The following is a 56,229-nucleotide window of genomic DNA, read 5'->3' on the forward strand; positions in this document are numbered from 1 at the left end:
GTCGACGAAGGCCTACATCGACCAGTACGACCTCGTCGACGTGGAGGACATCCCCTCCTTCGACGCCCCCGCCGGCTTCGCGGTCGCCAAGGGCAGCGACGCCCTGCGCGAAGCGCTCAACGAGGGACTCCACGAGGCGATGGAGGACGGCACCTGGAAGGAGCTGTACCAGAAGTGGTTCCCCGGCTCCCCGATGCCCGAGCAGTACCTACCGAGCGCCGAGCAGACCAGCTCCCCCACCCCCACCCCGTGATCTGAAGGGGGCGCGCGCGGTCCGCGCCGCGCCCCCTCGACCCTTGAGAGAGCACCATGGACTGGCTCGACACCCTCACTCAGACCTTCCTCGACTTCGACGCGATGGCCGCGGTCTTCCCGCAGCTGCTCGGCACCGGCCTCGTCAACACGCTCGTCATCTCGCTCGCGGCGACGGTCATCGGCATCGTGCTCGGGATGATCCTCGCCGTGATGGGGATCTCCACCTCGCGGTGGCTGCGCATCCCCGCCCGGATCTACACCGACGTGTTCCGCGGCCTCCCGGCGATCCTCACCATCCTGCTGATCGGGCAGGGCTTCGCCCGCTTCAGCCAGCAGATCTTCGGCCCCTCCCCCTACCCCCTCGGCATCCTCGCCCTCAGCCTGATCGCGAGCGCCTACATCGGGGAGATCTTCCGCGCCGGCATCCAGAGCGTCGACCGCGGGCAGCTCGAGGCCTGCCGCGCTCTCGGCCTCAGCTACGGGAAGGCCATGCGCCTGGTCGTGGTGCCGCAGGGCATCCGCCGCGTCCTGCCGGCCCTGGTCAACCAGTCGATCGCGATCGTCAAGGACTCGAGCCTCGTCTACTTCCTCGGCCTCCTCGTGAGCGAGCGGGAGCTGTTCCGCGTGGGCCAGGACGCCGCCGTCCTCACCGGCAACCTGTCGCCGCTGGTGATGGCGGGCCTGTTCTACCTCGTGATCACCGTTCCGCTGACCCACCTCGTCAACTACTTCGACAACCGCTTCCGCACCGGCCGCCGCAGGGCCGCCCCGCCGAAGAGCGGTCTCGACGAGGTCGCCGAGGTCTCGCCCACCCCTCTCACCCTCGGGAGCAACACGTGACCTACACCTCGCCCATCCCCCTGGCCGACGGCCACGTCTACGAGGGGTCGCGCCTCGAGCTCGCCGACCTCACGATGGCCTACGGCGACATCGAGGTCCTCCGCGGAGTGAGCCTGGCCGTCGAGCCGGGGACGACCACCTGCGTCATCGGCCCCTCCGGCTCGGGCAAGTCGACGATGCTCCGCGGGATCAACCGCCTGCACGAGCCGAAGAGCGGCGACGTGCGGATCGCGGGCGAGAGCGCGCTCGCGGTGAAGCCCGACGTCCTCCGCCGCCGCATCGGCCTGGTGTTCCAGCACTTCAACCTCTTCCCCGACCACACCGCGCTCGAGAACGTCGCGCTGGCGCTGCGCAACGTGAAGCGGATGTCGAAGGCGGAGTCGCTGCGCGTCGCACACGAGCGCCTCGAGGAGGTGGGCCTCGCCGAGCGGACCGACCACCGGCCGCGCGACCTCTCCGGCGGCCAGCAGCAGCGCGTCGCCATCGCCCGGGCCCTCGCCATGGCTCCCGAGGTGATGCTGTTCGACGAGGTGACCAGCGCGCTCGACCCCGAGCTGGTCAAGGGCGTCCTGAACCTCCTGGCCGCGCTCGGCCAGCGCGGGATGACGATGCTGGTGGTCACGCACGAGATGAAGTTCGCCCGCCGGGTCGCCGACCAGGTCGTCTTCATGGACGAGGGACGCGTCGTCGAGGTGGGCACCCCGGAGCAGATCTTCGACGCACCGCGCAGCGCCCGCCTGCAGCGCTTCCTCTCGGAGGTGCTGTGAGCACCCGGGAGCCGCTGCGCACCGGCGTCATCGGCTTCGGCACCTCCGGCCGGGTGTTCCACGGTCCGTTCCTCGCCACGTCCCCGCGCTACTCGGTGGAGGCCGTCGTCACCTCCGACCCCGAGCGGGCCGCCGAGGCCCGGCGCCTGCACCCCGGTGCCGAGGTGCTGCCCGACACCGCGTCCCTGTTCGAGCGCGACCTCGACCTCGTCGTCATCGGCTCGCCTCCCGGCACCCACGTCGACCTCGCGACCCGGGCGGTCGACTCCGGCATCGCCGTGGTCGTCGACAAGCCGCTGGCCGCCACCGCCGCCGAGGCGCGCGACCTCGTCGACCACGCCCGCGCTCGCGGAGTGGTGCTGACCGTCTTCCAGAACCGCCGCTGGGACGGCGACTTCCTCACCCTGCGCGGTCTCCTCGACGAGGGCGCCCTGGGCGAGGTGCGCCGGTTCGAGTCCCGCTTCGAGTGGTTCAAGCCGGTCGAGACGAAGGCCTGGAAGGCGCAGTCGACCGCGGCCGAGGGAGGCGGGATCCTCCTCGACCTCGGCACCCACCTCCTCGACCAGGCGCTCCTGCTCTTCGGCGAGGTCGACCACGTGCACGCCGAGCTCGCGACGCGACGCGGCGGAGGAGGAGCCGAGGACGACGCGTTCGTCGCTCTCGAGCACCGGAGCGGAGTGGTCTCGCACCTGTGGATGAACGCCATGGCGCCGCTGGTCGGGCCCCGGTTCCACGTCCTCGGCTCGGAGGCCGGCTTCACCTCCTCCGGCCTCGACCCGCAGGAGGGCGCCCTCAAGGCGGGCGCCCTGCCCACCGACGACGGCTTCGGCGCCTCCGGGAGCCCCGCCCTTCTCGGGCGCGACGGATCGGCCCAGCCGCATCCCCTCCTGACCGGCCGCTACAGCGACTTCTACTCGCGCCTCGCCGACACCCTGCTCGACGGCGCACCCCTCCCCGTCGATCCCGACGACGCCGTCCGCGTCCTCGAGCTGATCGACCGGATCCGCGCCGCCGCCCAGCGCTGACGGCGCCCCACTCTCTCCCCTCACCGAACAGGAAGCACAGCCATGCCCAGAACCACCGCCTCCGCGCCCTCCGTCGTCGTGATCGGCGCCGGCGTGCTCGGCGTCTCGACCGCAGCGCAGCTCGCCCGGCGCGGCGCGACCGTCACCCTCGTGACCGAGACGACCGTCTCCTCCGGCGCCAGCGGCCGCTCGCTCTCGTGGCTCAACTCCGCCGGGATCCGCAGCGACGAGTACCACGCGCTCCGGGTCGCCGGCATCGACCGCTACCGGACGCTCCTCGTCCGCAATCCCGACGCCTCGAGCTTCCTGCGCTTCGACGGCGGTCTCAGCTGGGCCAAGCCGGGACGGTCGCACCGCGAGCGCTTCGCCCACGAGAAGGCGATCGGCTACGACTCCGAGTGGCTGTCGCCCGACGAGATCGCCGCATGGACCCCGGGCGTCGACCCCTCCTCCGTCGCCGCCGAGGGCGCGATCTTCAACCCCGGTGAGGGCTGGGTCGACCTCCCGCTCCTCACCGCTCATCTGCTCCAGGCCTTCCAGGAGGCGGGCGGGGTGCTGGTCGAGAACGCCGGACGCACGACCGTCGTCGTCGAGGGCGGCCGAGCCGTCGGAGCCGAGACCGCTTCCGGCGAGCGGATCCTCGCGGACGAGGTCGTCCTCGCCACGGGGCCCTGGGTGCCGCGCGAGCTCGCCGAACTCGGGATCCACCTGCCCGAGCAGACGCCGATCTCGCTGCTCGTGACCACCAAGCCGATCGAGGTCGAGTTGCGGGCCGTGCTGAACACTCCCCGCGTCGCCGTGCGGCCCACGCCCCACGGGACCCTGGTGCTCGACTCCGGCTGGTCGGAGCGCGAGGTCGTCGTCGACCCCGACGGGACCTGGCACGTGCGCGACGAGACGGTCGCGACCCTCCTCGAGGAGGCGTCGGCCGTGCTCGCGGGCAACCCGCGGCTCGAGCTCGACTCGTTCGGAGCCGGCCCGAAGCCGATCCCCGGCGACGGCGAGCCCGTACTCGGTGAGGTCGAGGAGATCCCCGGACTGCACGCGGTCTTCACCCACAGCGGCGCGACGCTCGGGCTCATCGTCGGGGAGCTCATCGCCCTCGAGATCCTCTCCGGCGAGCCGAGCCCGCTGCTGCGGCCGTTCCGCTCGTCGCGGTTCAGCGCGGTGACGGCCTGATGCGCCCGCTCCCGCTCGCCGATCCGCGGATCGTGGGCGTCGGCGACAACGTCGTCGACTGCTACACCGCGGACGGCGTGATGTACCCCGGCGGCAACTGCGTCAACGTGTCGGTCTACGCCGCTCGCGAGGGCGTCCCGACCGCCTACATCGGGGCCGTCTCCGACGACGCCGCCGGCCGCCTCCTCCGGTCCTCTCTCGGCGCGGAGGGCGTCGACGTGTCGCGCCTGCGCCAGGAGGAGGGCTGGACCGCCTACTGCCGGATCGGCCTGATCGACGGCGACCGGGTCTTCCTCGACTCGGGCAAGGGCGTCTCGCTCTTCACCCCCTCGGCCGGCGACCTCGAGGCGATCGCAGGCTTCGACGCCCTGCACGTCGGGGCCTCGAGCTTCCTCGACGAGCACCTCGGCGCTTTCGCCGAGCGGACCCGCGTGTCGTACGACTTCTCCTCCGAGTTCGACCGGGCGGCCGTCGCCGGCATCGCGCAGCACTGCTTCCTCGCCTCGTTCTCGGGCGGAGGCCGGAGCGACGACGAGATCGAGGACCTGCTCGCCGGAGCCCTCGACGCCGGCGCCTCCTGGGCCCTCGTCACCCGCGGCGAGCGCGGTGCCGTGCTGTCCGACGGGGTCCGGCGCGCCGTCAGCACCCCGGTCGCCACCCGCGTCGTCGACACGCTCGGCGCCGGAGACTCGTTCATCGCCCGCACCCTCATCGGGCTGCTGCGCGGCGAGGAGCTCGACGACCTCATGGCCGCGGCCTCGATCTCGGCCGCGTTCACCTGCACCGAGCACGGCGCCTTCGGCTACGGGGCTCCGATCGAGATCACCGAGGAGGCCGGCCCGCCCGCGGCCGCCGCCCTCGACCACCAGACCCACCCCCTCGCAGAAGGAGAACTCCGATGACCGACGGCACCTACCTCGGACCGGGCCCCGTCGCCCCCGTCCCCGACGACATCGCCCCCTCGATGGAGCACGCTCTGTCGCTGTGGGACCGGATCGACGACCACGTCGCCTCGCTCCCCGCGGTCGACCGCGTCTTCCTGGTCGGCGCGGGCGGATCGCTCATGGGCGTCCAGGCGGCGCAGTACCTGCTCGACACGGCCGCGATCACTCCCGCCGCGTCCTACAACTCGGACGAGTTCTTCTTCCGGGCCCCCGCCTCGGTCGGTCCCGGCGCGCTCGTCGTCGTGCTCTCGGGCACCGGCGAGACCCCCGAGACCGTCCGAGCCGGCGAGTGGGCGCAGCAGCGCGGCGCCGCCGTCGTCGGCGTGACCCTCAAGCAGGAGGGACCGCTCGCGCTCGCCCTGGACACCGCCTTCGTCGCGCAGACGGGCCAGGGCACGCAGCTCGTGTTGCAGCTGCTCGCGCTCGCGGTCCTGCGCCGCGACGGCGTGGACGTGTCGGACCGGCTGGCGGCGCTCCGTGGCCTACCGGCCGCGATGGTCGCCACTGTCACGGCGTTCGAGCCACGGGCGGAGGAGCTCGCCGCCGCGATGAAGGACGTCCCCGTGACGTACCTCGTCACCTCCGGGTCGCTCATGGGCCCCGGCCAGACCTTCACCACCTGCTACCTGCAGGAGATGCAGTGGATGCACGCCGCGACGATCAACGCTGACGAGTTCTTCCAGGGCCCGTTCGAGGTCTTCGACGGCAAGACGCAGAGCATCGTCTTCCTCGCGGAGGACGCGACGCGGCCCATGGGCGAGCGCGCGCAGAGCTTCCTCGACCAGTACAGCGGCACGACCTACTACGTCGACTCGCGCGACCTGGAGCTGTCCGGCATCGCCGCCTCCGAGCGCGCGTTCGTCGCGCCTCTCGTGTTCTCGACGCTGGTCTCGCGGCTCGCCGCCCACTGGGCAGCGGCGCGGGGCTACGCCCTCGAGGGGCGCCGCTACATGTGGCAGTTCGCCTACTGAGCGGAGGCGCCGTGCGACGGCGGGGAGAGCGGACCGCGGTCGGCTCTCCCCACCCCGCTCACCACCCCGCGGGCCCGGCGCTCCCCGCCTCGTACTCGTCCAGCGGCGCCTCGCCCGCCGCCCAGTGCGAGAGCACCGGAGTGATGATGCGCCAGCACTGCTCGGCCACGTCGCCGGGGACCGAGAGCAGGGTGTCGCCCTGGAGGATCCCGGCGAGGACCTGCGCGTAGGGGTCGAGCGTGGCCGCGCCGGGCTGCGCGGTCAGGGTGGTGCGCTCGAGGTCGGTCAGCTCGTCGGCGCTGTTCACGACCAGGTCCAGGCTGACGTCCCCGCCCTTGAGGCCGATCCGGAGGACCGTCCCGGCCTCGCCCTCGGCAGCCTGCAGACCGCGCGGGGGCGTGGCGGCGCGGAAGTGGATCGCCACCTCGCGGCGCGGGTCGCCGATCGCCTTGCCGGAACGGAGGACGAAGGGGACGCCCGCCCAGCGCGGGGTGTCGACCTGCAGCAGCAGCTGGGCAAGGGTCTCGGTGCCGGTCTCGGGGTCGACGTCGGGCTCGTCGACGTAGGAGGGGAAGAAGCGGCCGTCGACGCGGCCCTCGGTGTAGCGGGCGCGGCGGGCGGAGGAGGGGTCGTCTCGCCAGAGCCGCACGGCGCCGAGCACCTCGGCCATGCGCGCGTGGACCTCGTCGGGCGCGACCTCGTCGGGGCGCTCCATCGTGGTCAGCGCGAGCACCATCAGGAGGTGGCTCTGCAGCATGTCGCGCAGCGCTCCGGTCTTCTCGTAGAAGGCCGCGCGGCCCTCGATCCCGAGCGTCTCGTCGTAGACGATCTCGACCTTCTCGATCGACTCGGCGCTCCAGCTCGCCTCGAAGAGGCTGTTGCCGAAGCGCAGGCCCAGCATCCCCAGCACGGTCGCGTTGCCGAGGAAGTGGTCGATGCGCCAGAGGCGGCTCTCGGGGAGGACCTTGGCGAACGCCGCGTTGAGGGCGATCGCGTCGTCGAGGTCCTCGCCGAACGGCTTCTCGATGGCGACGACCAGCTCCTCGGGCAGGTCGAGCTCGGCGAGCGAGGCGGCGACCTTGTGCCCCATCGCGGGCGGCAGTGCGACGTAGAGCACCTGGGTCGACGGGCAGGCGTCGAGGAGGGCCTTCAGCTGCTCCGGGTCGGAGGCGTCGGTGGCGACGAAGCGCGCGCGCGACGCGAGCGCCTCGACCGTGTGCGCGGCGACTCCGGCCGCCTCGAGGCTGCGGCGGACGAGGCCCTGCCACTCCTCGTCGGTCTGCGGGGTGCGCGCCGCGCCGATCAGCGTGAGCTCGAGGTCGCGCGCGAGCTCGGCCACCCGGCCCAGGCCCGGCAGCAGCAGCCGCTCGGTGAGGTCGCCGCCCGCTCCGAGGATCGCGATGCTCCGCTGCTCGCTCCCCAGCGCCGCCGCCTCGGGGATGCCGATCTGCTCCGTCATGGTGTCTCCTCGTAGCCGTCTCGTGAGTCAGCGGCCACAGTACGCGCCGGGCCCTGGCCCGCGGCCGGGAGCCGGGAGGGGTTGAGGAAGCGGGCGCGGAGTGCAGGGCGCCGGGTGCCACGGCGCTGGCCGGCGCCCGCCCCGCCGCCGCTCACGCGCCGACGTCCCGCAGCCGCGGGGCGAACGGCTGCATCACCAGCGCGCCGACGACCAGCACCGCTCCCGTCCCGGCCAGGACCGCCGTCGAGTCCAGGCCGCCCGTGAGCAGGCCGATCGTCAGCACAGCGAGCGCCGACGCGGAGTAGGTGGCGACGGAGAAGGACGAGGTCGCCCTGCTCTGCCGGGCCGGCGAGCTGCCGTGGGTCAGGTGCACGAGCGCGGTCCGATAGGCGGTGGCGGCCCCGGCTCCGATCAGGGCCGTCGCCGCCACGGCGAGCACGTCGCTGCGCAGGAGGATCGAGACGGCGACCAGCGCGATCCCTCCCGCGAGCACGAGGAAGCCGGTCGACCGCCCGGCGATCCGGGTGAGGACCGCGCTGCCGAGCTGGGCGGCGGCGGCCGCGATGAGCATCACCACGGTCCCGGCGAGCTGCGCTCCCGGCATGCCCGCGTCGTGGAAGAGGATCGGCGCGTAGACGACCGCCGTGCTCAGCGCGGTCCAGGCGACGGCGGCCCCGACGACACCGCGGCGAGCGCCCGGACGCGACGATCCTCCCGGAGCGGCGACGGCCGGCGGCGGTACCCGGGGGACGACGCGCACGAGGACGATCAGGGCGGCGCAGAGCACCAGCGACACGGCGGCCCCCGCGAGGTACATCGTGCCCGCGGCGGTCACCGACGCGAGCAGCGCCACGAGCTGCGCGAGGGCGGTCCCGACGACGGCGCCGACCAGGTTCCCCGTCGCGGCGAGCCCCCTCCCCCTCCCGCCGAGAGCGCCGACGACGAGCGCCGCCGCGCTCCCCGTCGCGAGGCCGACGGCGACTCCGGTCAGGGCCCGGCCCGCGAGGAGGCGCCCCTCGGTGGGATCGGCGAGGAGCAGGTCGCCGACGGCCGCGGCCAGCAGAGCGACCACGAGGGCCGCCGCGGGCGGGAGCGGCCGGGGCGCGACGGCGACCGCGAGGAGCGTGAGGACCGCGGATCCGACGTAGGCGACGAAGGTGAGCGAGACGGCCAGCGGAGCCAGCGGCACCTCGGCGCGCAGCAGCGGGAGGAGCGGATTGAGGCTGTTGCTCCCCGCGATGACGAAGCCGAAGGAGACGGCGGAGAGGGCGGCGAGCGCGAGCTGCGCGCGGTGTCGGTGCATGGCGGCTCCGGGTTCGAGGAGGGTGTCGAATCGCGAAGGCCCCGGAGGTCACCTGGCTCCCGGCCCTCGTGCGGGCCGGTCCTGCAGCCACCGTAGCAAGTGTTGCTCCTCGCGCTCCGGCCGGGTTATGCTCCCCGGACGGACATGTGACTGGTAGTGCAGGCAGGATCCGATCAACGCTTCTCGCGTCGGTCGGGTCCTTTTTTTGTGCCCGGACGCTGTCATCGGACGTTCCAAGGGAGGAATGACAATGGATGTCAGATCCAGCGCGAAGGACGTGCTCGAGCACGTCGGCGGGAGCGGCAACGTCGCAGCACTGCAGCACTGCTCGACGCGGCTGCGCTTCACGCTCGTGGACGACTCGGTCGTCGATGAGGCCGCACTGAAGGCGATGCCGGACGTGCTCGGCGTCGTCCGCGGCGCGCAGACCCAGATCGTGGTCGGCGGGCGCGTGGGCGACTACTACCGCGAGGTGGAGAAGCTGCGGACGGGCTCGGGGAAGGCCGCACCGTCGGCCTCGACTCCCGCCAAGCGGCCGTGGACGCCCAAGCGCGTCGGCTCCGTCGCCCTCGACTTCATCGTCAGCGTCTTCGTACCGATCATCCCCGCCATCGCGGGCGCGGGCATCTTCAAGTCGCTGCTGGTCCTGGCGGCCGCTCTCGGCTGGATCGACCCGCAGACCGACTCCTACCGCCTCATCTCGGCCGTCCCCGACGCCGTCTTCGCGTTCCTCCCGCTGCTGGTCGCCTACACGACGGCGAAGAAGCTCGACGTGAACCGGCCGGTCGCCCTCGGCGTCGTCGGACTCCTGCTGTTCCCCGGCTTCACCTCGCTGATCACTCAGGAGGGCGGCGCCTCCCTGTTCGGCCTCGCCGTGCCGGCCGTGAACTACAACTCGCAGGTCTTCCCCGCGATCCTCGCGGTGCTGCTGCTCTGGGGCACCGAGCGCTTCTTCACCAAGTACTCGTGGCCGCCCATCCGCACCTTCTTCGTGCCGCTGATGGGCTACCTAATCGTCGCTCCCGCCACGATCTTCCTCATCGGCCCGCTCGGCTACACGATCGGCGACGTCTTCGCCGGCGTGCTGTTCGGCCTCCACGCCACCCTCGGCTGGATCGCCGTCGCGCTCCTGGCCGCGGTCCTGCCGTTCCTCATCTCGGTCGGCATGCACAAGCCGCTGCTGCCTCCGACGATCACGACCATGGCCACCTACGGCAAGGAGAGCTTCTACCTGGTCGCCTCGCTGGCCCACAACATCTCGGAGGCCGGCGCCAGCTTCGCCGTCGCGATCCGCACCCGCAACGAGCGCCTCCGCGCGACCGCCATCTCCGCCGGCTTCTCGGCCCTGTTCGGCGTGACCGAGCCGGCCCTCTACGGCGTGACCCTGCAGAACAAGCGCGCCCTCATCGCCGTGCTGGCCGGAGCTGTCACCTCCGGCGCCTACCTGGGCGCGGTCGTCGTCGACACCTTCGCCATCGTCAGCCCGGGAGTCGCGAGCATCTCGATGTTCATCGACTCGCTCGACCCGTGGAACTTCTTCCACGCGCTCATCGGCATGGGCATCGGCGCCGTCGTCTCCTTCGTCGTGGGCCTGGTGCTCTGGAAGGACTCCGCGTCCGGGACCCTCCGCGTCCTCGGCGACGCCGGCGCCGACGCGACCGCGGGCACGGGCGGAGCGCGCCTGATCGCGCCGATGACCGGCCGCGTCGTCGAGCTGTCCTCGGTCGAGGACAGCGTCTTCTCGAGCGGTGTGCTCGGCGAGGGAGTCGCCATCCGCCCCACCAGCGGCCGCGTGGTCGCGCCGATGGCCGGCACCGTCACCGCGCTGCCCGCCTCGGGCCACTCGATCGGCATCCGCGGGGACGACGGCGTCGAGGTGCTCGTGCACGTCGGGCTGGACACCGTCGGTCTCGACGGCCGCCCCTTCGCGCTGCACGTCTCGCAGGGCGATCGCGTCGAGGCGGGCCAGCACGTCATGGACGCCGACCTCGAGGCCATCACCGCTGCCGGACTCGCGACCGTGACCCCCGTCGTCGTCCTCGACGCCCTCGGCGCCACGGTCGGCTTCACCGCCGATCGCGACGTCTCCACCGGCGACGACCTGATCTCCCTCACCTCGATCAAGGAGCCCGCACATGGCACTGTCTGACGACTTCCTCTGGGGCGGCGCCCTCGCCGCGAACCAGGTCGAGGGCGGCTGGGGCGAGGACGGGCGCGGCTGGGTGGTCACCGACGTCATGCGGTACGACCCCGACGCGAACACCGACGACTTCGAGGCCCTGCACGAGATCACCCTCGCCCGCATCGAGGCCGCGATGGCCGACTCCGACACGCGGTACTACCCCAAGCGCCGGGGCATCGACTTCGTGCACCGCTACCGGGAGGACCTCGCGCTCTTCGCCGAGATGGGCTTCACCGTCCTGCGGGTCTCGATCCTCTGGTCGCGCCTGTACCCGACCGGGGAGGAGCTGGAGCCGAACGAGGCGGGAGTCGCCTTCTACCTCGACCTGTTCGAGGAGATGGCCCGCCTCGGGATCCAGCCGCTGGTCACCCTGTCGCACTTCGACGCTCCGCTGGAGCTCGCCCTCACCCGCAACGGCTGGCTCGACCGCGGGACGATCGCCCTGTTCGAGCGCTTCGCGCGGACCTGCTTCGAGCGCTTCGGCCACGTCGTGAAGAAGTGGATCAGCTTCAACGAGATCGACGGGATGGAGCGTCACCCCTTCACCTCGGGCGGCATCATCGAGGAGACGGTCGACGGCTCGATCACCCAGGCCTGCTGGACCGCGCTGCACCACCAGTTCGTCGCCGGCGCCTCGGTCACGCAGATGCTGAAGGAGCTGTGGCCGGACGCCGAGATGGGCTGCATGCTCACGATGCTCACCACCTACTCGCGCACCTGCCACCCGGACGACGTCGCGGCCACCCGCGCCAAGGAGCGGCTGCTCTACCTCTGCACGGACGTCCAGGCCGACGGCTCCTACTCGCCGCTCGCCCTGAACCAGCTCGAGCGGATGGGCGTCACCATCCCGTTCGCGCCCGGCGACGTCGAGCTGCTCGCCGAGAACACCGCCGACTTCGTCTCGTTCAGCTACTACATGTCGATGACGGAGTCGGTGGATCCCGATGCGGAGCGCACGCCCGGCAACACGGTCCTCGGCGTCAAGAATCCCTACCTGCCCTCGAGCGAGTGGGGCTGGCAGATCGACCCCGCCGGCCTGCGGATCTCGCTGCTCGACCTCTACGACCGCTACCGCAAGCCGCTCTTCATCGTGGAGAACGGGCTCGGGATGCGCGACACGGTCGACGCCGACGGCCGGATCCGCGACGACTACCGCGTCGAGTACTTCCGGGCGCACTTCGAGCAGATGATCCGGGCCGTGGACGAGGGGGTCGACCTGCGCGGCTACGCGAGCTGGGCGCCGATCGACCTGATCAGCTCCTCCACCTCGCAGATCAGCAAGCGGTACGGCTTCATCCACGTCGACCTGGACGACCTCGGCGGCGGCACCCTCGAGCGCCGGCGGAAGGACTCCTTCTCCTGGTACCGGAAGGTCATCGCGACGAACGGCGCCGACCTGAGCTGACGCCGCAGCACGACGTCGGCTGAGACGCCTCTCCCTCCACCGTCAGGGACGGGACCCCCTTCTCAGCCGAGGTCGCGCGTCGGGTCCGCGGGCCCTCTCCTCCACCGCGGAGGAGGGGGCCCGCGGCCGTTCCCGGCGCGGCGGTCCGGCGGTACCCTGCCCGCATGCGTCTGCGCCAGGTCGTCCTCGACACGGAGGACGCCCGCGCCCTCGCCGCCTTCTACCTCGCCCTGCTCGGTGGCGAGTACCGCGCCGGCGACGAGCCGCCCGCTGACGGCTCCGACGACGAGGCGGAGTGGGTCGCGATCGTCACCGCCGACGGCGCGACGCTCACGTTCCAGCGGGTGGCCGCCCTCCCGCGCGCGACCTGGCCGCAGGGACCCGTCCCGCAGCAGCTGCACCTCGACTTCATGGTCGCGGACGCGGAGGAGCTCGACCGGCAGAAGGACCGGGCACTCGCCCTCGGCGCGGAGCTGATCGAGGACCGGAGCGACGACCCGGAGGAGGCGCTCCACGTCCTCGCGGATCCGGCCGGCCACCCGTTCTGCGTCTTCGTCGCGCCCGACTACCCGGCGGAGTAGGGACGCGCGGCTTCAGCGAGCCGCACGCGTCGGATCACATGCCGGTGATCGTGACCGTCGTCGTCGCCGCGATCACCGCGGCTCCCGTGACGCTCGCGGCGGTCCGAGCGAGGATCGCGGCGGCCGCCGGCCCGGCCCAGTGCTGCGCTGCCAGCGTCCGGATCGTCCGCCGGTCCGGGATGCCGGGCCTCGGCGAGAGCGCTCCGGCCGCGTCGAGCAGGCCGATCAGCGCCGCGTCCGACGGCAGGGGCGCCGTCCGAGCGGCGAGGACCTCGGCGACCCGGATCCGCAGCCGCTCGTCCTCCGCCGGCTCCACCGCGGCGACCCTCTCGAGGAGGGCGGGACGCAGCTCCCTCCGCGTGAGGCGGCCGATCCACCAGGAGACGCTGCGCGGTGCGCGCTCGGCCGCGATCCATCCGAGGGCCCCGTCGAGCACGGCGTCCCCGAGGGCGGACCGCTCCGGCCCGAGGGCGACGACTCCGGCGTCCACCTCGACGCGCCGCTGGAGGGCGAGCTCAGCGAGGACGGAGGCGGCCAGGACGGTGTCGAGGGCACTCGACGCCGCCGCGGGCCGCCCGTCGCTCCGCCGCAGCAGGAGGAGGAGAGCGACGGGGAGAGGCGCCGGCGAGGCAGCGGGAGCGGGCTGTTCCGAGGAGTTCCGTGTCGAGTCGTCCATTCCTCGAGCCTGACACCGGCCCGTCCCGGTCCGCATCCGTCGGGAGACGGGTCCGGCGGAGAGGCGCCTGCGCCCCTCTGCCGGATCGTCTGTAGGCGCTCCTGCACGCCGGATGTCGTCGTGCTCGCCGAATCCGCGAATCCAACGTGCAGGAGAGCACGTCACGTGCAGGAGCGCGTCAGACGACCCCCGCCGCCGTTCCCGACACGATCAGGTCGGCGCGGTCGCGCGTGGCCTCGATCAGCAGCGCGTTCCGCCCGTCGACCTCGGAGGCCCAGGCGGAGGCCGCCTCGGGGGCGCGGCCGAAGGAGACGTGGCGGTCGACCAGGCGCTCGAAGCGCTCGGTCTCGGGCGTCGCGCAGAACCAGGCCTCGTCGAACTCGGCGCGGAGCAGCGCCCACGGGCCCTCGTCGACGAGGAGGTAGTTGCCCTCCAGCACCACGAGCGACGCGGGGGGGTGCACGGCCAGCGCGCCGGCCACTCCCTCGTCGACGGTGCGCTCGAAGGTGGGCGCGTAGACGACGTGGTCGGTCTCCGCGCGCAACCTCCGCACCAGGGCGAGGAAGCCCCAGCCGTCGAACGTGTCGAGGGCGCCCTTGCGGTCGTGGCGGCCGAGCTCGTCGAGCGTGGCGTTGGCGAGGTGGAAGCCGTCCATCGGCACGAAGGCGGCGGTCCCCTCCCCCGCGAGCTCGTTCGCGCGGGCGACCACGGCCCGGGCGAGCGTGGTCTTGCCCGCTCCGGGGCTGCCGGCGATCGCGACGATCGCGCGGCGGCCCGGGGAGGTCAGCGCGAGCGCGCGCCCGGCCAGCTCATCGAGGCCGGGCCACACCACTCCGGGGGCGACCTCGGTCTCAGGCCTCGCCACGGCTGCTCTCCAGCGCGTTCACCAGGAAGCCGTGGGCGTGACGGGCGAGCGCGGGGCCGTCGTTCCAGAGGTTCCGCCACACGGCGAGGTCGTTCGAGAGGGTCGGCGAGACGACGGCCGACGAGAACGACTCGAAGGTGATGGGTCCGTTGTAGTCGATCGCGGCGAGGGCGTGGAAGAACGTCGTGAAGTCGAGGTGGCCGCTGCCGAGGTAGCCGCGGTGGTTCTCGCCGATGTGGACATACCCGAGACGATCCCCGACCAGCAGCACCGGGCGGAAGAAGTCGTCCTCCTCGATGTTCATGTGGTACGTGTCCAGGTGGATCAGGACGTTGTCGGCGCCGATGTCGTCGGCGAGGCGCAGGGCGTCCGCAGCGGTGTTGATGACGTTGGTCTCGTAGCGGTTGCAGATCTCGAGGCCGAGGGTCATGCCCTTCGTGGAGGCCTCCGCGGCGAGGTCGGTCAGCACCGAGACGACGTTCGCGCGGCCGGCGGCCGAGAGCGGCGCGCTGTACTTGCCGAGCGCGCTGTAGAGGGCGCCGGTGAAGTGGGTACCGCCGAGCGCGTGGGTGGTCTCGAGGGAGTCGGCGAGCAGCTTCGCGCCGCGGGCCACCACCTGCGGGTCGTCGCTGGAGACGTCGGCCGAGAAGGCGAGGCCTCGCGAGCAGACGATGCCGAGGTCGTTCGCCTCGAGGGCGGCACGGGCGGAGGCGGTGTCGAGGTTCTGCACGTCGTGCAGCGAGAGCTCCAGCAGGTCGAATCCGGCCGCCTTGGTCTGCTCGATCGTCGCGGTCACTTCGTCGGGGGTGGTGCCGCCGGCGAAGACGAGGGCGTGCACTCCGAGAGGGTTCGTGGTCATGGTGGTGCTCCTTGGTTCGAGGTTCAGGGGCGGCGTCGGGCCGCGGGGTCGGTGTCGAGCAGGTCCGCGAGGAACGCGTGGCCGGAGGTCGCGAGGGCGACGGGGTCGTGCCAGAGCTTGCGCCAGAGCCCCATGCCCTCGGCCGAGGCCGGGGGCTGGACGGCGGGCGAGAAGCTCTCCAGGGTGAGCGGGCCGCGGTAGCCGGAGTCGGCGAGCGCCGCCGCGAGCCCGGTCCAGTCGGTGCTCCCGGTGCCCAGCTCTCCGCGGTGGTTCTCGGAGGCGTGGAGGTAGCCGAGCAGGTCACCGGCGTCGCGGACGGCGCTCGCGAGGTCGACCTCCTCGAGGTGGGCGTGGAAGGTGTCGAGGTGCAGGAGCACGTTCGGCGCGTCGAGCTCGCGGAGGAACGCAGTCGTCTGGGCGGCCGTGTTCAGCAGGTTGCTCTCGTAGCGGTTCACGTACTCCGCTCCGACGACGACGCCGGCGGGAGCGGCGGCAGCAGCCACCCTCCGCAGCACGTCGAGCGAGCGCGAGCGGGCCGTCGCGTCGGCCGCGTGCTCGTACTTGCGCATGGCCGAGTAGGTGACTCCGCCGACGTAGCGGGCGCTGATCGCCTCGGCGAAGCGCACGGCCGCCAGGAGCCGCTCCTCACCGCGGTCGGCCGTGGCCGCGTCGGTGATGTCGGAGTCGGCGTCCAGCGCGAGCGAGACGACCGCGTCGATCCCGTGCTCGTCGAGCAGGTCGGCGGTCCACGCGGAGGCGTCGGGGTCGGCGGGCGCCGGGATCTCGATCAGGTCGAAGCCGATCGAGGCGGCGGTGCCGATCGCGCGGCGCCCCGACTCCGGCGTCCAGTCGCCCACGAGCAGGCCCGCGTGGACCCCGATCGGCGACGAGCGCTCCGTGCTCCCGCGGTGCAGGAACCCGGGGTGCATCAGGCGGCCTTCGCGCCCGTGATCAGCGAGACGAGCTCGTCGCCGCTGGTCTCGGCGGTGCGGCGGCCGGCGACGGCGAGGCCCGCGCGCATCACCCACACCTGGTCGCTCAGGCGCATCACCTGGTCGAAGTTGTGGCTGATCAGCAGCACGGCCACTCCGGCGTCGCGCAGCTTGAGGATGATCTTCTCGACGCGAGCCGTCTCCTGGACGCCGAGGGCCGCGGTCGGCTCGTCCATGATCACGATCTTGCTGCCCCAGCCCGCGGCCCGGGCGATGGCGACCGCCTGGCGCTGGCCACCCGAGAGGCGGCGGACCTTGCTGGTGACCGGCGGGACGTTCACGGCGAGGTCGCCGAGCAGCTCCTGGGCCGTCTTCTTCATCTGCGTCCGGTCGAGGAACCGCACCCCGGGCACTCCCTTGGTGAGCTCGCGGCCGAGGAAGAAGTTCTGCCACACGGTCAGGTCCTCGACCAGGGCGAGGGTCTGGTGCACCGTCTCGATGCCGCCGTCCCGCGCGCCGAGCGGAGTGGTGAAGTGCACCACGTCGCCGTCGAGGGTGATGGTGCCGGAGTCGGCGGGGTGCACCCCGGAGAGGCAGCGGACGAGGGTGGACTTGCCCGCGCCGTTGTCGCCGATCAGGGCGGTGATCTCGCCGCGGCGCATCGACATCGAGGCTCCCTTGAGAGCGTGGACGCCGCCGAAGGACTTCTTGATGTCCCGCGCTTCGAGCAGGATGTCGCTGGTCATGGCTGGGCTCACTTCTTCTGGTAGCGGGTGATGAGGGCGGCGAGCACGACCACCAGGCCGACGGCGAGGGGCTGGTAGAACTGCGAGACGCCGAGCAGGGTCAGGCCGTTGGTCAGCGCGGTCAGGAGGAACGCTCCGATGATCGGGCCGACGATCTTGGCCTTGCCGCCGGTGAGACTCACTCCGCCGAGCACCACGGCCGCGATGGAGTTGAGCAGGTACTGCGTGTTGATGGCCGGCTCCGCGGCGCCCACGCGGGCGACGAGGAGGAGCGAGCCGACTCCGGCGAGGACCGCGGCGATGATGTAGACCGCGATGCGCACGCGTCCGGCCTTGATGCCGTTGGCGACCGCGCTCTCCTCGTTGCCGCCGACCGCCTGCACGTGCAGGCCGAAGCGGGTGCGGAACATGACGACCCAGGCGACCACTCCGATGACCGCGGCCAGGATGATCGGGTAGCCGATGATCCCGATCGAGCCGGTGGTGAGGCGGAGCAGCTCGGGGCTGCCGACCGTGATCGGCTTGCCGTCGGAGACGATCAGCGCGAGGCCGGTCGCCACCGAGAGCGTGCCGAGGGTCGCGATGAAGTCGGTGACCTTGCCCTTCGCGATCAGGAAGCCGTTGATCACTCCGATCAGCCCCGCGAAGAGCAGGGCCGCGAGCGCCGAGAGCCAGAAGCCCCAGCCGGCACTCCAGCCGATGCCGAAGCCGACCGCTCCGACGGTCATCGTCGCCGAGATCGACAGGTCGATGCCGCCGGTGGTGATGACGAAGGACTGGCCGATCGAGAGGATCACCAGGATCGCGGCGGCGACGAGCATCGCCTTGATGTTGCCGAGGCTGAGGAACGTCGGAGTCGCGATCGAGAACACGATCACCAGGGCGACGAGCCCGATCGGAGCGGCGTTCTCGGCCCAGAAGCTGAGCTGACGGAGGTTCGCGAGCAGCGGGGACGCGCTGGCCGGGGGTCGGGCGGTGGCTGAGGTCATGGTCGCTTCCTGGGTTGCCATGGGCGGGAGGTCCTACTTGCTGGGGACGAGCGCGGCGAGCGGGTTGTCGAACTCCTCGAACGGCTGGGGGAAGGCGCCGAGGGCCTGCTCCGCGGTCTCGGAGGTCACGAGCGCGGTGGGCGACTCGATCTCGGCGGGGATGTCCTCGCCGGCACCGACGGCCTCGCACGCCTGCACGCCGAGCTGGCCGATCGCGTAGGGGTACTGGGCGACGGTGGCGGTGAGGCCGCCGTCCTTCACGGACTGCAGCGCGTCCTCGTTGCCGTCGACGCTGACCACCTGGACGGAGCCGGTGAGGCCCGCGTTCTCGACGGCCTTGACGATGCCGAGGCCCATGTCGTCGTTCGCAGCGAAGAACGCCTTCACGTCGGGGTTCGCGGCGAGGATGTCGGTCGCCTTGGTCAGCGCGACCTCGCGCTTCCAGTCGGCCGCGGCCTCCTGGACGACGGTGAGGTCGGAGCCGATCGCGGCGGTGAAGCCGTCGACGCGGGCGGCACTGGTGACGTCTCCCGAGACTCCGCCGATGACGGCGACCTCGGAGCCGGCGGGCAGCTGCTTCAGGAGGAAGTCGCCGGCCTTGCCGCCCGCGGCCTCGTTGTCGGTGCCGATGTAGGTGGTCACGTCGAGGTTCGCGGCCTTCACCGCGTCGGGGTCGAGCGGGCTGTCGATGTTGACGATCGTCTTGCCGGTGGCGGACGCGAGCGCCTGCACCAGGTTCGTGCCGCTGATCGGGTTGACGATCAGGCAGCCGAAGTCCTGGCCGGCGACGGTGGTGAGCTTGTCGGCCTGGCCGGTGGTGTCGCCGATGTCGGCGGCGGCCTGCACCGAGACGTCCACCGAGTCGTCCTTCGCCGTGTCCTCGATGCCGTTCTCCATCGCCTGGAAGAAGGGGTTGTCGAGGCCCTTGATGACCGCGGCGACCTTGGTCGATCCGGAGCCGCCGGCGGCCGTGTCGCCACCCGAGGCGCAGCCGGTGAGGAGGAGTGCGAGGGCGCCGACCGGTGCGAGAACCGGGAGGAGGCGGCGTGCTGTGCGGTTCATCGTCATCCTTGAAGATCAGTGGCACCACTGCGTGCCGGTGTGTGAAAACTAGCGGGGCTTTCGCGTTACCGCAATACGAAAGTCGGGGAACTTCAAGTTTCTCGTCGTCACCCATGTACGCTGACCGTGACAAGAGGGGGAGCGATGACGGGGTACTCCACCGGCGAGGCCGGTTCGCACGTGGCCGACGTCCTCGCGCTGTTCCGCGAGCAGGGCGAGGTCTCGCGCAACGCGGTGATGGAGCAGACCGGGCTCTCCCGCTCCACCGTCAACCAGCGCCTCGCGACCCTCGTGGAGCTCGGCCTGATCGCCCCCACCACCGGCGGCGAGTCCACCGGCGGGCGCCCCTCGAGCATGTTCGCGATGAACCTGGTCGGAACGGTGCTCCTCACCGCCGACATCGGGGCGAGCGGATTCGTCGCAGCCGCCTGCGATCTGCGCGGCACCCCCCTCCGGCACGAGAGCGGCGTCGTCGACGTCTGGGAGGGGCCGGACGCCGTGCTCTCGCTGGTGCTCGCCGCTTTCGAGCGGCTGCAGCAGGGCGACGCGGTCGCGGGCATCGGCGTCGGAGTCCCGGGGCCGGTCGAGTTCGCCGCCGGGCGGGTGCGCAACCCGCCGATCATGACCGGCTGGGACGACTTCGACATCGCCGGCTACTTCGCCGAGCCGTACGAGGGCGTGCAGGTCGTCATCGAGAACGACGCGAACGCCCGCGCCCTCGCCGAGTCGCGCCACCACGGCTCCGACAACCTGATCAGCCTCAAGCTCGGCACCGGCATCGGCTCGGGCCTCGTCTTCAACGGAGCGACGATCCGCGGGGCCGTCGGCGCGGCGGGCGACATCGGCCACACCCGCGCGGTCACGGGCACCGTCGACGCGGATCCACTGCCCTGCCGCTGCGGCAATGCCGGCTGCGTGGAGGCGTACGCGAGCGGCTGGGCCCTCGTCCGCGACCTCTCGGCGGAGGACCCCTCGATCAAGCACGTCGCCGACGTCACCGCCCGGGTGCTGCGCGGCGACATGCGCGCGACCCAGGCCGTGCGCCAGGCCGGCCGCGTCCTCGGCGAGGCGGTCGCCGACCTCGTCAACATCCTGAATCCGCGGACCATCGTGATCTCCGGGCAGCTCGGCGACTGCGGCGAGGTGCTGATGTCGGGCCTGCGCGAGCGCGTCTACCTGCGCACCCATCCGCTGGCCACGCGGCACCTGACCATCCACACGTCGGACCTGGGCGAGCTGGCCGGCGTGATCGGCCTCGCCCTGACGACCGCCGACCAGGTCTTCAGCCGCGAGCGCTTCGACCGCGAGGCGAGCGCCGACACCCCCCGCCCGGCGGCCGCCGCGAGCTGAGCGGGAGCGGGTGGCCGCACCCTGCAGCGGCGGAACCGGCGTCAGCCATCCCCCTCCGCCCGCGCACTGTTACGCCCGGCGACGAAGGGTTACGCCGGGCGACGCGGGCCGGGACGGGCGGGCCCGCGGTGCTCCATCATCGTGTCCGGGACGACGCGGAGAGGCCGCGGCCGCCCGACCCGTCCGAAGGAACGCGATGATCCGGCTCGAGCAGCTCAGCAAGTCGTACGGTCAGGCGACCGTGCTCGACCGCCTCGACTTCTCGGTCGCGACCGGCGAGATCTTCGCCGTCGTCGGCCCGAGCGGTGCGGGCAAGAGCACGCTCGCCGCCTGCGTGAACCTCCTCGAGCGGCCCACCTCGGGCACGGTCGTCGTGAACGGGGAGGCGCTCTCGCAGCTCTCGGAGGAGCGGCTGCGCGTCGCCCGCCGCCGCATCGGCACCGTCTTCCAGTCCGACGGCCTCTTCAGCCGCCGCACCGCCGAGCAGAACGTGGCCCTGCCGTTGGAGTACCTCGGCGTCACCGCCGCCGAGACGAAGCGCCGCGTCGCGGAGCTGCTCGAGCGCGTCGGCCTCTCGGACCGCGCCCGCTACTACCCGCACCAGCTCTCCGGCGGTCAGCGCCAGCGCGTCGGCATCGCCCGCGCTCTCGCCCTCCGCCCCTCGGTGCTGCTCTCGGACGAGGCCACCTCGGGCCTGGACCCCGCCTCGACCACCGCGATCACCACCCTCCTGAAGGAGCTGCGCGACGACCTGGGCCTCTCGATACTCTTCATCACCCACGAGATGGAGACGGTGCGCCAGGTGGCGGATTCCGTCGCCCGCCTCGACCACGGCCGCATCGTGGAGTCGGGCCGCCTCGTCGACCTGCTGCGCGACCCGGCGTCCCCGCTCGGCCTCGCCCTCAACCCGGTGCGCCCCTCCGTCGCGCCCGGCCCGGGCCTGGGCGAATGGGTGGTGGGCTACTCACGCTCCGGAGTGCCGACCGACTGGGTCACCCGGCTCGCGGCGGCGGTCGGCCCGGTCGCGCTGCTCGGCGCCGCGATCGAGACGGTGGACGGGCAGGCGGTCGGCCACGCGACGATCGGGCTCGGACCGGTCGACGAGGCGCGGCTCACCCGCGCGGCGGCCGAGCTCGGCCTGTCGGTCCGGCCCGCCGGCGTGCGCGCCCTCGCCGAGGAGGTGGCGGCGTGATCCTCCACCTCGACAACAAGGTCCCGCTCGAGCAGATCCCTGCGCTGGTGCTGCCGGCGCTCGGCGAGACGCTGATCATGGTCGGCATCGTCATGGCGATCGTGGTCCTGGTCGGCGTGCCGCTGGGCGCTCTCGTGCACAACCTCGCGCCGGGCGGGCTGGCCGAGAACCGGGCGGCCCACCAGGTGCTCAGCGCCGTGATCAGCATCGGCCGCTCGCTGCCGTTCCTCATCTTGATGGCGTCGATCATGCCGTTCACGCGCCTGATCACCGGCACCAACATCGGGATCGCGGCCGCCGTCGTGCCGATGTCGATCGCGGGCATCGCCTTCTTCACCCGCATCGTCGAGAACGCGCTGCGGAGCGTGCCGCTCTCGCTCACCCGCGTCGCCCGCGCCTCCGGAGCGTCGCGGCTGCAGGTGGTGCGGACCGCGCAGCTCAGCGAGGCGGTGCCGCAGATCATCGGCGGCCTGACGATCAACACGATCGCGATGATCGAGTACTCGGCGATCGCCGGCACGATCGGCGCCGGCGGCATCGGCTACGTCGCGGTGACCTACGGCTACCAGCGCTTCGACACCACCGTCATGCTCGCGACCATCGTGATCCTGGTCGCCACCGTCGCGACCGTGCAGCTCACCGGCGACGCCCTCGTCCGCGCCACCACGCCCGGCGCCTCCCGCTCGCGGCGAGCGCCGCGGGTCGCGGCCGCCGTCTAGAACCACCACGACTCCTCCTCCTGCGCCCCCGGGCGTTCCTCCCGCGCGCCCGCGCACCCCTCTTCGAAAGGCACCGCCATGTCCACTCCCGACGACCTCGGATTCGATCTGAAGAAGAAGCGCCGCTGGCCCTGGATCGCCGGAGCGGCCGTCGTCGTGGTCGGCGTCGCCTCCGCGATCGCCGTCCCGCTCCTCTCCCCCGCCGTGTCGGCCAACGAGCAGGAGGGGGCGACGCTCTACGTCGCGACCGCCGAGGGCAACGCCTCCGAGCAGGCCCTGGTCGACTTCGTCGCGAAGGAGGTCGCGCCGCAGTACGGCATCACCGTCGCGTTCAAGGGGCTCTCGGACAGCAACACCATCAACCGCGCGGTGAGCGAGGGCGAGGTCGCGGCCACGGTGTACCAGCACAAGCTCTGGCTGGGGCAGGTGCTCGAGGCCAATCCGGACTTCGAGGAGGAGGCGGCCACTCCCGTCTTCCGCTGGGGCTTCGGGCTCTGGAGCGACAAGTACTCCGACGTCTCCCAGATCCCCGACGGCGGCACGGTCTCGCTCTACTCCGACCCCGCCAACGAGGCGCAGGGCCTCTGGCTGCTGCAGAACGCCGGCCTGATCACGCTGAAGCCGGGCACGGAGCCGGGCACCGCGACCCAGGACGACATCGCCGAGAACCCGAAGAACCTGCAGTTCACCCTGCTCGACTTCGCCGCCCAGTCGCGCGCGCTGCCGGACCTCGACGCTGCAGTCGGCTACACCGAGTACTACCTCGCCGCCGGCATCCCGATCGAGCAGCAGATCTTCGCGCCGCAGGCCCCCGACGACTTCGCCGGGCAGCTCACCATCGGCTCGAAGTACCGCGACACCGAGAACGTGAAGAAGCTCGTCCAGGCCTTCCAGGACCCGGCCGTGCAGGAGTTCCTCGCCACGGACGAGACGGTGAAGGGGATCCTGCTGCCGATCGACGGCTGAGCAGGGCCGGAGCGACGGGGTCGCCTGAGGAGTCGCGCACGGCTTCTCGGGCGACTCGGCGTCTGCGGACGTAGCGTGGGCCCATGAACACGTTCACTCTCCACAACGGTGTCGAGATCCCCGCCCTCGGACTCGGCGTCTTCCAGACCCCGCCCGACGAGACCCGCGCCGCCGTCGCCGCCGCGCTCGACGCGGGGTACCGGCACATCGACACGGCGGCCGCCTACGGCAACGAGCGCGAGGTGGGCGAGGCGATCGCCGGCCGCGACGACGTCTTCCTCGAGACGAAGGTGTGGATCAGCGACTACGGCTACGACGAGACGCTGCACGCCTTCGACAAGAGCGCGGGCAAGCTCGGCGTCGAGCGGATCGACCTGCTGATCCTCCACCAGGCGCTGCCCGAGGCCTTCGACCGCACTCTCGACGCCTACCGGGCACTCGAGCGGCTGCTCGCCGACGGGAGGGTGCGGGCGATCGGCGTGAGCAACTTCATGGTCGAGCACCTCACCCGCCTCCTCGCCGAGACCGACGTCGTCCCGGCGGTGAACCAGCTCGAGGTGCACCCGTACTTCCAGCAGCGGCGGGTCGAGCGCTTCGGCTGTGAGAACGACATCCTCACCCAGGCCTGGTCGCCGATCGGCGGCATCACCGCCTACCGCGACTCCCCGCGCCGCAGCTTCGACGACCCGGTGCTCCTCGAGCTCGGCGCCAAGTACGGGAAGACGGCCGCGCAGGTGATGCTGCGCTGGCACCTGCAGGAGGGCCGCCAGGTCATCCCGAAGTCGACCCGCCCCGAGCGCATCGCCGAGAACATCGACGTGTTCGACTTCGCGCTCTCCGGCTCGGAGCTCGCCCGCATCGACGCCCTCGAGGCCGGCGTGCGAGGCGGACCGGAGCCCGAGGCCGTGACGCTGGAGGCGTACGGCCGCGACATCCCCGAGGCGTGAGGAAGGCACCCGCGACGGGAACACCGGAGCCGTCGCGGGCGTTGCCCTCACCATGAGCGTTCCCCTCTCCATCCTCGACCTCGCCCCCATCGCCCCCGGTGAGACCGCTCGCGACAGCTTCGCCGCCTCCGTCGCCCTGGCCCAGGAGGCCGAGCGGAACGGCTACCGCCGCGTCTGGTACGCCGAGCACCACAACATGGCGAGCATCGCGTCCAGCGCGACCTCGGTGCTCATCGCCCACGTCGCCTCGCAGACGTCCACGATCCGCCTCGGCTCCGGCGGCGTCATGCTGCCGAACCACTCCCCGCTCACGATCGCCGAGCAGTTCGGCACCCTCGAGACGCTGCACCCCGGCCGGATCGACCTCGGGCTCGGCCGCGCCCCCGGCAGCGACCAGGCCACCTTCCGCGCGCTCCGCCGCGACCCGGACTCCTCCGAGCGCTTCCCGCAGGACGTGCTGGAGCTGCAGGCCTTCCTCGCCGGCGAGTCCCGCATCCCCGGCGTGAGCGCGACGCCCGGCGCCGGCACCCGCGTCCCCCTCTACATCCTCGGCTCCTCGCTCTTCGGCGCGCAGCTCGCCGCCGCGCTGGGCCTGCCGTACGCGTTCGCCTCGCACTTCGCTCCGGACGCGCTGCACCAGGCCGTCGCCGAGTACCGCCGCGGCTTCCGCCCCTCCGAGCAGCTCGACGCCCCCTACGTGATCGCCGGGATGAACGCCATCGCCTCCGACACCGAGGAGGACGCGCAGGAGCAGTTCGCGCAGATGAAGCGCGCCCGCCTGATGATGCTGCTGCGCCAGAGCGGGCAGATCCCCGTCGGCCAGACCTTCGACGACGAGGAGCTCGACGCCCTGCTCAGCGCCCCGATCGGCGCCCACGTCGCGAGCATGACCACCTACACCGGTGTCGGCACCGGCGACCAGGTGGCCGACTACGCCGCCGACTTCGCCCGCTCCGCCGACGCCGACGAGGTCATCGTCGCCCACGCGTCGCTGCAGACGGAGGCGCGCCTGCGCTCGGTCGCGCTCCTGGCGCAGTCGAACGCGCGCGTCGCCGCCTGATCGCGTCCGCCACACCGCAGGAGTTGTCGCATTCGCGCTCGAGTGCGACAACTCCTCCGTTCTCGATGGGTGAGCACCGGCGCGCGACGGACGAGCACCGGCGGACGCTCTGACCCTCGGTTGCGGACGGCCGGCTCCGCGCGGAGCGGACCGAGCGGCCGGACACCGCCCTCCCGGGTGCGTCCGGCCGCCTCGCGTGCGGGGCACGCGTCACCGCTCGAGCCCGGCACCTCCCACCGCGAGCCCCACGATCACCGTCAGCACCGTGGTCCACAGCGCGATAGCGACGCCCTGCCAGATCAGGATCCGCCCGCGGCCGACTCCCGCGCCCGCCAGCATCACCGCGGTGAAGTGCGTCGGGAGCAGCAGCGGCCCCAGCAGACTCACGCCCGGGACGCCGTAGCGGGTGAAGGCCCGCTGGAACTTCTCGCGCCGCGGGGTCGTCCGCTTCGCCTCCGAGCGGCCCGTGATCGCGGAGCGGACGCCGGTGCCCAGCAGCACGAGAAGCGCCACGCAGACGAAGTTGCCGATCGCCCCGGCGAGCCCGGCGACGACCGGTTGGATGCCGCCGATGATCCCGATGGTCGCCGCTCCCTCGCCCTCGATGAAGGGGACGGCCCCGGCCGCGGCGACGACGAGGGGCTGCACGAGCTCGGGCACGCGGCCGATCAGGTCCTGGAATCCGAGGACCGCGTCGCTGATGATCGTCATGGTTCTGCCTTCCGGTGCGAGGCCCCGGATCTCGGGACGTCTCCATCCGACCGCGTCCGCGACCGCCGCGGCAGTGCCGTCGGATCACCGCGTCCCGGGAGGATCGACGGTCCGAGGGGTGACAAGTGTCATGGTCGTAGCCTGGGCCGCATGGTGAACACGATCGAGGCGGATCCGCCGGTGCGCGCGGGCCGCGGCGTCGCCGTGACCTGGTGGTACACGCTCGCCTCGGCCGCCTCCTTCGTGGTGGTCGTGCTGGCGCTCTGGTCCGTGGCGGTGCTGAGCGCCGAGGCGGCGGAGTGGCGGAAGGGCGCCTACCTCCTGGGCGCCGCCGCCTGGGTCGCGGTGTTCTCGCCGACCGCCCTCGCCTACCGGCGCGCCGACCGCGAGAGCCCGGTGCGCCTCCGGGCCGCGCCGACCCTGGTCTTCTGCCTCGGAGTCGCGGCCGCCGCGCTCACCGGCACGGCCGCCGGGAGCCTCACGCTCGGGCTCTCGCTCGCCGCGACCCTCATCGCCGTGCTGCCCTGGCAGAACGGGGTGCGGCTCCGGGTGATGGCGCTCTGCACGATCGTCCTCGTGGTCGCGGCGGTGCTCGAGCGGACGCGCGCGGCGCCCGACTCGTCCGCCGCGCTCACCACTCTCCTGCTGTTCGCGACTCTGCTGCCCGTCACGGTGGTCAGCGCCCTGTGGTGGTGGGACATCGTCCGCGAGCTCGACCGGGCCCGCGCCGCGGAGGGCCGGCTCGCCGCTGCGCAGGAGCGCCTGCTGCTCGCCGGCGACGTGCACGACCTCCAGGGCCACCACCTCCAGGTGATCGCGCTGCAGCTCGAGCTCGCCGAGCGCCTCCTCGGCAGCGATCCGGAGGCCGCGCTCGAGCAGCTGCGCGCCGCCCAGCGCTCGGTCGACGGCGCCCGCACCGGCACCCGCGAGCTGGCGACGCGCTTCCGCAGCGTCCCGCTCGTCGACGAGCTCGCCAACGCCGCCGACCTGCTCCGCTCGGCGGGGCTCCGCGTCGAGCTCGAGGTCGACCCGGCGGCGGCCTACGCGCCCGCCGAGACGCTCGGGCCGGTGGTCCGCGAGACGACGACGAACATCCTCAAGCACGGCGGCGGCTTCAGCGCGCGGCTGCGGCTCGCGCGGGAGCTCGACGAGTGGCGGTTCGAGGCGGTGAACGACCTGGCCCCGGACGCGAAGGACGCGGACGGGACCGGCACGGGCGTCCTCGGCATGGCGGAGCGGGTCGAGCGCGCGGGCGGGACGCTGCGCGCCGGGGCGGTCCGCCGCTCCTTCGAGCTGGACGCGCGCCTGCCGGTCGGGAGCGACTCGTGATCCGGGTGCTGATCGCCGACGACGAGGACATGATCCGCACGGCGCTGGCCGCGCTCCTCCGCCTCGAGGAGGACCTCGAGATCGTGGGCGAGTGCCGCGACGGCGAGCAGGCGGTCGCGGAGGCGCTGCGCCTGCAGCCCGACGTGTGCCTGTTCGACGTCGAGATGCCCGGGCTCGACGGGATCGAGGCGGCGGAGCGGCTGCGCCGGGTCTCGGCGACGCGGGTCGTGGTCGTCACGCGGCACGCGCGGCCGGGGGTCCTGCGGCGAGCGCTCGGAGCCGGCGTCAGCGGCTTCCTGCCGAAGTCGCGCCGCGTCGAGGACGTCGCCGAGGTGATCCGCCAGGTCGCGAGCGGACGCCGCTACGTCGATCCGGAGATCGCCGCCGACGCCCTGGCGAGCACGCGCAGCCCGCTGACCGACCGCGAGCTCGACGTGCTCAGCGCCGGCTCCCGCGGCGAGACGATCGGCGAGATCGGCGCGGCATTGCACCTCTCCTCCGGCACCGTCCGCAACCACGTCTCGTCGATCCTCCGCAAGCTCGACGTCGACACCCGCCAGCGCGCGGTCATCGAGGCCCGCGAGCGCGGCTGGATCTGAGCGCAGGCGCCACCAGCGCCCAGAACGCAGAAGTCGTCGCACTCGAGCGCGAGTGCGACGACTTCCGCGTTCTCGCGAACGCCGCCGCGTCAGGCCGTCGGCGTCCAGATCCGCATCGTCGACGGTCCGCGGTTCGCCCACCGGTGGTACGGCCGGAACTCCGCCTCGAAGCGGCGCCCCTCCTCCACCGGCACGGAGCCGTAGGGCCAGCCGGGAGCCGCCTCGCGCGCCACGAGGGCCACGCGCGCTCCCTCCGCGGTCACGACGGGCGGCACCGAGGCGTCGACCGCGATGTGCTCGGTGTCCAGACCCTCGGGCAGGTCGAGCGACTCGATCGCGAGCACGAACGGCCCCCGCTCGAGGGCGACCTGGCCGCGCACCGCGTCGATCCGGGGGTGCGGAGCGACGAAGCGGGCCGTCATCGGCAGCGAGAGCCGCACGGTGTCGCCGGCGGAGAACGCCCGGCGGACGGTGACGGTCGGCGTCGAGACCGGCTCGCCGTCGAGCAGCGCCGAGCCGCGCGCGAACGGCGGGACCCGCAGCGTCAGCGCGAACTCCGCGTCCTCGAGGATCCGCACGACGATCTCGCCGTCGGCCGGGTACTCCGTCTCGACGCGCAGCGCGACGCCGTCAGCGCGCACCTCGTACGCGCCGTACTGGTGCAGCTGCACGCCCTCGTCGGTGGCGGTCGCGAAGCCGAGCTCGACGCTCGCGAGGGTGCGGGCGGTGTTGGTCGGGCAGCACGAGACCCAGAACCAGGGGGCACGGAGGCTGGACTGCGCGCGGTCGGTCTCGCGCGACTCGTCCGGTGCCACTCCGTCGACGCGCTGCTGCAGCGTGTTCGTGTAGAAGAAGGCGCGGCCGTCCTCGCGGGTCGCGGGGAGCACCGCGTTCAGCAGCGTCCGCTCCATCAGGTCCGCGTAGCGGGGCTCGTTCGAGCCGAGCAGGAGCCGCCAGCTGAGCATCGTGGAGCCGATCGCCGCGCAGGTCTCGGCGTAGGCGCGGTCCGGGGGCAGCTCGTAGTCGGCGCCGAACGCCTCGTCCTGGTGGTGCGAGCCCATCCCTCCGGTGACGTAGGTGCGCCGCTCGACGGTCGCCTCCCACTGGCGGCGCACCGCCTCCTCCAGCTCGGCGTCGCCGGTCTCGACCGCCACGTCGAGGGCTCCGGAGGCGAGGTAGAGCGCCCGCACCGCGTGGCCGCGCAGCACCTCCGCGTCGCGCACGGGCACGTCGTCCTGGAAGTACTCGGCGCCGAACGCGATCGGCTTCAGCGTCCCCGTCCCGCGCCGCTCCACGAACAGGCGGGCCAGCTCGAGGTACCGCTCCTCCCCCGTCGCCCGCGCCAGCTCGGCGAGCGCCGGCTCGATCTCGGGGTGGCCGCACACGGCGACCCTCCCCTCGGGGCCGAACTCGCGGTGCACGTGGTCGGCGAGGCGCCGGGCGACCTGCGGCAGGAGGTCGTCGTGCCCGGTCCGCAGCCGCGCCACGGCGGCCTGGATCAGGTGCCCGAAGCTGTACAGCTCGTGGCCCCACTCCAAGTCGGAGTAGCGTGCGCGCTGGCCGGGTCGGCCGAAGCTCGTGTGCAGGTACCCGTCCGGGTCCTGGGCGGAGGCGACCCGCGCGACGAGGTCGTCGTACCGCTCCTGCAGGCCGGCGTCGCCGCTCCGGCCGAGCTCCCACGCCATGGCCTCGAGGAGCTTGTAGACCTCGGAGTCGACGAACTCGATGCCCGCGTGCGCGTCGCCGCCCTCCTCGGACGAGATCGAGCCGTCGGCCGCGCGGTCGAAGTTGCCGGCCCAGCCGACGCGCTCGATCCACGAGCGGCAGTGCTCGATCACCGCGGTGGCGTTGAGGTCCTGGTAGTGCTTCCAGAAGCCGCCGGTGAGGCGGATCTCGTCCTGGCGGAGCGGCCGGAGCACGCTCCGCGAGGGGGCGACCGGTCCGCCGAGGGCGGTGGCGGTGGGGGCGGTGAGGGTCACGGTGTCTCCTTGGAGGGACGGGTCAGTCCTTGACGGCGCCGGCGGTGACTCCCGCCGAGACGTACCGCTGAGCGACGACGAGGAGGACGGCGGCCGGGAGCGAGGCGACCACGGCGGTCGCCATGATCGAGTTCCACTCCTGGTTGTTGTTGCCGATGTACTTGTAGATGCCGAGCGTGATCGGCTGGAGCTTTCCGCCGCTGTCGAGCGTCGAGGCGAAGATGAAGTCCGACCAGGCCCAGAGGAACGCGAACAGCGAGACGGTGACGACGGAGTTGCGGCTGATCGGCATGATCACCGAGGTGAAGGTGCGCCAGGCGCTCGCTCCGTCCATCCGCGCCGCCTGGGTGAGCTCGTCGGGGATCCCCGACATGAAGGCCGTGAAGATCAGCACGCCGAACGGCACCGCGATGGTGGAGTCGGCCACGATCAGGCCCGGGATCGAGTTGAGCATCCCCAGGTTGAGGTAGATGGCGTAGAAGCCCATCGCCATGATGATCGCCGGGATCATCTGCGCGATCAGCAGCACGAACGACAGCGCCTGCCCGCCACGGGGCCGCAGCTTCGCCAGCGAGTAGGCGGCGGGAGCGGCGATCGCCACGGTCAGCAGCACCGTGCCGAGGCCGACGACGAGGCTCGTGCCGAGGTAGGGCAGCTGCTCGCTCAGCACCGCCTGGTAGCCGGTGAACGTGGGCGAGAGCGGAAACCAGTCCGGCGGATCCTTCCGCATCGAGCCGGTCGGAGTGAGGGAGACGGTGATCATCCAGTAGACGGGGAACAGCATGATCGCCGTGAGGGCGATCCCGACCACCGTCAGGTACCAGGGGCGGCGCGCGGTCACGAGTCGGCCTGCTTCCGCTGGACGCGGATGTACACGAGGCCGAAGACGAGGGCCAGGATGATCAGCAGGTTGCCGACGGCCGCGGCCGGTCCGAAGTCGGGCAGCATCGAGCCGAAGCCGAGCTGGTACGTCCAGGTGGCAAGCGTGGTCGAGGAGTCGGCGGGGCCGCCCTTCGTCATGATCCAGATGATGTCGAACACCTTCAGCGTGTAGACGAGGCCGAGCAGGATCGTGATCGCCGACACCGGGCGCAGGAGCGGCAGCGTGATCCGCCAGAACTGCTGGGCGCCGGTCGCGCCGTCGAGCGAGGCCGCCTCGTAGAGGTCCTGCGAGATGTTCTGCAGGCCGGAGTAGAGGATGACCAGGTTGAACGGGATGCCGATCCAGATGTTCGCGATCAGGACCGCGATCAGGGAGGTGGTCGGCGAGGTGAGCCAGTTGATCTGGCCGATCCCGAACGACTCCAGGAACGCGTTGACGATGCCGGAGTCGCTGTTGAGCATCCACGACCAGGTCGACGCCGACACGATCAGCGGCAGCAGCCACGGCACCAGGAACAGCGCCCGCAGCGTGGTGGCGAGCGGGAAGCGGCGGTAGAAGAACACGGCGAGCGCCAGCCCCAGCGTGAACTGGAAGAGGAGCGAGACGCCGGTGAACACCGCCGTGTGCAGCAGCGCCGGGCCGAAGGTCGCGTCCTGGAACACCTGGACGTAGTTGTCGAACCAGACGAAGGGCGCGTTCCCCTGCACGAACGAGCGGACCGTGTAGTCCTTCAGGCTCAGCTCGAGGTTGCGGTAGAGCGGGAACGCGTAGAAGACGAGAAGGTACGCGACGAGCGGAGCGAGGAACGCCCAGGCGACGAGGCGGCCGCCGTCGGGGCGCCGGCGGCGACGGCGGGTCTCGGCGGCCGGTGCGAGCGGGGCCGGCGGCTCGGTACCGCGTCGCTGGAGGCGGGCGGTCTCGGTGGCAGTGGTCATGGTCTCTCCCGTCCCCCCGGCCGGTGCGCCGAGCACCGGCCGGGGGGACCTCGTTCGGGGAGCGAGAGCCCCCGGTCGTCCTACTTCGTGGCGGATTCGGCGGCCGACTGGGCGGCCTTCAGGGCGTCCTCGGGAGACTGCGAGCCGCTGAGCACGGTCTGCACCGCGCCCCACAGCTGCTCCGAGATCTTCGGGTACTTCGTGCCGAGGTCGTCCGAGGTGCGGCCCTTCGCGGCCTGCACGGCGGTGACCCACGGCTCGAGCTCGGCGTTGCCGGCGACCTGCTCCTGCTGCGCCTCGGCCGTCGGTGCGATGTACGAGAGCGTGTCGTCGGTCGTGACCAGGCTGTCCGTCGAGGTCAGGCACTCGGCGATCTGCTTCGAGGTCTCGTAGCGCGCCGTGTCCGACTGCACCGGGAGGGTGAGGAACTCGCCGCCGGTCGGTGCCGGGGCCGCTCCGCCGTCCTTCGACGGGATGGTCAGGACGCCGTAGTCGATGCCCGAGGCCTTCGCGTTGGCCAGCTGCCAGGTGCCGTTCTCGCCGAACGCGTACTCGCCGGTCTCGAACTCCTGCCAGCTGGTGGTCTGCGTGTTGCCGATCACGGAGTTGGGCGCGTAGCCCTTCTCCAGCCAGTCGCTCCAGAGCGAGACGGCGTCGACCGCGGCGGGCGAGTCGAGGTCGGTCAGCTCGGCGCCGGAGCCCCAGAACCACGGCAGGAACTGGAAGGTCCCCTCCTCCGTGCCGATGCCGGAGAACGTGATGCCCTTGCCCCCGGAGGCGGTGACCTTCTCGAGCGCCTCGGTCAGGCCGGCCCAGTCGGTGATCGAGGCGGCGTCGACGCCGGCCTTCTCGAGGACGGCCTTGTTGTAGTACAGCGCGAGCGTGTTGGCGCCGATCGGGACGCCGAAGGTGTCGCTGCCGGTCTGACCGGCCGCGAGGATGTTGGCGTCGATGCCCTCGGTGGAGAGCCCGGACTCGGCGGTCGTGGTCAGGATGCCCGACTCGGCGAGCGTCGAGACCACGGGGTTGTCGACGAGCAGGAGGTCGGGCGAGGTCCCCTGCTGCCCGGCGAGCAGCGCCTTGTTGGTCAGGTCGGTGGTGTCGTAGCCGGTGCGCTCGACGGTGACGCCGGCCTCGGTCCCGCAGGTGTCGATGAGCTTCGCCCAGTCGGACGACTCGTCGAATTGGGGGTACGGGTCCCAGAACGTGTAGCTGCCTCCCGCGGCGGAGCCGGAGTCGCCCCCGGAGCCGCTCGCGCAGCCGGTCAGTGCGGCGGCGGCCGTCCCCAGCAGGACGGCGGCGGCGAGGCCCCGAGCGTGCTTCCTCGTCTTCACGGATGATCCCTTCGTCATTGACGGATTCCTCGGCAGTCGTCCCGATCGTCTGCGCCGGGCCGAAACTACTTTCTGTCGGGTGAACCTACGCAGGGCGGGGCAGCCCGTCAAGAGATGTCGTCGTTTCGGTCTTTTCGGTTTTTCGCCGGAGTCGTGCGAGGATCGACGCGGCGGCCCGCCGGGTCCGGAGCGGAGGAGCGATGCCACCACGCAAGCCCACCGGCACGATCACGCTCACCGATGTGGCGGCCGCCGCCGGCGTCTCGATCGCCACCGCCTCCAAAGCGCTCAACGGCCGCGACCAGGTGCGCGCCGAGACCCGCCAGCGCGTGCTGGACGCCGCCGAGGCCCTCTCCTTCACCCCGAACCCGTTCGCGCAGGCCCTCAACTCCCGGCGCACGGGCACCATCGGGATGCTCACCAACGACCTCGACAACCGCTTCGTGCTCCCCGTCCTGCTCGGCGCCGAGGACGCGTTCGGCGCCGGATCCACGTCGGTGCTGCTCTGCGACGCCCGCGGCGACTCGATCCGCGAGCAGCACCACATCAAGAACCTGCTCGCCAAGCGCGTCGACGGGATCGTGGTGCTCGGCCGGACGACGAACCCGCGTCCCTCGATCACCCGAACCATCCCGGTGCCGGTCGTCTACGCCTACGCGCCCTCGGAGGATCCGCGCGACTCCTCCTTCACGCCCGACAACGTGCAGGCCGGTGTCCTCGCCGCCCGCCACCTGATCGAGCGCGGGCGGACCAGGATCGCGCTCGTCAACGGCGAGCCGAGCTACACCGCCGCGCACGACCGCGCCCAGGGCGTCCAGCAGGCGCTGACGGAGGCGGGGCTCCCGCTGGTCGGCGGCGGCGTCCTCTTCGGGCAGTGGTCCGAGAGCTGGGGGCGCCAGTGCGCCGAGACGCTGCTGCGCGCGCATCCGGACCTCGACGCGATCATCTGCGCGAGCGACCAGATCGCCCGCGGAACCCTCGACCACCTGCGCGAGACCGGCCGGCGGGTGCCGCAGGACGTGGCCGTCGTCGGCTTCGACAACTGGGACCTGCTCGTCGAGGCCGCCCGCCCCCCGCTCTCGAGCATCGACATGATGCTCGACAAGCTCGGCCGCGCCGCCGCGGAGGAGCTCTCGAACGCGATCCACGGACGCCCGACCGCGGGCGTGCAGGCCATGCCCGTGCGCTTCGTGCCGCGCGAGTCCTCCGGCTGACGGCGCCCGCCCCAGCCGGCCCCCGCTCGCCGCCCGCCGCGAGTCTTCAGAAGTTGTCGCACTCGGCGTCGAGTGCGACAACTTCTGCGTTCTCGCGGCCGCGGTGGCAGGGCTCGCGGAACCCGGTGTTGACGCCGCGCGATCGGATGTGTACTTTCCAGTTATACGAATAACCGAGACCACGAGGAGGTGGGTCATGGCCGGCCGGACGGCGACGATGAGGCAGGTCGCGGAGCGCGCCGGCGTCTCCCAGGCGACCGTGTCCCTCGTGCTCAACAACGCTCCCGGCAACCGCGTCACCGAGGCCACCCGCGCCCGCGTCATGGAGGCGGTCGAGGATCTCGGCTACCGCACCAACGCCTTCGCGAAGTCCCTCCGCAGCGGGCAGTCGGGCATGATCGGCTTCGTCTCGGACGAGGTCGCCAGCTCCCCCTTCGCCGGCCGCCTGCTGAAGGGCGCGCAGATGCGGGCCTGGGAGAGCGGCCACATCATCCTCAGCGTCGACACCTTCGGCGAGCGCGCCCTCGAGGAGTCGGCGATCGACATGATGCTGTCGTACCGCGTGCTCGGCGTCATCTACGCCTCGATGTACCACCGCGTCGTCGAGGTGCCGGAGGCGCTGGGCGACGTTCCCACCGTGGTCGTGAACGCGCAGTCCGCCGGAGGTCGCTTCTCGAGCGTCTTCCCGGACGAGGAGGAGGGCGGGTACACCGCCACCCGCCAGCTGACCGGCGCCGGGCACCGCCGCATCGCCTACATCGACATCCAGCCCGCCGACAGCGACCTCCCCGCGGGCGTCGGCCGGCGGGCCGGCTACCGCCGCGCCCTCGAGGAGGCGGGCCTCACCGTGGATCCCCGCCTCGTCCGGCACGGCTCCGGCGGCACCGTCGAGGACGGCCCCGCGCTCACCGCGGAGCTTCTCGACGAGGCGGATCCCCCCACCGCGATCTTCTGCGGCAACGACCGCACCGCGTGGGGCGCCTACCGGGCGCTCGAGGCGCGCGGGCTCCGCGTGCCCGAGGACTGCTCCATCGTCGGCTTCGACGACCAGGAGACCCTCGCCTCCTACCTCGACCCCGGCCTCACGACCGTCGCGCTCCCCCACGAGCGCATGGCGCGCGACGCCGTCTCCCTCCTCCTCGCGGAACCGCGCGAGGAGCCCCGACCCCATCCCATCCATTGCTCACCGGTCCTCCGCGGATCGGTGACGAGTGCAGAGGTGCGCGCATGACGACGATGAAGTCCGCCCCCGGGATCCCCCGGCCACGGCGCCTCCTGAGCCCGAGGCAGCGCCTCGGCTCCGCTGCGAGGCGCGCCCTGCGCTCCTGGCAGTTATACGTACTACTGACTCCGGCGCTCGTCTTCGTGGCGCTGTTCAAGTACTGGCCGATGTACGGCGCGCAGATCGCCTTCCGCGACTACAACCCGTCGCTCGGCTTCTCGGGCAGCCCGTGGGTGGGCCTGGACAACTTCACCCGTTTCGTCTCGTCGTTCCAGTTCGGGCGCCTGATCGAGAACACCCTGACGGTGAACGCTCTGGGGCTGCTCATCGCCTTCCCGGTGCCGATCGTGCTCGCACTGATCGTCAACCAGCTGCAGAGCGAGCGCTTCAAGAAGTTCACGCAGACGGTGCTCTACTCGCCGTCCTTCATCTCGGTCGTCGTGGTCGTGGGCATGATCCACCTGCTCTTCTCGCCGCGGTCGGGGATCGTGAACAGCGCGATCGTCGCCCTCGGGGGAGAGCCGGTGTTCTTCATGGGCTCGCCGGACTGGTTCCGGCCCCTCTACATCGGCTCGGACATCTGGCAGAACGCCGGATTCTCGATGATCGTCTACCTCGCCGCCCTCACCGCGATCGACCCGGCTCTGCACGAGGCCGCCCGCGTCGACGGAGCGAGCAAGTGGCAGCGGATCCGCCACATCGACATCCCGGGCATCCTGCCGGTCATCACGATCCTGTTCATCCTGGCGATCGGCAATCTCTTCAACCTCGGATTCGAGAAGGTCCTGCTCATGCAGACCGACCTCAATCTCCCGACCTCCGAGGTGATCCAGACCTACGTCTACAAGGCGGGGCTGCAGCAGGCGCAGTTCAGCTACTCGGCCGCCATCGGCCTCTTCAACTCCCTGATCAACCTCGTCCTGCTGGCGACCTTCAACCAGGTCGCCCGCCGTGCGGGCCAATCGAGCCTCTGGTGACGACGCCATGACACAGACCATCCACCCCGACCGCACCGTCCGCGAGCCGTCGGCACCGCCTCCCCCTCACCGCACCGCGCCGGCGAAGCGCACCGGACGGTACGCGGACCCGGTGTTCAACACCGTCGCGATCGCCGTGCTGCTCCTGGCGATCGTCGCGATCGTCTACCCGATGTACTTCATCGTGATCGCCTCGTTCAGCGAGCCGTCGCAGATCCTCAACGGGAACGTCTGGCTCTGGCCGGCCGGGTTCACCCTCGAGGGCTACGGGCGGATCTTCTCGGACGGCGCGATCTGGCAGGGCTTCGGCAACTCGGTCCTGTACACGGTCGTCGGCACGGCGATCAGCGTCAGCACGATCCTCTGCGCGGCCTACGCCCTGTCGAGGAAGGACCTCTACGGGCGGACCGTCTTCCTCCTGATCTTCATCCTCACGATGTTCATCGACGGAGGCCTGATCGCCCGCTACCTGGTGGTGCGCGACCTCGGGATGCTGGACACGATCTGGGCCGTGGTCCTGCCCGGTGCGGTCGGGGTCTGGAACCTGATCATCGCCCGCGCCTTCTTCGAGAACAACGTGCCGGGCGAGCTGCGCGACGCCGCCCAGATGGACGGCGCGAGCGACTTCCGCTTCTTCTTCAGCATCGTCCTGCCGCTGTCGAAGCCGCTGATCTTCCTCATGATCATGATCCACCTCGTAGCCAACTGGAACGCCTTCTTCGACGCCCTGATCTACCTCGACGACGAGAGCAAGTACCCGCTCCAGCTGGTGCTCCGCAACGTCCTGATCCAGTCCGAGGTCACCTCCGCAGGCGGCTCCGGAGCGATGGACTCCTACGCCGCCGCCCAGCGCCTGGGCGAGCTGATCAAGTACGGAATGATCGTCGTCTCGACGATCCCCCTCTTGATCGTCCTGCCCTTCATGCAGAAGCACTTCACCAAGGGCGCCCTTCTCGGCGCCGTGAAGAGCTGACCCTCCACCCCTCCCGCACCACCCTTTCGACAAGAGGAACACGAACGATGAGACACCGCAGTTTCTTCACCACCACCGCACTCGCCCTCTCCGGCGGCCTGCTCCTGGCCGGCTGCACGACCGGCGGCGGGAACGACCCCGTCCAGGACCGCTCGAGCGAGGTCGGCTTCAACGAGACCGGCCTGCCGATCGTCGACGACACGCTGTCGCTGACCTTCGGCGGCACCAAGTCCGCCCTGTCCCCCGACTACTCCTCGATGCAGCTCGTGCAGCAGTGGGAGGCGGACACCAACATCTCGATCGACTGGAAGAACCTCCCCGAGCAGGTCTACGCCGAGAAGAAGAACCTCCTCCTCGCCAGCGACGACGTGCCGAACGTGCTGTTCAACTCGGGCCTCACCGACGCCGAGATCGTGCAGTACGGCGAGAACGGCACGCTCCTGCCCCTCGAGGACCTGATCGAGCAGCACGCGCCGACCCTCGCCGGGATCCTCGAGGAGCGGCCCGACATCCGCGCCGCGCTCACCGCCTCGGACGGCCACATCTACACGCTGCCCTCCGTCGAGGAGCTCGGGATCCTCCAGTACCCGAACTTCCTCTTCATCAACACCGCCTGGCTCGACGCGCTCGGCCTCCCGATGCCGACGACGATCGACGAGTACCGGGCCGCGCTCGAAGCCTTCAAGACCGGCGACCCCAACGGCAACGGCAAGGCCGACGAGATCCCGCTGTCCTTCCGCACCGACTCGTTCTGCGGCAACCCCCACGACCTGATCGCGGCGCTCGGCGGCCAGCCCGAGAACAACGACCACCGCATCGTGGTCGACGGGAAGGTGCAGTTCACGGCCGACACCGACGGCTACAAGCAGGGCGTCGAGGCCCTCTCCGACTGGTACGCCGACGGGCTCATCGACCCCGAGTCGTTCTCGCAGGACGACGTCGCCTTCCTCTCCAAGGGCAAGGCCGACACCCCGGTCCTCGGCTCCTTCTTCTGGTGGGAGGCGAAGGAGATGATCGGCGAGGACCGCCTCGGCGACTACGCGATCCTCGGCGTGCTCGAGGGCGTCGACGGCCAGAAGCGCGCCAGCGTCACCAGCAACCAGGAGATCAACCGCGGCGCGATGGCGATCACCCGCTCCAACGAGTACCCCGCCGCCACGATGCGCTGGGCCGACCGCCTCTTCGACCCCGAGATGAGCGCCCAGAGCAGCTGGGGACCCCTCGGCACGACCCTCCAGAAGGACGAGGCCACCGGCCTCCTCGTGCAGATCCCCGCCGCCGCCGGCGAGGCCGAGGGCGAGCGCCGCCAGAAGGTCGCCCCGGGCGGCCCGAAGATCACCACCGAGAAGGACTTCGAGACCGTCGTGGCCCCCGAGCCCCGCGCGAAGGAGCGCCAGGACCTGGTGAACGAGTACTACCTCCCCTACAAGGCGAACGACGCCTACCCGCCGGTGATGCTCTCGAACGACGAGCTCGACCGCGTCTCGTACGCGCTGACCGACATCAACACCCTGGTGAAGGAGAAGTTCGCCGCCTGGATCGTCAACGGGACCGTCGACAGCGAGTGGGACTCCTACGTCTCGCAGCTGGAGTCGATGGGCGCCTCCGACGTGACCGCGACGTACCAGCAGGCCTACGACCGCTTCCAGAACGGCGGCGAGTAGTCCCGGGGGCGCGGGCGGCAGCCGCCCGCGCCCCTCGTCCGGCCGCACCGAACCCCTCTCTTCAGGAGCCCTTGTGACCATCACCACGACGACGGACGCCTGGCGTCCGTCCGCCCACTTCACCGCCCGATCCACCTGGCTGAACGACCCCAACGGGCTCCTCTTCCACAACGGCACATACCACCTGTTCTTCCAGAACAACCCGACCGGCAGCACCTGGGGCAACATGTCCTGGGGCCACGCGACCTCGACCGATCTGGTGTCGTGGAGCGAGCAGCCCGTCGCGATCCCCGTCCTCGACGGCGAGATGGCCTTCTCCGGCAGCGCGGTCGCCGACGTCCGCAACACGGCGGGCTTCGCCGGCCCCGGGGAGACTGCCCTCGTCGCGGTCTACACGGCCGCCCGCGAGCCCCTCCCGGACGGCACCGGAGCCTCACAGGCCCAGGCGCTCGCCTACAGCGTCGACGACGGCGTCACCTGGACCCGGTACGCGGGCAACCCCGTCCTCGACATCGGCTCCGCGGAGTTCCGCGATCCGAAGGTCTTCTGGTTCGGCGGGGACGACGGCCACTGGGTGATGGTCGCCGTCGAGGCGGTCGACCGGCGCGTCGCGGTCTACACCTCGCCCGACCTGATCGCGTGGACCCGGCGCTCCCACTTCGGCCCCGCCCACGCGACGGGCGGCGTCTGGGAGTGCCCGGACCTCTTCCCGCTGCGCGTGCGCGGCACCGACGAGGTCCGCTGGATGATGATCGTCAGCCTCAACCCGGGCGGCATCGCCGGCGGCTCCGGCAGCCAGTACTTCCTCGGCGACTTCGACGGAGCCGAGTTCACCGCCGACCGGATCAGCGCGTCCGAGGACCCCGCCGACTACGACTGGCTCGACTACGGCCGCGACTACTACGCGGCCGTCTCGTTCAACGACGCCCCCGAGGGCCGCCGCCTGACGATCGCGTGGGCCAGCAACTGGGACTACGCGAACGAGACGCCCACCGGCCCGTGGCGCTCGTCGATGTCGCTCGTGCGCGAGCTCGACCTCGTCCGCGGCGCCGACGGCCGCCTCCGCCTCGCGCAGCGGGCGGTCCTGCCGACGGGGCCCGCGTCCCGCGACGTCCGCGTCTTCGACGTCGCCGTGTCCCGCCTCGCCGGCGACCGCACCGAGCTGCGCCTGCTCACCGGCTCGACCGACGACGAAGTGGTGCTCACGGTCGACGGCGACGAGGGAGTGCTGACCTGCGACCGCACGCGCAGCGGCGCGGTCGACTTCGCGGCGTCCTTCCCCTCGGTCGACTGGGCTCCGCTGCCCGCGCCCGACGAGTCGGGGCGGATCCCGGTCCGCATCGTCGTCGACGCCTCGGTGGTCGAGGTGTTCCTCGGCGGGGGTCTCAGCACCCTCACCCAGCTCGTCTTCCCGTCGGCGCCGTTCACGACGCTGCAGGTCCGCGCGGCGGCGGAGTGAGCGGGCCCGGCAGCGGCTCGGGCTCCGGCTCGAGCCCCGGCCCCCGCGTCCTCGTCGTCGGCGAGACCGTCGTCGACGTCGTCGAGCGGGACGGGAGCCGGTCGGAGCACGTCGGCGGCTCGCCCGCGACCGTCGCCGTCGCGCTCTCCCGGCTCGGCCGCTCCGTCCGCTTCGCGACCGCCCTGGGCGACGACGAGCGCGGACGCCGGGCCCGAGCGCACCTGGAGGAGTCCGGAGTCGCGGTGTCGGCGCCCGCGCGCGGCACCACGTCGACGGCGGCGGCGGTCATCGGCGCCGACGGAGCGGCCCGCTACGAGTTCGACCTGAGCTGGGACCCGGACCGCATCGACCCTGGCGGAGCCGCGCACCTCCACACCGGGTCGATCGCCGCCTTCCTGCGCCCCGGTGCGGACGCGGTCACGGACCTGATCGACCGGCTGCCTTCCGGGACCTCCGTCAGCCTCGACCCCAACATCCGGCCCGAGGTGCTGCCTCCGCGCGCCGAGGTCGTCCGCGTCCTCGAGCGGCTCCTCCGGCGCTGCGACGTGGTGAAGCTGAGCGACGAGGACGCCGGGTGGCTCCACCCCGGCGACTCCGTCGACGCCGTCCTGGACCGCCTCCTCGCTGCCGGCCCTTCGCTGGCGGTCGTCACACGGGGCGGCGAGGGGATGGTCCTCGCATCCCGTCGGGCCCGGGTCTCCGTTCCCGCCTCCCGCATCGCCGTCGCGGACACCATCGGCGCCGGCGACACGGCCATGGCCGGGCTGATCGACGCCCTCCTCGACAGCCGGACCACCGCTCTCGACGAGGGCGCCCTCCTCGCGGCGGGCCGGTGGGCGGCCCGGGCGGCCGGCGTCACCGCCTCCCGCATCGGCGCGGATCCGCCCCTCCGGTCCGAGCTGGCCGGGCTCTGACGGCCGGGCGGAGCGGCGTCCCTCCCGGCCGCCTCCGCCCCTACGCTGTCCCCATGGTCCTCGACGAGGAGAGCACCCCCTCCGCGCCCCGCCCCCGCCGGCGGCGCGCGGCGGTCGTCGCGGGCGCCGTCGTCCTCGCCGTGGCCGCCGTCGCCGCGGTCGGCGGCTTCGCCGACGTACCGGAGGAGGACCAGCCCGTACTCCGCCTCGGCGAGACGTTCTCGAACGAGCTGTACTCCGTCACCGTCGAGTCCGTGGAGATCGCGGACGCCGATCCGCTCGCGCCCACCCCGGACGGCACGCTCGCCGTCGTGGCCCGCGCGACCCTCCTGCACTCCGGCGACGAGCCGGCGCGCTCCCCCGAGGACTGGCTCCGCCCGCTCGACCTCGACCTCTCGCCACTCGCCCTCTCCCTCGTCAGCGCCCGCGACGGATCGATCGCCCCTCCGATCCAGCCCGGCCTCCCGGTGGAGGTCTTCTACATCTGGCGCCTGGCCGAGGGTGCGGACGCCGCCTCCGGCGATCCCGTCCGCCTGGGTGTCTACGAGCGCTACGTCGACACCACCGGGCCGATCGACGGCGCGCGCACCGCTCCCGTGCTCGTCGGCGTGGTGGACGGCGAGCAGTGACCCGCCGTCTCGCCGCGGCCGGAGCCGTCGCCCTCCTCACCGCCGCCGCGATCGTCACCGCGACGGCCCCGAGCGACGACGACGTCCAGACTCCGCTCGCCCGCAGCGGCGGAGTCGGCGAGCGCGTGGAGTCGCGCACCGTCGCGGTCACCGTCCACGGCGCCGTCCTCGCGCGAGAGCTCGCCGTCGAGGGTCGCGAGGACCTCGACACCACCTCGCCCGGTGTCTGGCTCGTCGTCGATCTGACCGCCGTCTGCCGCCTCTCCTCCTGCGCGTTCGACGAGAGCGAGCTGCGCGTCGACGGCCGCCGCTTCGCCCCCGCGACTCTCGTGCCGTTCCCGTCCTTCGTCCAGCAGTCCCCGTCGGCGGGCCTGCCCTACCGGCAGAGCGCCCTCTTCGAGCTCCCCCGCGGCAGCGCGTCCGGCGAGGCGGAGCTGGTCGTGCAGACCGGGGACACGGGCGCCCTCGACTCCGTCGCCGTGGTCCGCCTCCCCCTCCCCGAGCGGATCGACGACAGCGCTGCGGTCGGTCCGGTGCGGCTCGTGCAGGCGGCCCCGTGATCCGCCGCCCCGGAGCGGGAGTCGTCGCCCTCGCGGTCACCGTGCCCCTCCTCGCCGCCGTGATGATCGCCGCGCCGATCCTCGAGCGCGCGCAGTACGACCCCGAACCCGTGTCCGTGCCGGCGGGGACGACGGCTCGCGAGGGCGGGCTCGAGGTCTCCGTCCGCGCAGCCGGCGAGTTCCCCTCCGGCTCGGGCAGCATCGATCTGCCGGCCGGTGCCGCGATCGTCGCCGTCGTGGTCGACATCGCTCCCACCCGCGGTGAGCGGGCGACAGCCTGCTTCCTCCGCCTGAGCGCACCCGGCCCCGACGGACGGGTCGAGTGGCTGCCGGAGGACGACGTCACCCGCTACGGCTACGCCCGCGGCGGCGACGAGTTCTCGCCGGACTGCGACGTCTCGGTCGCGGATCCGTCGAGCATCGAGGCCGTCTTCCTGGCGCCCGTGGACGTCATCGCCGACGCGGCCCTCGACGTCACTCTGCAGAGCGCGTCGGGGCGCTCTCGGACCCTGCGGATGGAGCTGCCGGAGCCGGAGTGACCGAGCGCCTGCGCCACGCGTCGAGGGAGCGGTCGAAGGCGGCGGCCAGCAGGGTGAGTCGGAGGGTCTCGACCAGCGCGGAGACGAGGAGCGACACCACCGGGAACGCGACGACCCACCAGACCCCGTCGTGCGGCCCGATCGCGCGGGTCAGCGCCCAGAGCAGCCACTGCCCGAGCGCGGCGAGCAGCGCGTACGAGGCCGCGTAGACCGCCAGCGTGCCGACGTCCGTCCGCGCGATGAGCCGGCCCGCGACCGAGAGCGGCTTGTAGACGTCGTCCCACTCGTCCGTCACGAGGTACGTCTGCCGGGCGAGCCGCGCCGGCAGCCGGCCGACGCCCGCACGCAGCCGCGCCTCGAGCCGCGCCGAGACGATCCGCTCCTCGGCGACGGAGGCGAGCTCGCGGCTGTAGACGATCCCGGCGATCAGCAGCCATGCCAGCGGCAGCGCGAGCAGCTGCAGGAGGATCGGCACCAGGCCGTCGATCCCGTCGATCGCGACGCGGATCGGATCCCACAGGTCGCGCAGACCCTGCCGCAGGTCGAGCCCCCAGCGCACGATGCGCCGGTCCTGGATCCAGCCGAGGACCCCGCCGAATATCGCGCTGATTCCGCTCACCGCGACGAAGACCCAGACCGCCTCCAGGTAGATCTCGACCAGGGCGGCCCAGCGGGGCAGGCGCGCCCCGAAGCGCTTCAGCACCAGACGCCCCGCGAACGCCAGCACGATCACCAGCAGCACGAGCGGGCTGTCGCCCGGCGACAGGAAGTCGCCGCCGCCGAAGGAGTAGCGGAACGCGCGGTTGGCGTAGGAGGCGAAGTCGGCCTGCAGCAGGCCGAGCAGGCCGTAGAGCGCGAAGAAGGGGATGATGCTCGCGAGCAGGATGCCGGTGAACTCGCCGACCGCCGCGAGGCCCCGTGGCGGATCGACGCGCTCCCCGGCGAGCGCCGCGAACGCGGGCATCGAGCGCCGCACCGCGAGGAACATCCCGATGTACGAGACCAGCCGCGCAAGCACCGCGAGCGGCAGCAGGAGGAACGCGGCGAGCGGCACGTCGGGCCCGAGCGGGGCGGCCAGCGCGAGCACGGATTCGCGCACGAGCGTGCCGCCCAGATACCAGGCGAGCACGGCGGGCCAGGCCCGCAGCAGCGCGGACGCCCACGTTCCGAGCAGAGCGGTCACGCGCTCATCGTAGGGGCGCCTCCGCCGTCCGCCGAGACGCGCCCTCCCTGGCTGCCTCCCTGGCTCCCTGGCGAGACGCCGCCCCGTCTCCCGAGGCACCGCCGCCCCTCCGAAGCACCGCCCTCCCTCCTCGCCCTCCGTCGAGACACCGCTTTCCCGGTCGAGACATCACCCGTACCGCGGTGTCTCGGCGATCCGAGCGGCGCCTCGGCGTTCGAGCGGGTCCGGCCCGCACCAGCGCTGATGCCCGCGCTCCGAGCAGAGCGCGCCTCCGCACCGAACGGAGCACACCCACCGCGACGCCACCTCCGCACTCCGGCGAGACACCGCCTTCCCACTCGAGACACCACCCTCACCGCGGTGTCTCGGCGATCGGAGCGGCGCCTCGGCGAGCCGGCCGTCACCACCGCGAAAGTGCACGCACTGCCCGTGCACAGCCCGCCCACAGCGGTGCCGCCCCCGCCCCGCCCTCCGCCGCGACGCCGCCGTCCCTTTCGAGACACCGCCGTCACCGCGGTGTCCCGGTGATCGGAACGGCGTCTCGGCGGATGAGCGGGCCGGGCGGGCATCCGCGGGGACTCCCGTGCAACGAGCAGCGGAGAGGCGCAGACGTTCGTCGGACCCCTCGGGAATCCGGCGCACGGCCAGTCAGTGATCAGCTGTCTGCGATCAGCCGGGATCAGCTGCTGGTGCGCTCACCGCGGCGTCGGAGGGTTCGGACTTCATGACCTGCACACGACGACCGGCCGTGATGAGCTCCCAGTCATCGCTCTCGGCGACGGGGACGACGTCGCACAGCGTGCTGATGCGAGAGCGGCGGCCGACGAGGAGGACGTCAGTGCTGGCAGTCACTGGAGTCCGCCGGGATCAGAACGCGGTCAGCACGTTGCGCACGTGCTCGACCTGTGGCGCTCCGGCGAGGTGTTCGCCGATGAGCGCGCGCCACGCCTGGAACTGCTCAGACCCGCGGAAGTCGATCATGTGGTCCTCCACGGTCTCCCATCCCACGATGAGGCGGTACCGCAGAGGGAATTCGTCCGAGCGCTCGAGTTGCAGAGTGCGGGCGCCTCTGGCCTGCTGGAAGAGCGGGGCGGCGGCGGCGACGGCTTCCTCGAACGCTTCGTCGTGGCCGGGGAGGACCTCGATCTGGGCGATCTCCCGCACCATCCGCACATCGTCGACCGCTCCGGCGTGCTCGCCGTCGATGCGACCGTGCTCGCCCGTGGCGACCATCGTCCGGGTGGAGTCGAGCGAGCCGTACGTCCAGAAGATCGCCATCGGCTCGGTGTCGGAGGCGTTGGTGAAGTGATGCGGGATGTTCGCGGGGACGAAGGTCGTGTCGAAGGTCGAGAGCGGGGTCTCGGCCCCGTCGATGTCGACGATCGCGTGACCTTGGATGACGATGACCGATTCGGCGACGTTGTGGGTGTGATGGCCGATGGCTGCGCCGGGCTGGAACTGGGTGATGCCGTTGAGGTAGCTGGTTCCGCCGCGCGCGGCGGTGACCAGGGGCGTGGTCCTGGCTCCCGCGCCGCGGTCCTTCGAGGGGAGGTCGGCGAGGCGGAAGACGCGCGGGGAGTAGCTGGAGATCGCGAGGGTGTCGGGCATGATCAGTCGCCTCCGATGGTGATGAGGTCCGCTTCGGTGTCAGCGTTCGCCACGCTGAGAGTGGCGGGGGTGACCGCGTAGCCGATGGAGAGCGTCTTCACGTTCACGAACTCCCGGATGCCGTCGACCCCGAGCTCGCGGCCGTAGCCGGACTTCTTGATGCCGCCGAACGGCAGGCGCGGATCGGAGGCGACGATGCTGTTGATGAAGACGGCACCGGCGTCGACGTCGCGCGCGAGCCGGTCGGCGCGCTCGAGGTCGCTGGTCCAGATCGCGGCACCGAGCCCGAAGTCGGTGGTGTTGGCGAGGGCGATCGCCTCCTCGACGTCGGCGACGCGGATGATCGCGGCGACGGGGCCGAAGGTCTCCTCGGTGAACGCGGCGTGCTGAGGGGTGACGTGGTCGAGGATGGTGGGCTGGTAGTAGAAGCCGTCACCGACGACCACCTCGCCGCCGATGGTGACGACGGCGCCGGCGGCGATGGAGCGCTCGACCTGATCGTGGAGGGTCGCGCGGAGGTTCTCGCGGGCCATTGGGCCGACGGAGGTGCGACGGTCGAAGGGGTCGCCGACGGTGAGCGCGCGCACGTTCTCCGTGAAGGCCGCAACGAACTCGTCGGCGATGCTGTTCTCGACGATGAACCGCTTCGCGTTGACGCAGCTCTGCCCGTTGTTGGCGAATCGGGCCTTGACGGCGGCGGTCGCAGCGGCGGGGATGTCGGCGTCCTCGAGGACGATGAACGGGTCGGAACCGCCGAGTTCGAGGACCTGCTTCTTCAGGGCCGCTCCGGCCTGTGCGGCGACGATCTCGCCGACCTCGGTGGAGCCCGTGAGGGTGACGGCGGCGATGCGGTCATCGGCGATGAGTCCGGCGACTTCGCTGGAGTCGATCATGACCGTGCGGAACAAGCCCTTCGGGGCGCCGGCTTCGAGGAAGATCTTCTCCACTTCGAGAGCGGATCCGGGGACGTTGTTGGCGTGCTTGAGGATCGCGCCGTTCCCGGCTGCGAGGGCGGGGGCTGCGAAGCGGAAGAACTGCCAGAAGGGGTAGTTCCAGGGCATGATCGCCAGCACGACGCCCAGCGGTTCGTACACGACGCGGCTGTCTGCGGCGCCGGAGGGGACGACGGTGTCGGCGAGGAACTCGGCGGCGTGGTCGGCGTAGTAGTCGAGGGTGAGCGCGCACTTCTCGACTTCGGCTTCCGCCTCGACGACGGGCTTGCCCATTTCGCTCGTCATGAGGTGCGCGTACTTCTCGGCACCGGAACGCAGGACGGCGGCGGTGCGGCGCAGCAGTGCGCTGCGCTCGGCGACGGGGGTCCTCCGCCAGAGCTTCTGTGCCGCCACGGACTCATCGAGGATGGTCTGCACCTGGTCAGGGGTGTGGGCCTTGTACCGGCCGATCTCCTGACCGTTGCGCGGGTCGATCGCTGTGATCATGGGTGGTTCTCCTTGCAGGTCGGAGTGGAAGGGCAGGTCAGAAGAGGGGGTAGGCGAGGGTCAGCCCGCCGACGATGAGCATCACCAAGGCGACGATCGCGCCGCGCCAGATGACCTTCTTGAAGTGGTCTCCGAGGCTCACGTTCGCCAGGCCGATCAGCAGCAGGAAGGACGCCACGAGCGGGCTGGACTGGTGCAGTGCCTGGCCGACGAGGGAGGCGCGTGCCATCTCGACCGGTTCGAGACCGAAGGTCGAGGCGGTCGCGGACAGGATCGGCAGGACTCCGAAGTAGAACGCGTCGTTGGTCATCACGAAGGTCAGGGGGATCGAGAGGATTCCGGCGATGACGGCCATGAACGGGCCGAGTCCGCTGGGGATCACGGAGACGAGCCATTCGGCCATCGCTTCCACCATGCCGGTGCCGTTGAGGATGCCGGTGAGGACGGTGGCGGCGAAGACCATGCCGACGACGCTGATGACGCTGTCCGCGTGGGCTTTGATCTGCGCGGACTGCTCCTTGATCTTCGGGAAGTTCACCACCAGGGCGATCGCCGCTGCGGCCATGAAGATCACCGCGGGCAGGACGACGTCCATGACGAGGATCGTCATCACGGCGAGGGTGAGGACGAGGTTGAACCAGATCAGTCGCGGGCGCGCGTTCGGGCGGACGGCGATTCCGCCGGTGAGGGACAGGTCGGGGGTGAAATTGTTCGTGATGACGACGCTGGAGCCGCTGGCGGGGGAGGAGCTGCCGGCGCCGCCTCGCTCACCGCGGCGGGCGGCGCCGGTGGTGCGGGACCGGGCGGCCACGTTCTCGTCGACGAACGTCTCATCGGACTCGTCGGAGAGGTCAGGGCGCTTCAGGAACCCCTGTGAGGGGCGCAGCTCGAGCTCGCCGATGCGCGTGCGCTCGCCGCGGCCGAGGAAGTAGGCCAGCACGACGACGGCGACGAGGCCGGCCGCGATCGCCGGGATCATCGGGACGAAGATGTCGATCGGCGAGACTCCCAGTGCGGCTGCCGCGCGGGCGGTGGAGCCGCCCCAGGGCACGGTGTTCAGGACGCCGTTGGACATCGCAGCGACCACGGTGAGGGTGACGGGGCTCATTCCGAGGCGCAGGTAGAGCGGGAGGAACGCTGACGTGACGATGATGAAGGTGGTCGAGCCGTCGCCGTCGAGGGAGACGATCGAGGTGAGCAGCGCCGTTCCGACGACGAGCTTCACGGGGTCGTCGCCGACGAAGCGCAGGATCAACCGGATCAGCGGATCGAAGAGGCCGACGTCGATCATCGTGCCGAAGAAGATGATGGCGAAGAACAGCAGTGCCGCCGTCGGCGCGAGCTTGAGGATCGACTCCTCGATCATGTCTCCCATGCCCAGGCCGGCCCCCGTGAAGGCGCCGAAGATCAGCGGCACGAGGATGAGGGTGGCGATCGGGGTCGCTTTCTTGGCCATGACGAGATACAAGAACACGGCGATCATGCCGAAGCCGAGAATGACGAGCATCGTTGCTCCCTAGGTTGGAATGGCCGGCACGCTGCAGTGGCGTCGCGGGGTCGGTGGCTCAAGTTATACCCGTAGGTATACCTGTTTGCAAACTAAACTGTCCGCATGGTGACCCAGCGCACGCGACCGACCGTTGTGACCGACCCCTCCACCCTCGGCAGCAGGCTCGGCAAGACGGAGATCGTGTACCGGCAGATCAAGGCCGACATCGAGAGCGGCGTGTACCAGCCGGGGGAGCAGCTGCCCGAGGTGATGCTCGTCGAGCGCACCGGCGCCTCGCGCACACCGGTTCGCGAAGCACTGCGCCGTCTCGCCGCCGAGCAGCTGGTCGACATCGCGCCCAGGAAGGCGCCGACGGTGTCACGGCTCTCCTTGAAGGGAGCTCGCGCGCTGTTCGACTACCGACGCCTCCTCGAGCCGGCGGCACTGCGCGAGGTCGCTCGCCGCAGCGGCCAGGACTCCACCGTCTCCGCCGTCTTCCTCGACTTGACTGAGCGTTTCGAGGCTATCAACGGCGTGGGGTACTCCCCCGACTTCGCCGCGGCCTTCGCTGCGCTGGCGACCGAGTTCGATGACGCTGTCGTGGCGACCACGCCGAACGAGTACCTCGCTCGTGCGATCGACGAGCTCCGGCCGCACACCGCGCGCCTCCGCCTCATTGCGCACGCCGACGTGGGGCGCCTCGCCGAATCGGTCAGAGAGCACCTCGAGATGTGCCGGGCCGTGATCTCCGGCGACGCCGATCGGGCAGCCGTCGCGTGCACGCAGCACCTCTTCCACGTCGACCAGGGGATCTTCAACACTCTGCTCTCCTCGACTCGCGTCAGCAGCGCCCTGGTCGACCTCGCGGACTGACCCACTGGATGGCCCCAGCTGTTGCCCCATAGGAATACGTTAAGGTATACAGAGATCCGGACGGCCAACGGGGTCACGTCCGCCGAGAGGTTCGAACATGGTTGAGACCACCACCGAGCGCGACCGCATCGCTCCGGCACCGTTGCGTGACTTCGGACGCGAGGTACTCGAGTGCTTCGGTGTCCCTACCGACGACGCCGCACTGGTGTCCGACTCGCTCGTCCAGGCCGATCTGTGGGGTCACCAGTCTCACGGCCTGCTGCGACTGCCGTGGTACATCGACCGGCTGCGCTCCGGAGCGATGAAAGCGGTCACTGAGCCGACGACCCTGATCGACACCGGCTCGCTTCTCCTGCTGGACGGACATGACGGAATCGGTCAGGTGCTGGCCGACAGAGCTCGATCCGAAGCCGTCCGCCGCGCGCGCCTGCACGGGATCGGCGCGGTGGGAGTGCGCAACTCCAACCACTTCGGGACGGCGATGTACTTCACCCGCCGCGCCGCCGCCGAGGGGTGCACAGCGATCCTCACCACCAACGCCTCACCCGCCATGGCCCCGTGGGGCGGCCGTGAGAAGGGCGTCGGCACCAACCCCTGGTCGATCGCCGCTCCCTACGGGGAGAAGGTCGTCGCACTCGACATCGCGAACACCGCCGTCGCACGAGGCAAGATCTACCTCGCCCGCCAGAATGGCGTCCCTATCCCTTCGACGTGGGCGCTGACCCCGGACGGCCACGAGACCACCGACGCGGAGCAGGCCGTGCACGGAGTGATCCTCCCGATGGCGGGACACAAGGGTTACGCGATCAGCTTCATGATGGACGTCCTCTCCGGAGCGCTCACCGGATCGCAGGTCGGCCGAGGCGTGCACGGGCCCTATGAGGCCGACAAACCCAGCGGTGCCGGCCACCTCTTCATCGCCATCGACGTCGCCGCCATGGGCGACCCGGAGGCCTTCGCGGGTCGAGTGCACCGGATGGTCGACGAAGTGAAGCAGACCCCGCTGGCTCCTGGCCACGACGAGATCTTCTACCCCGGCGAGCTCGAAGATCGCGCAGAGATCGCGAATCGCGATGCCGGGATCCTGCTGCCGGAGAACACCTGGCTGGATCTGGAGAAGCTCGCCGCCGAGACCGGCCTCGACCTTCCGCGGGAGCGATGATGAACCTCACCGATCACCTCCCGCGCGCCTCCTCCTGGGAGGACCGCCAGGCCGCCGCGGAGACGATGATCCCCCTCATCGGCGAGCTGTACCGCCGCCGCGACGTCATCACCTCGCTGCACCGGCGCAGCTTCATCGATCACCAGCCCGGCTGCCTCGAATCGCCGGAGATCGTCTCCAGCGACATCCTCGGCTCCCGCTAGGCCGCGGTGGTCGACGGCCCCGCCGCCATCGCGACCGAGGACCACCTCGTTGTCCACGTCTGGTGCGACAACGAATCCGGCTGCAGCTGCCGAGTCGTCCGTCCTCGAGGAGATGGCCGGCGGACGCTTCCCCACCTTCCTCACGCCACACCACCTCATCGACGCCACTCCCGTTCTCGCCTGACACCCCGAAAGCAGCGCCATGCTCACCCTCACCGTCGCCCTCGACGTCCGCCCCGGCCACCTCGACGACTTCCTCACCGCGATCACCGAGAACGCCACACGCACCTTCACCGACGAGCCCGGATGCCTCTCCTTCGATGTCTACCAGGACGTCACCGACGAGCTGCACTTCGTCTTCCACGAGGTCTACACCGACCAGAACGCGATCGACGCGCACCGGAAAGCGCCCCACTTCGCGGCCTGGCGCTCCGCCGCCGACCAGCACGTCGTCCCCGGCAGCCAGATCAACACCATCGCCCGACGTCTCGCCCACCACAGCTGACCCGTCGCGCGCTCCGTCAGCTCGTACCTGCCGACGCGCTTCACGCACTGGTCCGAGAGTCGGCCGAGGGGCCGGACACGCTCGCTGCAGCGGTCGAGCTCGTGATCCGCTCAGGCCTCGTCTACGAGGGCGCTCCGTGGATCCGGACCATCGCCACCGTGTTCCCGTCGTGCAGCGCGTCGAGGGCGCGACCGAACCGGGGGCCTGCGGCTCCCCTGGCGACTGCAGAGGAGTCGTGTATTTTGATCGCCTGACCGATTCTCATCGGAGTGGTCGACTCGTCTCATCGGCGGCGTCGATCCGGGGCTGAAAACCTCCGGCGTCCTCCTCGAAGCCCGGAGATCCTCCATGTCAGTGTCCCCACGAAGCACCGCCGTCGACATCGACGAGTCCCCCTTCGTCGTCGTGGTGAGCGCAGAAGTGAACCCGCGCGACGCGGGGACGGAACAGTCCGACCCGGCCGTCTCGCTCGCGCGTCCGAGGACGGGAGACGGCGGAGCGATCCGGCTGGCGCAGGGCCGCGTGCTCGGTCCGCCCTCCTCCCCCGGCACCGAGCTCCTCCTGGGGCTGCTCTTCCGGCGCAGCCGCCGCCACGCCGAGGAGTTCGCCGCGGAACTGAGCCGCACTGGATCGACGTGGGTCGTGGACGAGGGGATCTATCGATTCACCGCCGTGGTGACCGCGAGCCCCGACGACGAGAGCACTATCGATCTCGTCCGCGCTCCGGAGACGGCGGCCCACGAGGTCATCAGACTGACGCCCGTCAGGGGCAAGCAGGGGTGGATCGCCGAGTACAACGAGAGCGAGACGCGCGACCACATCAGCAACCTCGACGGCTTCGTGTCGACGAGCTTCTTCCGCGACCTCCGGAGCGATCGGATCATCGAGTACGTGCAGTGGCGATCCGCCGACGACCTCACTGCGGCATTCGGGGACGAGCGCTTCGCCGAGCACATGAGCGTGAACAGTCACTACTCCGACGGCGAGGCTCTCCTCTTCGGAGAACGGTCGACCGACGCGGCATCCGGTGACGGAGCACTTGACCGCACGTCCACCTCCACCTCCGCGGAGACCGACTGCCGTGCCGTCGCTCCGCACGACGAGGCCTGATCCATGACTCGACTCGAGACCGTCCACGAGATCGTCGGGCCCTGGTCGCTCGCCACCATCCAGCGGTTCTGGGAGGGCTTCACCCCCAACAGGCTCGCTCCGCAGCCGCGCACCGCGGGCATCCGCACCGCCCTCCTCTGCGATGCCGACTGGCGGCGAGTGGACGTCGTGGTCACCCAGGACGGGCCGTCCGCCGGCATCGTGGTCGAGGGCCCGGGCGATCTGGACGCCGCGACCGAACAGGTCCGGCGGCTGCTGTCCATCGACATCGACGGGCGCGGCTGGCCCGACGTCGCGGCGCGAGACGAGGTCATCGCGGACGCGCAAGCCCGACTCCCCGGGTTCCGGCCGTGCGGCTTCTTCTCGCCCTACGAGGCGGCGGTCTGGACGGTCCTCTCACGGCGGCTGCAGATCCGGCAGGCGGCAGCGGTCAGGACGCGTCTCACGCAGCAGCTCGGCGACGACGGAGCGTTCCCGTCTCCGGCCGTCCTGCGTGCGGCGTCCCTCGATCTGCCCGACCGCAAAGCGGAGTACCTGCACGCGATAGCCGAGGCCGCCCTCGACGGACAGCTCTCCGGCTCCCACCTGCGCTCGCTCCAGCCGGCCGAGGCGTTCGTCCAGGTGAAGAGCATCTTCGGGATGGGACCGTTCTCGGCCGAACTCGTCGTGATCCGTGGTGCGAACTTCCCCGACGTGCTGCCGCGCAACGAGGGCAAGCTGAGCGACGAAGTCGCGAAGCGTTACGGCGCCGATCGCCCGATCGACGAGATCACCCGGGCGTGGACGCCGTTCCGCTCGTGGGCAGCAGTGCACCTGCGCGCGCTGCGGGCGCTCGCGGAATAGACGAGCGACTCCCGGCATTCACCGTGTGGCCGCGCTGCTGGGGGTCATGCTCGTCGCGTTCTCCCTGCGCCAGGCGGTCGCCGCGGTGTCCCCGATCCTCGGCGAGATCCGGATGGACATCCCGCTCTCCGACCTCGACGTCGGCTGGCTCGGAACCCTGCCGCCCCTCCTCTTCGCGGCGTCCGGACTCTTCACGCCGCGCATCGCCCGAGGAGTCGGTCTCGACCGCAGCATCGTCATCGCAGCGCTGCTCATGACCGCTGGTCACCTCCTTCGAGCATTCGCCCCGGGAATCGCGGTCCTGCTCATCGGCAGCATCGTCGCGTTCGCCGGCACGGGGATCGGGAACGTACTGCTGCCGTCGATCGTCCGTCGCTACTTCCCCGACCGTGTCGCGCTTCTGACCGCGGTGTACGCCTGCGTCATCGGCGTGAGCACCGCCGTGCCCGCCGCCCTCGCAGCACCGCTGGCGGAACAGGCCGGCTGGCGGTTCTCCCTCGGTATCTGGTCCTTGACCTCGGTCGGCGCAGTCGTCCCATGGCTCGTCGTCCTCGTACGAGAACGACACCAGGGAGTCGCGGGTCCGATCACCGTGGACGCTGCGTCTCGATCGTTCGTCACCGGCTTGTGGCGGTCTCGCGTGGCCCTGTCGATCACCCTCGCGTTCTCGACCAGCACGATCCTGACCTACGCCGGCTTCGCCTGGCTGCCCGACATGCTCGGCGACCTCGCGGGCACGACGCCGACCGAGGGCGGAGTGCTGCTCGCCGTCACCGGCCTCGTCAGCGTGCCCGGCGCCCTTCTCGCACCTCTCCTCGTCGCACGGCTCCGCAACGTCGGCCGGCTGATCGCGGTCGGCATAGCCTGCTTCGTGCTCGGCTACCTCGGCCTCCTCATCGCGCCCGCACCTCTCACACTGCTCTGGGTACTGCTCATCGGCGGCGGATCGATCCTCTTCCCGGTCTGCCTCGTCCTCGTCAACGCCCGCACCGGCACCGTCGCACTCAGTGGCTTCGCCCAGGGGATCGCGTATGCGCTCGGCGCCCTCGGTCCGCTGCTCGTCGGGCTCCTCCACGACCTCACCGCTACGTGGACCCTGCCACTGCTGTTCCTGGTCGCGATCGCCCTCCTCGCCACCATCCCGGCGATCACCCTCGCCAGGCCCACGCTCGTCGAGGACGAACTCGCCCGGAAGCACAGCCACGCCCGCATCACCCGCGCGGAGAACGCCCACGAACAGGGCCGCTGCCGCGTCCCGGTAGCCGATCGGCCATCACGACGCTCGGCGATCACAAGCCTCGCCCTCTTCTCACAGAGGCTCCCCGTGAGCACAGCAGCAGAATCGGTCTCGTCGCCTCGCGCCGTCCGCAGTCGTCGCAGAGTCAGCTCGTGCGGGCGACCTTGTGAAGGACGTCGAGCGCGGCATCGATCGCGGCTTCCAGGGGCCAGGATGCTTTCTCCGGCTGGCTCAGGATGAGACCTCCTTGGAGAGCGGCGAGGATGGCGACGGCGATCCGTTGCGGGTCGGCATCCGAGTCGACCCTGCCTGCGCTCTGCATCTTGGCGACCCCCGAGGCGAGCAGAAGCCGCCAGTTCGTCATGCTGTCCGTGATGATGCGAGCCAGTTCGGGATCCGTCATGGCTGCCTGCGTCGCCATCGAACCGATCGGGCACGCCCACCTGCCGAGACCGATGTAGTAGTCGACCAGGGCATCACGCCAGGCGTGCCAGGACTCCCAGCTCGACAGGTCGTCGATGTGCGGCTTCTGGGCGGCGAGAAGCTCGCCGCCCTCCCAGACGGCGACTTCACGGACGAGCTCCGCTTTGCCGCCGGGGAAGTAGTGGAAGAGCTGGCTCTTGCTCGTCAGCGTCGCTGCACGGACGGTATCGAGAGTGGTACCGCCGATGCCGGAGGCGAGGATCTCTCGACCTGTCGCCTCGATGATGCGTTGGCGAGTGGCTCGACCGCGTTCCGTGATTCTCGCGTCCTGCATGAGCCCAGAGTACTCCGCTGGACCCGGCGGTCCAATCGGTGCTAGGAATGGACCGTGAAGTCCAACGAAGAAGAACTCATCTCTGTCCCGTCCGATGACCGGCTCGCCGGTCGGACCGCGCTCGTCACCGGCTCCAGCAGTGGAATCGGCGAAGCGATCGCCCGGGTACTCGCCGCGTCCGGCGCCCATGTCATCGTCAACGGTCGCGATGCCGAGCGCACGCAGGCTGTCGTGACGACCATCGAGCGTGCGGGTGGCACGGCCTCACCGCTCGTCGCGGACCTCGGGACATCGGCCTCCGAGGTCCGCCGGGTCGCCGCTGAGGCCGTGGCTCTCGCCGGCGGCCGGATCGACATCCTGGTGAACAACGCCGGGATCTATCCGGCGACCGCGACCGCTGATCTCACTGAGGACGACCTCGACGCGGTTCTCGGCATCAACATCCGCGCCCCGCACGTGCTGGTGGCGGCCCTCGCGCCGGCCATGGCGGAGCGCGGCCGCGGATCGATCGTCAATATAGGGTCGTGGATGGCCCGCGTGGGCCTGCCCTTCGGCGCGATGTACACAGCGTCGAAGGCGGCACTCGAGCAGATGACGCGCACCTGGGCCGCCGAGTACGGGCCTC

General features: G+C 71.3%; 56 protein-coding genes (2 of these 56 only partly in view). 36 read left to right on the forward strand and 20 right to left on the reverse strand.

The genetic code is table 11. From position 1 onward, the window contains the following. The 7 genes in view from GSU45_RS16325 to GSU45_RS16355 are tightly spaced (at most 56 nt apart) and all read left to right on the forward strand, a layout consistent with a single transcriptional unit that may run on beyond the window. A protein-coding gene (locus GSU45_RS16325; protein ID WP_159916553.1) for an ABC transporter substrate-binding protein crosses the window boundary here: on the forward strand, nt 1-253 show its 3' end. It extends 608 nt beyond the left edge of the window; the window shows 253 of its 861 coding nt (coding positions 609-861); the start codon falls outside the window, past its left edge; the stop codon is at nt 251-253. A gap of 56 nt (nt 254-309) precedes the next feature. Next, nucleotides 310-1,095 (forward strand): amino acid ABC transporter permease, encoded by a 786-nt coding sequence (locus GSU45_RS16330; RefSeq protein WP_104345707.1) that lies wholly within the window; start codon nt 310-312, stop codon nt 1,093-1,095. Further along, entirely contained in the window at nt 1,092-1,862 is a 771-nt protein-coding gene (locus tag GSU45_RS16335; RefSeq protein ID WP_159916555.1) for an amino acid ABC transporter ATP-binding protein, read from the forward strand. The genes GSU45_RS16330 and GSU45_RS16335 overlap by 4 nt, the downstream gene beginning before the upstream one ends. After that, nucleotides 1,859-2,887 carry a Gfo/Idh/MocA family oxidoreductase gene (locus tag GSU45_RS16340; RefSeq protein ID WP_159916557.1) on the forward strand — a complete coding sequence of 343 codons (1,029 nt, stop codon included), beginning with the start codon at nt 1,859-1,861 and terminating at the stop codon, nt 2,885-2,887. The genes GSU45_RS16335 and GSU45_RS16340 overlap by 4 nt, the downstream gene beginning before the upstream one ends. Before the next feature lie 42 nt (nt 2,888-2,929). Beyond that, nucleotides 2,930-4,066: an FAD-binding oxidoreductase gene (locus GSU45_RS16345; RefSeq protein WP_159916559.1), complete on the forward strand. Its 1,137-nt coding sequence runs from the start codon at nt 2,930-2,932 to the stop codon at nt 4,064-4,066. Next, nucleotides 4,066-4,968, forward strand: a complete 903-nt coding sequence (locus GSU45_RS16350; RefSeq protein ID WP_159916561.1) for a PfkB family carbohydrate kinase — start codon at nt 4,066-4,068, stop codon at nt 4,966-4,968. Before GSU45_RS16345 ends, GSU45_RS16350 begins: the two co-directional genes overlap by 1 nt. Then, a complete protein-coding gene (locus tag GSU45_RS16355; RefSeq protein ID WP_159916563.1) occupies nt 4,965-5,981 on the forward strand; it encodes an SIS domain-containing protein in 1,017 nt (338 codons plus the stop codon). Before GSU45_RS16350 ends, GSU45_RS16355 begins: the two co-directional genes overlap by 4 nt. A gap of 58 nt (nt 5,982-6,039) precedes the next feature. On the opposite strand, the gene GSU45_RS16360 is transcribed toward GSU45_RS16355, so the two are convergent. Then, the gene (locus GSU45_RS16360) at nt 6,040-7,440 is read right to left on the reverse strand and encodes a glucose-6-phosphate dehydrogenase (protein WP_159916565.1); all 1,401 of its coding nucleotides are present in this window, start codon (nt 7,438-7,440) and stop codon (nt 6,040-6,042) included. A 151-nt stretch (nt 7,441-7,591) separates the two neighbouring features. Beyond that, entirely contained in the window at nt 7,592-8,743 is a 1,152-nt protein-coding gene (locus GSU45_RS16365; RefSeq protein WP_159916567.1) for an MFS transporter, read from the reverse strand. Nucleotides 8,744-8,993: 250 nt separating this feature from the next. On the opposite strand from GSU45_RS16365, the gene GSU45_RS16370 reads away from it, so the two are divergent. The 3 genes from GSU45_RS16370 (at nt 8,994) to GSU45_RS16380 (ending at nt 12,911) form a co-directional block, all read left to right on the forward strand. Continuing rightward, on the forward strand, nt 8,994-10,892 hold the full coding sequence (locus GSU45_RS16370) for a glucose PTS transporter subunit IIA (protein ID WP_159916569.1): 1,899 nt from the start codon (nt 8,994-8,996) through the stop codon (nt 10,890-10,892). After that, nucleotides 10,879-12,330 carry a family 1 glycosylhydrolase gene (locus GSU45_RS16375; protein ID WP_159916571.1) on the forward strand — a complete coding sequence of 484 codons (1,452 nt, stop codon included), beginning with the start codon at nt 10,879-10,881 and terminating at the stop codon, nt 12,328-12,330. Before GSU45_RS16370 ends, GSU45_RS16375 begins: the two co-directional genes overlap by 14 nt. A 164-nt stretch (nt 12,331-12,494) precedes the next feature. Next, nucleotides 12,495-12,911, forward strand: a complete 417-nt coding sequence (locus tag GSU45_RS16380) for a VOC family protein (protein ID WP_159916573.1) — start codon at nt 12,495-12,497, stop codon at nt 12,909-12,911. A gap of 34 nt (nt 12,912-12,945) precedes the next feature. On the opposite strand, the gene GSU45_RS16385 is transcribed toward GSU45_RS16380, so the two are convergent. The 7 genes from GSU45_RS16385 to GSU45_RS16415 all read right to left on the reverse strand — a co-directional run bounded on the left by GSU45_RS16385 (nt 12,946) and on the right by GSU45_RS16415 (nt 19,040). Then, entirely contained in the window at nt 12,946-13,587 is a 642-nt protein-coding gene (locus tag GSU45_RS16385; protein WP_159916575.1) for a GPP34 family phosphoprotein, read from the reverse strand. Between the two features lie 178 nt (nt 13,588-13,765). After that, nucleotides 13,766-14,452 carry a nucleoside/nucleotide kinase family protein gene (locus GSU45_RS16390; protein ID WP_244248148.1) on the reverse strand — a complete coding sequence of 229 codons (687 nt, stop codon included), beginning with the start codon at nt 14,450-14,452 and terminating at the stop codon, nt 13,766-13,768. Further along, complete coding sequence (locus tag GSU45_RS16395; protein WP_159916577.1) at nt 14,439-15,311, reverse strand: sugar phosphate isomerase/epimerase; 873 nt, start codon at nt 15,309-15,311, stop codon at nt 14,439-14,441. Before GSU45_RS16395 ends, GSU45_RS16390 begins: the two co-directional genes overlap by 14 nt. A 23-nt stretch (nt 15,312-15,334) precedes the next feature. Beyond that, nucleotides 15,335-16,240 carry a sugar phosphate isomerase/epimerase gene (locus GSU45_RS16400; RefSeq protein ID WP_159916579.1) on the reverse strand — a complete coding sequence of 302 codons (906 nt, stop codon included), beginning with the start codon at nt 16,238-16,240 and terminating at the stop codon, nt 15,335-15,337. Further along, the gene (locus GSU45_RS16405) at nt 16,240-16,989 is read right to left on the reverse strand and encodes an ATP-binding cassette domain-containing protein (protein WP_104222715.1); all 750 of its coding nucleotides are present in this window, start codon (nt 16,987-16,989) and stop codon (nt 16,240-16,242) included. Before GSU45_RS16405 ends, GSU45_RS16400 begins: the two co-directional genes overlap by 1 nt. Before the next feature lie 8 nt (nt 16,990-16,997). Continuing rightward, the gene (locus GSU45_RS16410; RefSeq protein ID WP_159916581.1) at nt 16,998-17,978 is read right to left on the reverse strand and encodes an ABC transporter permease; all 981 of its coding nucleotides are present in this window, start codon (nt 17,976-17,978) and stop codon (nt 16,998-17,000) included. Nucleotides 17,979-18,011: 33 nt separating this feature from the next. Continuing rightward, nucleotides 18,012-19,040: a substrate-binding domain-containing protein gene (locus GSU45_RS16415; RefSeq protein ID WP_159916590.1), complete on the reverse strand. Its 1,029-nt coding sequence runs from the start codon at nt 19,038-19,040 to the stop codon at nt 18,012-18,014. Nucleotides 19,041-19,184: 144 nt separating this feature from the next. On the opposite strand from GSU45_RS16415, the gene GSU45_RS16420 reads away from it, so the two are divergent. The 6 genes from GSU45_RS16420 to GSU45_RS16445 all read left to right on the forward strand — a co-directional run bounded on the left by GSU45_RS16420 (nt 19,185) and on the right by GSU45_RS16445 (nt 25,274). Further along, a complete protein-coding gene (locus GSU45_RS16420) occupies nt 19,185-20,390 on the forward strand; it encodes an ROK family transcriptional regulator (protein WP_159916592.1) in 1,206 nt (401 codons plus the stop codon). A gap of 196 nt (nt 20,391-20,586) precedes the next feature. Next, on the forward strand, nt 20,587-21,582 hold the full coding sequence (locus tag GSU45_RS16425) for an ATP-binding cassette domain-containing protein (RefSeq protein WP_159916594.1): 996 nt from the start codon (nt 20,587-20,589) through the stop codon (nt 21,580-21,582). Next, the gene (locus GSU45_RS16430; RefSeq protein ID WP_208543462.1) at nt 21,579-22,301 is read left to right on the forward strand and encodes a methionine ABC transporter permease; all 723 of its coding nucleotides are present in this window, start codon (nt 21,579-21,581) and stop codon (nt 22,299-22,301) included. Before GSU45_RS16425 ends, GSU45_RS16430 begins: the two co-directional genes overlap by 4 nt. Nucleotides 22,302-22,379: 78 nt before the next feature. Further along, nucleotides 22,380-23,267 (forward strand): MetQ/NlpA family ABC transporter substrate-binding protein, encoded by an 888-nt coding sequence (locus GSU45_RS16435; protein ID WP_159916596.1) that lies wholly within the window; start codon nt 22,380-22,382, stop codon nt 23,265-23,267. Nucleotides 23,268-23,350: 83 nt separating this feature from the next. After that, entirely contained in the window at nt 23,351-24,214 is an 864-nt protein-coding gene (locus GSU45_RS16440) for an aldo/keto reductase (protein WP_104222706.1), read from the forward strand. A gap of 52 nt (nt 24,215-24,266) precedes the next feature. Next, nucleotides 24,267-25,274 (forward strand): LLM class flavin-dependent oxidoreductase, encoded by a 1,008-nt coding sequence (locus GSU45_RS16445; RefSeq protein ID WP_104222705.1) that lies wholly within the window; start codon nt 24,267-24,269, stop codon nt 25,272-25,274. A 210-nt stretch (nt 25,275-25,484) separates the two neighbouring features. Here the strand turns inward: GSU45_RS16445 and GSU45_RS16450 are convergent, their stop codons facing one another. After that, the gene (locus GSU45_RS16450) at nt 25,485-25,985 is read right to left on the reverse strand and encodes a small multidrug efflux protein (protein WP_159916598.1); all 501 of its coding nucleotides are present in this window, start codon (nt 25,983-25,985) and stop codon (nt 25,485-25,487) included. A gap of 150 nt (nt 25,986-26,135) precedes the next feature. Between GSU45_RS16450 and GSU45_RS16455 the strand changes: the two genes are divergently transcribed. Together GSU45_RS16455 and GSU45_RS16460 are read left to right on the forward strand one after the other, a co-directional pair. Continuing rightward, the gene (locus GSU45_RS16455) at nt 26,136-27,314 is read left to right on the forward strand and encodes a histidine kinase (RefSeq protein ID WP_159916600.1); all 1,179 of its coding nucleotides are present in this window, start codon (nt 26,136-26,138) and stop codon (nt 27,312-27,314) included. Continuing rightward, nucleotides 27,311-27,913 (forward strand): response regulator transcription factor, encoded by a 603-nt coding sequence (locus GSU45_RS16460; protein WP_104222701.1) that lies wholly within the window; start codon nt 27,311-27,313, stop codon nt 27,911-27,913. The genes GSU45_RS16455 and GSU45_RS16460 overlap by 4 nt, the downstream gene beginning before the upstream one ends. Nucleotides 27,914-28,002: 89 nt before the next feature. On the opposite strand, the gene GSU45_RS16465 is transcribed toward GSU45_RS16460, so the two are convergent. The 4 genes from GSU45_RS16465 to GSU45_RS16480 form a co-directional block, all read right to left on the reverse strand. Continuing rightward, on the reverse strand, nt 28,003-29,892 hold the full coding sequence (locus GSU45_RS16465) for a beta-L-arabinofuranosidase domain-containing protein (protein WP_159916602.1): 1,890 nt from the start codon (nt 29,890-29,892) through the stop codon (nt 28,003-28,005). Nucleotides 29,893-29,914: 22 nt separating this feature from the next. Then, entirely contained in the window at nt 29,915-30,733 is an 819-nt protein-coding gene (locus tag GSU45_RS16470) for a carbohydrate ABC transporter permease (RefSeq protein WP_159916604.1), read from the reverse strand. Continuing rightward, a complete protein-coding gene (locus tag GSU45_RS16475) occupies nt 30,730-31,710 on the reverse strand; it encodes a sugar ABC transporter permease (protein ID WP_159916606.1) in 981 nt (326 codons plus the stop codon). Before GSU45_RS16475 ends, GSU45_RS16470 begins: the two co-directional genes overlap by 4 nt. An 80-nt stretch (nt 31,711-31,790) precedes the next feature. Further along, the gene (locus GSU45_RS16480; protein ID WP_159916608.1) at nt 31,791-33,062 is read right to left on the reverse strand and encodes an extracellular solute-binding protein; all 1,272 of its coding nucleotides are present in this window, start codon (nt 33,060-33,062) and stop codon (nt 31,791-31,793) included. A gap of 182 nt (nt 33,063-33,244) precedes the next feature. On the opposite strand from GSU45_RS16480, the gene GSU45_RS16485 reads away from it, so the two are divergent. From GSU45_RS16485 to GSU45_RS16530, 10 genes are all read left to right on the forward strand, one after another. Further along, nucleotides 33,245-34,258, forward strand: a complete 1,014-nt coding sequence (locus GSU45_RS16485) for a LacI family DNA-binding transcriptional regulator (protein ID WP_159916611.1) — start codon at nt 33,245-33,247, stop codon at nt 34,256-34,258. Between the two features lie 196 nt (nt 34,259-34,454). Continuing rightward, nucleotides 34,455-35,489, forward strand: coding sequence for a LacI family DNA-binding transcriptional regulator (locus tag GSU45_RS16490; RefSeq protein WP_159916614.1), 1,035 nt, complete (start codon nt 34,455-34,457; stop codon nt 35,487-35,489). 134 nt (nt 35,490-35,623) lie between these two features. Beyond that, nucleotides 35,624-36,457 carry an ABC transporter permease subunit gene (locus GSU45_RS16495; protein ID WP_244230552.1) on the forward strand — a complete coding sequence of 278 codons (834 nt, stop codon included), beginning with the start codon at nt 35,624-35,626 and terminating at the stop codon, nt 36,455-36,457. 7 nt (nt 36,458-36,464) lie between these two features. After that, a complete protein-coding gene (locus GSU45_RS16500; protein WP_159916617.1) occupies nt 36,465-37,430 on the forward strand; it encodes a carbohydrate ABC transporter permease in 966 nt (321 codons plus the stop codon). A 47-nt stretch (nt 37,431-37,477) separates the two neighbouring features. Next, nucleotides 37,478-39,094 carry an ABC transporter substrate-binding protein gene (locus tag GSU45_RS16505; RefSeq protein WP_159916620.1) on the forward strand — a complete coding sequence of 539 codons (1,617 nt, stop codon included), beginning with the start codon at nt 37,478-37,480 and terminating at the stop codon, nt 39,092-39,094. A 73-nt stretch (nt 39,095-39,167) separates the two neighbouring features. Beyond that, entirely contained in the window at nt 39,168-40,553 is a 1,386-nt protein-coding gene (locus GSU45_RS16510; protein WP_159916622.1) for a glycoside hydrolase family 32 protein, read from the forward strand. Beyond that, on the forward strand, nt 40,550-41,467 hold the full coding sequence (locus tag GSU45_RS16515) for a PfkB family carbohydrate kinase (RefSeq protein WP_159916624.1): 918 nt from the start codon (nt 40,550-40,552) through the stop codon (nt 41,465-41,467). Before GSU45_RS16510 ends, GSU45_RS16515 begins: the two co-directional genes overlap by 4 nt. 53 nt (nt 41,468-41,520) lie before the next feature. Next, nucleotides 41,521-42,096 (forward strand): hypothetical protein, encoded by a 576-nt coding sequence (locus GSU45_RS16520; RefSeq protein ID WP_159916626.1) that lies wholly within the window; start codon nt 41,521-41,523, stop codon nt 42,094-42,096. Then, complete coding sequence (locus tag GSU45_RS16525; RefSeq protein WP_159916629.1) at nt 42,093-42,656, forward strand: hypothetical protein; 564 nt, start codon at nt 42,093-42,095, stop codon at nt 42,654-42,656. Before GSU45_RS16520 ends, GSU45_RS16525 begins: the two co-directional genes overlap by 4 nt. Continuing rightward, nucleotides 42,653-43,195 (forward strand): hypothetical protein, encoded by a 543-nt coding sequence (locus GSU45_RS16530; RefSeq protein WP_159916632.1) that lies wholly within the window; start codon nt 42,653-42,655, stop codon nt 43,193-43,195. Before GSU45_RS16525 ends, GSU45_RS16530 begins: the two co-directional genes overlap by 4 nt. Here the strand turns inward: GSU45_RS16530 and GSU45_RS16535 are convergent. From GSU45_RS16535 to GSU45_RS16555, 5 genes are all read right to left on the reverse strand, one after another. Beyond that, entirely contained in the window at nt 43,131-44,378 is a 1,248-nt protein-coding gene (locus tag GSU45_RS16535; protein WP_159916635.1) for a hypothetical protein, read from the reverse strand. The two genes, GSU45_RS16530 and GSU45_RS16535, sit on opposite strands and share 65 nt — an antisense overlap. 669 nt (nt 44,379-45,047) lie before the next feature. Further along, nucleotides 45,048-45,230, reverse strand: coding sequence for a malate:quinone oxidoreductase (locus GSU45_RS16540; protein WP_159916638.1), 183 nt, complete (start codon nt 45,228-45,230; stop codon nt 45,048-45,050). A 15-nt stretch (nt 45,231-45,245) separates the two neighbouring features. Beyond that, on the reverse strand, nt 45,246-45,986 hold the full coding sequence (locus GSU45_RS17345) for a cupin domain-containing protein (protein WP_159916641.1): 741 nt from the start codon (nt 45,984-45,986) through the stop codon (nt 45,246-45,248). A 2-nt stretch (nt 45,987-45,988) separates the two neighbouring features. Then, nucleotides 45,989-47,425 carry an NAD-dependent succinate-semialdehyde dehydrogenase gene (locus GSU45_RS16550; protein ID WP_159916644.1) on the reverse strand — a complete coding sequence of 479 codons (1,437 nt, stop codon included), beginning with the start codon at nt 47,423-47,425 and terminating at the stop codon, nt 45,989-45,991. Between the two features lie 37 nt (nt 47,426-47,462). Next, nucleotides 47,463-48,932, reverse strand: a complete 1,470-nt coding sequence (locus GSU45_RS16555) for an SLC13 family permease (RefSeq protein WP_159916647.1) — start codon at nt 48,930-48,932, stop codon at nt 47,463-47,465. Nucleotides 48,933-49,037: 105 nt separating this feature from the next. On the opposite strand from GSU45_RS16555, the gene GSU45_RS16560 reads away from it, so the two are divergent. From GSU45_RS16560 to GSU45_RS16590, 7 genes are all read left to right on the forward strand, one after another. Then, nucleotides 49,038-49,787 carry a GntR family transcriptional regulator gene (locus tag GSU45_RS16560; protein ID WP_159916649.1) on the forward strand — a complete coding sequence of 250 codons (750 nt, stop codon included), beginning with the start codon at nt 49,038-49,040 and terminating at the stop codon, nt 49,785-49,787. 97 nt (nt 49,788-49,884) lie between these two features. Further along, nucleotides 49,885-50,949 carry an Ldh family oxidoreductase gene (locus tag GSU45_RS16565; protein ID WP_159916651.1) on the forward strand — a complete coding sequence of 355 codons (1,065 nt, stop codon included), beginning with the start codon at nt 49,885-49,887 and terminating at the stop codon, nt 50,947-50,949. Continuing rightward, complete coding sequence (locus tag GSU45_RS16570; RefSeq protein ID WP_159916654.1) at nt 50,949-51,152, forward strand: hypothetical protein; 204 nt, start codon at nt 50,949-50,951, stop codon at nt 51,150-51,152. Before GSU45_RS16565 ends, GSU45_RS16570 begins: the two co-directional genes overlap by 1 nt. A gap of 202 nt (nt 51,153-51,354) precedes the next feature. Next, a complete protein-coding gene (locus GSU45_RS16575) occupies nt 51,355-51,657 on the forward strand; it encodes a putative quinol monooxygenase (RefSeq protein ID WP_159916657.1) in 303 nt (100 codons plus the stop codon). Between the two features lie 354 nt (nt 51,658-52,011). Then, nucleotides 52,012-52,767: a hypothetical protein gene (locus GSU45_RS16580; protein WP_159916660.1), complete on the forward strand. Its 756-nt coding sequence runs from the start codon at nt 52,012-52,014 to the stop codon at nt 52,765-52,767. A 3-nt stretch (nt 52,768-52,770) separates the two neighbouring features. Then, nucleotides 52,771-53,610, forward strand: coding sequence for a DNA-3-methyladenine glycosylase 2 family protein (locus GSU45_RS16585; protein ID WP_159916663.1), 840 nt, complete (start codon nt 52,771-52,773; stop codon nt 53,608-53,610). A 25-nt stretch (nt 53,611-53,635) separates the two neighbouring features. Then, entirely contained in the window at nt 53,636-55,087 is a 1,452-nt protein-coding gene (locus GSU45_RS16590) for an MFS transporter (protein WP_244248149.1), read from the forward strand. Here GSU45_RS16590 and GSU45_RS16595 read toward each other — a convergent pair. After that, a complete protein-coding gene (locus tag GSU45_RS16595) occupies nt 54,993-55,604 on the reverse strand; it encodes a TetR/AcrR family transcriptional regulator (RefSeq protein ID WP_159916666.1) in 612 nt (203 codons plus the stop codon). The genes GSU45_RS16590 and GSU45_RS16595 overlap by 95 nt on opposite strands. A 54-nt stretch (nt 55,605-55,658) precedes the next feature. Between GSU45_RS16595 and GSU45_RS16600 the strand changes: the two genes are divergently transcribed. Beyond that, a protein-coding gene (locus GSU45_RS16600) for an SDR family oxidoreductase (RefSeq protein ID WP_159916668.1) crosses the window boundary here: on the forward strand, nt 55,659-56,229 show its 5' portion. The gene runs 227 nt beyond the window's last position; the window shows 571 of its 798 coding nt (coding positions 1-571); its start codon is at nt 55,659-55,661; its stop codon lies off the right edge, out of view.

The sequence above is a fragment of the Rathayibacter sp. VKM Ac-2801 genome, assembly GCF_009834245.1.
GTDB lineage: Bacteria > Actinomycetota > Actinomycetes > Actinomycetales > Microbacteriaceae > Rathayibacter.

Coding starts and splice junctions, on each gene's coding strand:
- GSU45_RS16595 (WP_159916666.1), bottom strand. CDS start 55,604: ATGCAGGACGCGAGAATCACGGAACGCGGTCGAGCCACTCGCCAACGC.
- GSU45_RS16565 (WP_159916651.1), top strand. CDS start 49,885: ATGGTTGAGACCACCACCGAGCGCGACCGCATCGCTCCGGCACCGTTG.
- GSU45_RS16500 (WP_159916617.1), top strand. CDS start 36,465: ATGACACAGACCATCCACCCCGACCGCACCGTCCGCGAGCCGTCGGCA.
- GSU45_RS16385 (WP_159916575.1), bottom strand. CDS start 13,587: ATGGACGACTCGACACGGAACTCCTCGGAACAGCCCGCTCCCGCTGCC.
- GSU45_RS16400 (WP_159916579.1), bottom strand. CDS start 16,240: ATGCACCCCGGGTTCCTGCACCGCGGGAGCACGGAGCGCTCGTCGCCG.
- GSU45_RS16380 (WP_159916573.1), top strand. CDS start 12,495: ATGCGTCTGCGCCAGGTCGTCCTCGACACGGAGGACGCCCGCGCCCTC.
- GSU45_RS16375 (WP_159916571.1), top strand. CDS start 10,879: ATGGCACTGTCTGACGACTTCCTCTGGGGCGGCGCCCTCGCCGCGAAC.
- GSU45_RS16585 (WP_159916663.1), top strand. CDS start 52,771: ATGACTCGACTCGAGACCGTCCACGAGATCGTCGGGCCCTGGTCGCTC.
- GSU45_RS16405 (WP_104222715.1), bottom strand. CDS start 16,989: ATGACCAGCGACATCCTGCTCGAAGCGCGGGACATCAAGAAGTCCTTC.
- GSU45_RS16330 (WP_104345707.1), top strand. CDS start 310: ATGGACTGGCTCGACACCCTCACTCAGACCTTCCTCGACTTCGACGCG.
- GSU45_RS16555 (WP_159916647.1), bottom strand. CDS start 48,932: ATGCTCGTCATTCTCGGCTTCGGCATGATCGCCGTGTTCTTGTATCTC.
- GSU45_RS16485 (WP_159916611.1), top strand. CDS start 33,245: ATGCCACCACGCAAGCCCACCGGCACGATCACGCTCACCGATGTGGCG.
- GSU45_RS16360 (WP_159916565.1), bottom strand. CDS start 7,440: ATGACGGAGCAGATCGGCATCCCCGAGGCGGCGGCGCTGGGGAGCGAG.
- GSU45_RS16575 (WP_159916657.1), top strand. CDS start 51,355: ATGCTCACCCTCACCGTCGCCCTCGACGTCCGCCCCGGCCACCTCGAC.
- GSU45_RS16355 (WP_159916563.1), top strand. CDS start 4,965: ATGACCGACGGCACCTACCTCGGACCGGGCCCCGTCGCCCCCGTCCCC.
- GSU45_RS17345 (WP_159916641.1), bottom strand. CDS start 45,986: ATGCCCGACACCCTCGCGATCTCCAGCTACTCCCCGCGCGTCTTCCGC.
- GSU45_RS16395 (WP_159916577.1), bottom strand. CDS start 15,311: ATGACCACGAACCCTCTCGGAGTGCACGCCCTCGTCTTCGCCGGCGGC.
- GSU45_RS16490 (WP_159916614.1), top strand. CDS start 34,455: ATGGCCGGCCGGACGGCGACGATGAGGCAGGTCGCGGAGCGCGCCGGC.
- GSU45_RS16420 (WP_159916592.1), top strand. CDS start 19,185: ATGACGGGGTACTCCACCGGCGAGGCCGGTTCGCACGTGGCCGACGTC.
- GSU45_RS16570 (WP_159916654.1), top strand. CDS start 50,949: ATGAACCTCACCGATCACCTCCCGCGCGCCTCCTCCTGGGAGGACCGC.
- GSU45_RS16520 (WP_159916626.1), top strand. CDS start 41,521: ATGGTCCTCGACGAGGAGAGCACCCCCTCCGCGCCCCGCCCCCGCCGG.
- GSU45_RS16435 (WP_159916596.1), top strand. CDS start 22,380: ATGTCCACTCCCGACGACCTCGGATTCGATCTGAAGAAGAAGCGCCGC.
- GSU45_RS16365 (WP_159916567.1), bottom strand. CDS start 8,743: ATGCACCGACACCGCGCGCAGCTCGCGCTCGCCGCCCTCTCCGCCGTC.
- GSU45_RS16445 (WP_104222705.1), top strand. CDS start 24,267: ATGAGCGTTCCCCTCTCCATCCTCGACCTCGCCCCCATCGCCCCCGGT.
- GSU45_RS16370 (WP_159916569.1), top strand. CDS start 8,994: ATGGATGTCAGATCCAGCGCGAAGGACGTGCTCGAGCACGTCGGCGGG.
- GSU45_RS16415 (WP_159916590.1), bottom strand. CDS start 19,040: ATGAACCGCACAGCACGCCGCCTCCTCCCGGTTCTCGCACCGGTCGGC.
- GSU45_RS16425 (WP_159916594.1), top strand. CDS start 20,587: ATGATCCGGCTCGAGCAGCTCAGCAAGTCGTACGGTCAGGCGACCGTG.
- GSU45_RS16560 (WP_159916649.1), top strand. CDS start 49,038: ATGGTGACCCAGCGCACGCGACCGACCGTTGTGACCGACCCCTCCACC.
- GSU45_RS16350 (WP_159916561.1), top strand. CDS start 4,066: ATGCGCCCGCTCCCGCTCGCCGATCCGCGGATCGTGGGCGTCGGCGAC.
- GSU45_RS16505 (WP_159916620.1), top strand. CDS start 37,478: ATGAGACACCGCAGTTTCTTCACCACCACCGCACTCGCCCTCTCCGGC.
- GSU45_RS16345 (WP_159916559.1), top strand. CDS start 2,930: ATGCCCAGAACCACCGCCTCCGCGCCCTCCGTCGTCGTGATCGGCGCC.
- GSU45_RS16440 (WP_104222706.1), top strand. CDS start 23,351: ATGAACACGTTCACTCTCCACAACGGTGTCGAGATCCCCGCCCTCGGA.
- GSU45_RS16475 (WP_159916606.1), bottom strand. CDS start 31,710: ATGACCACTGCCACCGAGACCGCCCGCCTCCAGCGACGCGGTACCGAG.
- GSU45_RS16480 (WP_159916608.1), bottom strand. CDS start 33,062: ATGACGAAGGGATCATCCGTGAAGACGAGGAAGCACGCTCGGGGCCTC.
- GSU45_RS16455 (WP_159916600.1), top strand. CDS start 26,136: ATGGTGAACACGATCGAGGCGGATCCGCCGGTGCGCGCGGGCCGCGGC.
- GSU45_RS16450 (WP_159916598.1), bottom strand. CDS start 25,985: ATGACGATCATCAGCGACGCGGTCCTCGGATTCCAGGACCTGATCGGC.
- GSU45_RS16410 (WP_159916581.1), bottom strand. CDS start 17,978: ATGACCTCAGCCACCGCCCGACCCCCGGCCAGCGCGTCCCCGCTGCTC.
- GSU45_RS16550 (WP_159916644.1), bottom strand. CDS start 47,425: ATGATCACAGCGATCGACCCGCGCAACGGTCAGGAGATCGGCCGGTAC.